The 56,621-nt window shown below is 61.0% G+C and carries 49 protein-coding genes, 2 tRNA genes, 3 rRNA genes and 4 pseudogenes (1 of these 58 cut by a window edge); 50 read left to right on the plus strand and 8 right to left on the minus strand.

Going from position 1 to position 56,621, the window contains the following annotated elements; all coding sequences use genetic code 11:
* The 7 genes from ACFQDL_RS13580 to ACFQDL_RS13610 all read left to right on the plus strand — a co-directional run.
* A protein-coding gene (locus ACFQDL_RS13580; RefSeq protein ID WP_379909477.1) for a molybdopterin molybdotransferase MoeA crosses the window boundary here: on the plus strand, window positions 1-786 show its 3' portion. It extends 435 nt beyond the left edge of the window; only the last 786 of its 1,221 coding nucleotides appear in the window; its start codon lies beyond the left edge, outside the window; it ends in the stop codon at window positions 784-786.
* Between the two features lie 123 nt (window positions 787-909).
* Complete coding sequence (locus ACFQDL_RS13585) at window positions 910-2,031, plus strand: 1-acyl-sn-glycerol-3-phosphate acyltransferase (RefSeq protein WP_379909478.1); 1,122 nt, start codon at window positions 910-912, stop codon at window positions 2,029-2,031.
* Between the two features lie 111 nt (window positions 2,032-2,142).
* Window positions 2,143-2,271, plus strand: coding sequence for a hypothetical protein (locus ACFQDL_RS13590; RefSeq protein WP_379909479.1), 129 nt, complete (start codon window positions 2,143-2,145; stop codon window positions 2,269-2,271).
* A gap of 417 nt (window positions 2,272-2,688) precedes the next feature.
* Complete coding sequence (moaC, locus tag ACFQDL_RS13595; protein WP_379909481.1) at window positions 2,689-3,168, plus strand: cyclic pyranopterin monophosphate synthase MoaC; 480 nt, start codon at window positions 2,689-2,691, stop codon at window positions 3,166-3,168.
* A 4-nt stretch (window positions 3,169-3,172) separates the two neighbouring features.
* Window positions 3,173-3,427, plus strand: a complete 255-nt coding sequence (gene moaD / locus ACFQDL_RS13600) for a molybdopterin converting factor subunit 1 (RefSeq protein WP_379909482.1) — start codon at window positions 3,173-3,175, stop codon at window positions 3,425-3,427.
* A 2-nt stretch (window positions 3,428-3,429) separates the two neighbouring features.
* Window positions 3,430-3,891: a lysophospholipid acyltransferase family protein gene (locus ACFQDL_RS13605; RefSeq protein WP_379909483.1), complete on the plus strand. Its 462-nt coding sequence runs from the start codon at window positions 3,430-3,432 to the stop codon at window positions 3,889-3,891.
* Window positions 3,885-4,160 (plus strand): lysophospholipid acyltransferase family protein, encoded by a 276-nt coding sequence (locus ACFQDL_RS13610; RefSeq protein WP_379909485.1) that lies wholly within the window; start codon window positions 3,885-3,887, stop codon window positions 4,158-4,160. The genes ACFQDL_RS13605 and ACFQDL_RS13610 overlap by 7 nt, the downstream gene beginning before the upstream one ends.
* 139 nt (window positions 4,161-4,299) lie before the next feature.
* On the opposite strand, the gene fabB is transcribed toward ACFQDL_RS13610, so the two are convergent.
* From fabB to ispB, 3 genes are all read right to left on the minus strand, one after another.
* Window positions 4,300-5,517 (minus strand): beta-ketoacyl-ACP synthase I, encoded by a 1,218-nt coding sequence (gene fabB, locus ACFQDL_RS13615; RefSeq protein WP_379909486.1) that lies wholly within the window; start codon window positions 5,515-5,517, stop codon window positions 4,300-4,302.
* Between the two features lie 253 nt (window positions 5,518-5,770).
* Window positions 5,771-6,286 carry a 3-hydroxyacyl-[acyl-carrier-protein] dehydratase FabA gene (gene fabA / locus ACFQDL_RS13620; RefSeq protein WP_379909487.1) on the minus strand — a complete coding sequence of 172 codons (516 nt, stop codon included), beginning with the start codon at window positions 6,284-6,286 and terminating at the stop codon, window positions 5,771-5,773.
* 156 nt (window positions 6,287-6,442) lie between these two features.
* Window positions 6,443-7,411: an octaprenyl diphosphate synthase gene (gene ispB, locus ACFQDL_RS13625; RefSeq protein WP_379909488.1), complete on the minus strand. Its 969-nt coding sequence runs from the start codon at window positions 7,409-7,411 to the stop codon at window positions 6,443-6,445.
* 421 nt (window positions 7,412-7,832) lie between these two features.
* Between ispB and rplU the strand changes: the two genes are divergently transcribed.
* The 4 genes and pseudogenes from rplU to proB all read left to right on the plus strand — a co-directional run bounded on the left by rplU (window position 7,833) and on the right by proB (window position 10,995).
* Window positions 7,833-8,144, plus strand: coding sequence for a 50S ribosomal protein L21 (rplU, locus tag ACFQDL_RS13630; RefSeq protein ID WP_379909489.1), 312 nt, complete (start codon window positions 7,833-7,835; stop codon window positions 8,142-8,144).
* A 24-nt stretch (window positions 8,145-8,168) separates the two neighbouring features.
* Window positions 8,169-8,426, plus strand: a complete 258-nt coding sequence (rpmA, locus tag ACFQDL_RS13635; RefSeq protein WP_379909490.1) for a 50S ribosomal protein L27 — start codon at window positions 8,169-8,171, stop codon at window positions 8,424-8,426.
* Between the two features lie 224 nt (window positions 8,427-8,650).
* Window positions 8,651-9,846 (plus strand): annotated as a pseudogene (gene cgtA / locus ACFQDL_RS13640) (Obg family GTPase CgtA).
* A gap of 24 nt (window positions 9,847-9,870) precedes the next feature.
* Complete coding sequence (proB, locus tag ACFQDL_RS13645; protein ID WP_379909491.1) at window positions 9,871-10,995, plus strand: glutamate 5-kinase; 1,125 nt, start codon at window positions 9,871-9,873, stop codon at window positions 10,993-10,995.
* A gap of 274 nt (window positions 10,996-11,269) precedes the next feature.
* On the opposite strand, the gene rpsT is transcribed toward proB, so the two are convergent.
* A complete protein-coding gene (gene rpsT / locus ACFQDL_RS13650; RefSeq protein ID WP_379909492.1) occupies window positions 11,270-11,533 on the minus strand; it encodes a 30S ribosomal protein S20 in 264 nt (87 codons plus the stop codon).
* 238 nt (window positions 11,534-11,771) lie between these two features.
* Between rpsT and murJ the strand changes: the two are divergent.
* From murJ to ACFQDL_RS13675, 5 genes and pseudogenes are all read left to right on the plus strand, one after another.
* Window positions 11,772-13,264 (plus strand): annotated as a pseudogene (gene murJ / locus ACFQDL_RS13655) (murein biosynthesis integral membrane protein MurJ).
* A 97-nt stretch (window positions 13,265-13,361) separates the two neighbouring features.
* Entirely contained in the window at window positions 13,362-14,288 is a 927-nt protein-coding gene (ribF, locus tag ACFQDL_RS13660; RefSeq protein ID WP_379909493.1) for a bifunctional riboflavin kinase/FAD synthetase, read from the plus strand.
* A 27-nt stretch (window positions 14,289-14,315) separates the two neighbouring features.
* Window positions 14,316-17,131 (plus strand): annotated as a pseudogene (ileS, locus tag ACFQDL_RS13665) (isoleucine--tRNA ligase).
* A gap of 16 nt (window positions 17,132-17,147) precedes the next feature.
* Entirely contained in the window at window positions 17,148-17,633 is a 486-nt protein-coding gene (gene lspA / locus ACFQDL_RS13670; RefSeq protein WP_379909494.1) for a signal peptidase II, read from the plus strand.
* Window positions 17,634-17,695: 62 nt separating this feature from the next.
* Complete coding sequence (locus ACFQDL_RS13675; protein WP_379909495.1) at window positions 17,696-18,124, plus strand: FKBP-type peptidyl-prolyl cis-trans isomerase; 429 nt, start codon at window positions 17,696-17,698, stop codon at window positions 18,122-18,124.
* Between the two features lie 110 nt (window positions 18,125-18,234).
* On the opposite strand, the gene ACFQDL_RS13680 is transcribed toward ACFQDL_RS13675, so the two are convergent.
* The gene (locus ACFQDL_RS13680) at window positions 18,235-18,636 is read right to left on the minus strand and encodes a type IV pilin protein (RefSeq protein WP_379909496.1); all 402 of its coding nucleotides are present in this window, start codon (window positions 18,634-18,636) and stop codon (window positions 18,235-18,237) included.
* Between the two features lie 125 nt (window positions 18,637-18,761).
* Here ACFQDL_RS13680 and ACFQDL_RS13685 point away from each other — a divergent pair, with 125 nt between their 5' ends.
* From ACFQDL_RS13685 to ACFQDL_RS13715, 7 genes are all read left to right on the plus strand, one after another.
* Window positions 18,762-19,262, plus strand: coding sequence for a GspH/FimT family pseudopilin (locus tag ACFQDL_RS13685; protein ID WP_379909497.1), 501 nt, complete (start codon window positions 18,762-18,764; stop codon window positions 19,260-19,262).
* Window positions 19,253-19,909: a prepilin-type N-terminal cleavage/methylation domain-containing protein gene (locus ACFQDL_RS13690; protein WP_379909498.1), complete on the plus strand. Its 657-nt coding sequence runs from the start codon at window positions 19,253-19,255 to the stop codon at window positions 19,907-19,909. The genes ACFQDL_RS13685 and ACFQDL_RS13690 overlap by 10 nt, the downstream gene beginning before the upstream one ends.
* Before the next feature lie 25 nt (window positions 19,910-19,934).
* Entirely contained in the window at window positions 19,935-20,480 is a 546-nt protein-coding gene (locus tag ACFQDL_RS13695; protein ID WP_379909499.1) for a pilus assembly PilX family protein, read from the plus strand.
* A 62-nt stretch (window positions 20,481-20,542) separates the two neighbouring features.
* On the plus strand, window positions 20,543-21,211 hold the full coding sequence (locus tag ACFQDL_RS13700) for a hypothetical protein (protein ID WP_379909500.1): 669 nt from the start codon (window positions 20,543-20,545) through the stop codon (window positions 21,209-21,211).
* A gap of 9 nt (window positions 21,212-21,220) precedes the next feature.
* Entirely contained in the window at window positions 21,221-23,305 is a 2,085-nt protein-coding gene (locus ACFQDL_RS13705; RefSeq protein ID WP_379909501.1) for a type IV pilus modification PilV family protein, read from the plus strand.
* Between the two features lie 256 nt (window positions 23,306-23,561).
* On the plus strand, window positions 23,562-24,662 hold the full coding sequence (gene thiO, locus ACFQDL_RS13710; RefSeq protein ID WP_379909502.1) for a glycine oxidase ThiO: 1,101 nt from the start codon (window positions 23,562-23,564) through the stop codon (window positions 24,660-24,662).
* An 18-nt stretch (window positions 24,663-24,680) separates the two neighbouring features.
* Window positions 24,681-26,312: an NAD+ synthase gene (locus ACFQDL_RS13715; RefSeq protein WP_379909503.1), complete on the plus strand. Its 1,632-nt coding sequence runs from the start codon at window positions 24,681-24,683 to the stop codon at window positions 26,310-26,312.
* Between the two features lie 236 nt (window positions 26,313-26,548).
* Here the strand turns inward: ACFQDL_RS13715 and ACFQDL_RS13720 are convergent, their stop codons facing one another.
* Entirely contained in the window at window positions 26,549-27,394 is an 846-nt protein-coding gene (locus tag ACFQDL_RS13720; RefSeq protein ID WP_379909504.1) for an outer membrane protein assembly factor BamD, read from the minus strand.
* A gap of 160 nt (window positions 27,395-27,554) precedes the next feature.
* On the opposite strand from ACFQDL_RS13720, the gene rluD reads away from it, so the two are divergent.
* The 16 genes and pseudogenes from rluD to ACFQDL_RS13800 all read left to right on the plus strand — a co-directional run bounded on the left by rluD (window position 27,555) and on the right by ACFQDL_RS13800 (window position 43,941).
* Window positions 27,555-28,541, plus strand: a complete 987-nt coding sequence (rluD, locus tag ACFQDL_RS13725) for a 23S rRNA pseudouridine(1911/1915/1917) synthase RluD (protein ID WP_379909505.1) — start codon at window positions 27,555-27,557, stop codon at window positions 28,539-28,541.
* Complete coding sequence (pgeF, locus tag ACFQDL_RS13730) at window positions 28,532-29,257, plus strand: peptidoglycan editing factor PgeF (RefSeq protein WP_379909506.1); 726 nt, start codon at window positions 28,532-28,534, stop codon at window positions 29,255-29,257. The genes rluD and pgeF overlap by 10 nt, the downstream gene beginning before the upstream one ends.
* A 370-nt stretch (window positions 29,258-29,627) precedes the next feature.
* Window positions 29,628-29,879, plus strand: a complete 252-nt coding sequence (locus tag ACFQDL_RS13735; protein WP_379909507.1) for a hypothetical protein — start codon at window positions 29,628-29,630, stop codon at window positions 29,877-29,879.
* A gap of 314 nt (window positions 29,880-30,193) precedes the next feature.
* Window positions 30,194-31,759, plus strand: coding sequence for a Y-family DNA polymerase (locus tag ACFQDL_RS13740; protein ID WP_379909509.1), 1,566 nt, complete (start codon window positions 30,194-30,196; stop codon window positions 31,757-31,759).
* Window positions 31,710-33,646, plus strand: a pseudogene (locus ACFQDL_RS13745) (PHP domain-containing protein); the annotation flags it as partial. The gene ACFQDL_RS13740 and the pseudogene ACFQDL_RS13745, both read left to right, overlap by 50 nt.
* 231 nt (window positions 33,647-33,877) lie before the next feature.
* A complete protein-coding gene (locus ACFQDL_RS13750; protein ID WP_379913078.1) occupies window positions 33,878-34,693 on the plus strand; it encodes a helix-hairpin-helix domain-containing protein in 816 nt (271 codons plus the stop codon).
* A gap of 153 nt (window positions 34,694-34,846) precedes the next feature.
* Window positions 34,847-35,848: a patatin-like phospholipase family protein gene (locus ACFQDL_RS13755; protein ID WP_379909510.1), complete on the plus strand. Its 1,002-nt coding sequence runs from the start codon at window positions 34,847-34,849 to the stop codon at window positions 35,846-35,848.
* A gap of 14 nt (window positions 35,849-35,862) precedes the next feature.
* A complete protein-coding gene (locus tag ACFQDL_RS13760) occupies window positions 35,863-36,654 on the plus strand; it encodes a type 1 glutamine amidotransferase (RefSeq protein WP_379909511.1) in 792 nt (263 codons plus the stop codon).
* 59 nt (window positions 36,655-36,713) lie between these two features.
* A complete protein-coding gene (gene pssA / locus ACFQDL_RS13765; protein ID WP_379913080.1) occupies window positions 36,714-37,463 on the plus strand; it encodes a CDP-diacylglycerol--serine O-phosphatidyltransferase in 750 nt (249 codons plus the stop codon).
* Between the two features lie 250 nt (window positions 37,464-37,713).
* On the plus strand, window positions 37,714-38,721 hold the full coding sequence (msrP, locus tag ACFQDL_RS13770; protein ID WP_379909512.1) for a protein-methionine-sulfoxide reductase catalytic subunit MsrP: 1,008 nt from the start codon (window positions 37,714-37,716) through the stop codon (window positions 38,719-38,721).
* Window positions 38,712-39,344: a protein-methionine-sulfoxide reductase heme-binding subunit MsrQ gene (locus ACFQDL_RS13775; RefSeq protein ID WP_379909514.1), complete on the plus strand. Its 633-nt coding sequence runs from the start codon at window positions 38,712-38,714 to the stop codon at window positions 39,342-39,344. The genes msrP and ACFQDL_RS13775 overlap by 10 nt, the downstream gene beginning before the upstream one ends.
* A gap of 93 nt (window positions 39,345-39,437) precedes the next feature.
* On the plus strand, window positions 39,438-39,599 hold the full coding sequence (locus tag ACFQDL_RS13780; protein WP_379909515.1) for a DUF2970 domain-containing protein: 162 nt from the start codon (window positions 39,438-39,440) through the stop codon (window positions 39,597-39,599).
* A gap of 170 nt (window positions 39,600-39,769) precedes the next feature.
* Window positions 39,770-40,882, plus strand: coding sequence for a cytochrome c oxidase subunit II (gene coxB / locus ACFQDL_RS13785; protein WP_379909516.1), 1,113 nt, complete (start codon window positions 39,770-39,772; stop codon window positions 40,880-40,882).
* A gap of 8 nt (window positions 40,883-40,890) precedes the next feature.
* Window positions 40,891-42,480 carry a cytochrome c oxidase subunit I gene (gene ctaD, locus ACFQDL_RS13790; protein ID WP_379909517.1) on the plus strand — a complete coding sequence of 530 codons (1,590 nt, stop codon included), beginning with the start codon at window positions 40,891-40,893 and terminating at the stop codon, window positions 42,478-42,480.
* Window positions 42,481-42,484: 4 nt separating this feature from the next.
* Window positions 42,485-43,057, plus strand: a complete 573-nt coding sequence (locus tag ACFQDL_RS13795) for a cytochrome c oxidase assembly protein (RefSeq protein WP_379909518.1) — start codon at window positions 42,485-42,487, stop codon at window positions 43,055-43,057.
* Window positions 43,057-43,941 carry a cytochrome c oxidase subunit 3 gene (locus tag ACFQDL_RS13800; protein WP_379909519.1) on the plus strand — a complete coding sequence of 295 codons (885 nt, stop codon included), beginning with the start codon at window positions 43,057-43,059 and terminating at the stop codon, window positions 43,939-43,941. The genes ACFQDL_RS13795 and ACFQDL_RS13800 overlap by 1 nt, the downstream gene beginning before the upstream one ends.
* A 70-nt stretch (window positions 43,942-44,011) precedes the next feature.
* Here the strand turns inward: ACFQDL_RS13800 and ACFQDL_RS13805 are convergent, their stop codons facing one another.
* Window positions 44,012-44,155 (minus strand): DUF2909 domain-containing protein, encoded by a 144-nt coding sequence (locus ACFQDL_RS13805; RefSeq protein WP_379909520.1) that lies wholly within the window; start codon window positions 44,153-44,155, stop codon window positions 44,012-44,014.
* A 69-nt stretch (window positions 44,156-44,224) separates the two neighbouring features.
* Between ACFQDL_RS13805 and ACFQDL_RS13810 the strand changes: the two genes are divergently transcribed.
* The 11 genes from ACFQDL_RS13810 to moaA all read left to right on the plus strand — a co-directional run bounded on the left by ACFQDL_RS13810 (window position 44,225) and on the right by moaA (window position 55,790).
* On the plus strand, window positions 44,225-44,953 hold the full coding sequence (locus ACFQDL_RS13810; RefSeq protein ID WP_379909521.1) for an SURF1 family protein: 729 nt from the start codon (window positions 44,225-44,227) through the stop codon (window positions 44,951-44,953).
* 5 nt (window positions 44,954-44,958) lie between these two features.
* Window positions 44,959-45,447 carry a hypothetical protein gene (locus ACFQDL_RS13815; protein ID WP_379909522.1) on the plus strand — a complete coding sequence of 163 codons (489 nt, stop codon included), beginning with the start codon at window positions 44,959-44,961 and terminating at the stop codon, window positions 45,445-45,447.
* A 5-nt stretch (window positions 45,448-45,452) separates the two neighbouring features.
* Entirely contained in the window at window positions 45,453-46,490 is a 1,038-nt protein-coding gene (locus tag ACFQDL_RS13820) for a COX15/CtaA family protein (protein ID WP_379909523.1), read from the plus strand.
* A complete protein-coding gene (cyoE, locus tag ACFQDL_RS13825; protein WP_379909525.1) occupies window positions 46,468-47,376 on the plus strand; it encodes a heme o synthase in 909 nt (302 codons plus the stop codon). The genes ACFQDL_RS13820 and cyoE overlap by 23 nt, the downstream gene beginning before the upstream one ends.
* A 158-nt stretch (window positions 47,377-47,534) precedes the next feature.
* The gene (locus ACFQDL_RS13830) at window positions 47,535-48,140 is read left to right on the plus strand and encodes a Yip1 family protein (RefSeq protein ID WP_379909526.1); all 606 of its coding nucleotides are present in this window, start codon (window positions 47,535-47,537) and stop codon (window positions 48,138-48,140) included.
* Window positions 48,141-48,713: 573 nt separating this feature from the next.
* Window positions 48,714-50,254, plus strand: a 16S ribosomal RNA gene (locus ACFQDL_RS13835).
* A 77-nt stretch (window positions 50,255-50,331) separates the two neighbouring features.
* A tRNA-Ile gene (locus ACFQDL_RS13840) sits at window positions 50,332-50,408 on the plus strand.
* Window positions 50,409-50,576: 168 nt separating this feature from the next.
* Window positions 50,577-50,652 (plus strand) — tRNA-Ala (locus ACFQDL_RS13845).
* A gap of 349 nt (window positions 50,653-51,001) precedes the next feature.
* Window positions 51,002-53,886, plus strand: a 23S ribosomal RNA gene (locus tag ACFQDL_RS13850).
* 164 nt (window positions 53,887-54,050) lie between these two features.
* Window positions 54,051-54,166: ribosomal RNA gene (gene rrf, locus ACFQDL_RS13855) — 5S ribosomal RNA — on the plus strand.
* The 16S, 23S and 5S rRNA genes sit together here with 2 tRNA genes alongside, the layout of an rRNA operon.
* Before the next feature lie 628 nt (window positions 54,167-54,794).
* Window positions 54,795-55,790, plus strand: coding sequence for a GTP 3',8-cyclase MoaA (gene moaA / locus ACFQDL_RS13860; protein ID WP_379909527.1), 996 nt, complete (start codon window positions 54,795-54,797; stop codon window positions 55,788-55,790).
* Between the two features lie 292 nt (window positions 55,791-56,082).
* Here moaA and ACFQDL_RS13865 read toward each other — a convergent pair whose 3' ends face one another.
* The gene (locus ACFQDL_RS13865) at window positions 56,083-56,619 is read right to left on the minus strand and encodes a redoxin domain-containing protein (RefSeq protein ID WP_379909528.1); all 537 of its coding nucleotides are present in this window, start codon (window positions 56,617-56,619) and stop codon (window positions 56,083-56,085) included.
* Window positions 56,620-56,621: the final 2 nt, after the last annotated feature.

Below are 56,621 nucleotides of genomic sequence, written 5' to 3' on the forward strand. Positions count from 1 at the left end.
GTCGCCGGCCGCGAAGTGCTGCCGGCCGGCACCTGCCTCGGACCGGCGGATCTCGGGGTGCTGGCCTCGACCGGCATTGCCCGGGTCAGTGTCATGCGCCCGGCGCGGGTGGCGCTGCTCAGTACCGGTGACGAGCTGGTCGACCCCGGACAGCCCCTCGGCCCCGGACAGATCTACAACTCCAACCGCTTCCTGCTGACGGGGCTGATCAAAGGGCTCGGTTTCGAGGTGCTGGATCTCGGCAGGGTCGCAGACAGTGCCGCGGACACCGAGCAGGCCCTGGCGACGGCGGCAAAGCAGGCTGACTGCATCATCAGCACCGGCGGCGTTTCGGTCGGAGAGGAGGATCACGTCAAGCGGGCTGTGGAAAAGCTCGGCGAGCTGCGGCTCTGGCGCCTGCGGATAAAGCCGGGAAAGCCGCTGGCCTATGGTCGCGTGGCCGGTACGCCCTTCTTCGGGTTGCCGGGCAATCCGGCGTCAGCGCTGGTAACTTTCTGCCTGATCGCGCGTCCCTGCCTGCTGCGTCTGCAGGGGGCGCGGGTCGAGCCGCCGCTGACGGTACAGGTGCCGGCAGGTTTCGCGCGGCCGAAGCCGGGCGGGCGTCAGGAGTATCTGCGCGCCCGGCTGGAGCAGGGGAAAGCCTGCCCGGCAACGAATCAGAGTTCGGGCGTGCTGTCGTCGGCCAGCTGGGCCAATGGCCTGGTGGTGATACCGCCGGATACGGTCGTCGCCGAGGGCGACCCGGTCAGCTTCATGCCGTTCTCCGAATTGCTCGGGCCCGGCTGAATGGAAACCGCGCCGCCATATCCAGCCTTGAATGAGTCTGGCCTGGCGCCCTCTGTCGCCAGTGGCGTTACAAAGGCGTAAAATAACGCCTTTTTTATCCACAGACGGTAACCAGAGAACAGCATGAGCGACAATTCCGCGCTGCAGGATCCGTTCCGGGAGATCCGGCCGTACCGCGACACCGAAGTGGCCGAGGTGCTGAACCGGCTGCTGTACAACGACGAGTTTATCCGGGCGGTCACCCGCTATCAGTTTCCCCGGCTGGCGGACTGGTGCGGCTTTCTGGTGCGGCCGCTGGTGCGCATGGGACTGGCGCGGGAGGTCGGCGATATCGAGACCGTGCGCGGCTTTCAGCAGTTGGTGGCCAAGTACATGGCGAAGATGATCGCCCGCACCACCAGTCGCCTCAGCTGTTCCGGGCTCGAGCAGCTGGATCCGCAGGAGGCCTATCTGTTCGTCTCCAACCATCGCGATATCGCGATGGATCCGGCGTTCGTCAACTGGGTGCTGTACAAGGCCGGGATGAACACGGTGCGGATCGCCATTGGCGACAACCTGCTGCGCAAGCCCTACGTATCGGACCTGATGCGTCTCAACAAGAGCTTTATCGTCAATCGCTCCGCCCGCGGGCGGGAGATGATGACGGCGCTGAACCAGCTTTCGGCCTATATCGATCACAGTATCGCCGAAGGCGAATCGATCTGGATCGCGCAGCGCGAGGGGCGGGCGAAGGACGGCAACGACCGTACCGATCCCGCCATTTTGAAAATGTTCTACATGGCGCAGCGCAAGCAGCGCTCCTTTTCCGAAGCCGTCGAACGCCTGAATATCGTCCCGGTGTCGATCGCCTACGAATTCGATCCCTGCGACCGCGCCAAGGCGAAGGAACTGTATGCGCGGGCCAGTGCCGGCGGCTACGAAAAAGGGCAGTTCGAGGATATCGACAGCATCGTTGCCGGCATCACCGGTCAGAAGGGGCATGTGCATGTGGCGTTCGGCGAGCCGGTGCGCGGGCAATTCGAATCACCGGAGGCGCTGGCGGCGCTGATCGATCGCGAGATCGTCGGCCACTATCACCTGCATCCGTCCAATCTGATCGCGGCCGGCGAAATGTCCGGCATGACGCCGGAACAGAAAGCCGCCTTCGACGCCCGGCTCGACGGGCTCGAACCCGGGGAGCAGGAGATTCTCAGGCAGATGTATGCGAACCCGGTTATCAACAAGCGCAACCTGGAAGCAGCATGAGCGTTGCTGCTTTCTCTACACCAGAGGATGTATGGCATCGCAGTTCAGTTATCAACAACCGCAAGCTGGAAGCAGCATGAGCGTTGCTGCTTTCTCTACACCAGAGGATGTATGGCATCGCAGTTCAGTTATCAACAACCGCAAGCTGGAAGCAGCATGAGCGTTGCTGCTTTCTCTACACCAGAAGATGTATGGCATCGCAGTTCAGTTATCAACAAGCGCAAGCTGGAAGCAGCATGAGCGTTGCTGCTTTCTCTACACCAGAGGATGTATGGCATCGCAGTTCAGTTATCAACAAGCGCAGCCTGGAAGCTGCATAAGCGTTGCTGCTTTCTCTACACCAGAGGATGTATGGCATCGCAGTTCAGTTATCAACAAGCGCAACCTGGAAGCTGCATAAGCGTTGCTGCGTTCTCTACACCAGAGGATGTATGGCATCGCAGTTCAGTTATCAACAAGCGCAGCCTGGAAGCCGACTGAGTGCTGCCGTTCCAGGGGCGGAGCGACAGGGCGACAGGGCGACAAGGCCCGGTGATCGGCTGTCGCGCGCCGGATCCTGGCCGGGTCCTCGTCGTCATCTTGACGAAAAGGGCTGTGATCGGCGCCGGGGCGAGGTATCGTCCAGGACCTGTATCGGAATCGAAAGCTGGAGGGCCTATGAGCCGACTGACCCATCTTGATGAAAAAGGCCATGCCCGTATGGTCGATGTCTCCGACAAGGACGTGACCCATCGCGAAGCGGTGGCGCGGGCCGAAGTGCGGATGCTGCCCGAAACCCTGCAGCTGATTCTCAGCGGCGGCCACAAGAAGGGCGATGTGCTGGCGGTCGCGCGGATCGCGGGTATTCAGGCCGCCAAGCGTACCTCCGACCTGATTCCGCTCTGTCATCCGCTGATGCTGAGCAAGGTCGAGGTGGAGCTGGAGCCGGTCGAGGCCGACAACCGCATCGATATCACCGCGACCTGCAAACTGGCCGGCCAGACCGGTGTCGAAATGGAAGCACTGACGGCGGCCAGCGTGGCGGCCCTGACGCTCTACGACATGTGCAAGGCCGTCGATCGTGGCATGGTGATCGGCAATGTGCGTCTGCTGGAAAAGCAGGGCGGCAAGAGCGGTCACTGGAAGCTGGAGGAGTAAACCTATGTTGCAGCTGGTCTATTTTGCCCGCGTGCGGGAACAGTTGGGGCTCGACCAGGAAAGGCTGGCGTTGCCGCCCGGTGTCGGGCGCGTCGAGCAGCTGATCGAACATCTCGTCGCAGAGCGGGGCGAGACTTGGCGCCAGGTGCTCAAGGCGCCGAACCTGCTGGTCGCCGTCAACCAGGAAATGGTGGATCAGGGCGCGGCGCTGCAGGATGGCGACGAGGTCGCTTTCTTCCCGCCGGTCACCGGAGGATGAGCATGCCGAAGGCGACGCCGCTGCACTATCTGCGTGCCGCTCTCTACTACGCAGGCTTTTATCCCGTCACCATCGTCTATGCGGCGCTTTGCCTGCTGATCGGCCCGCTGTTGCCGTTCCGGGCCCGGTTCAAACTGTTCACTGCGATCAACTATTTCTACATCGGCTGGCTGCGTCTGTGCTGCGGCGTCCGGGTGCAGGTGCGGGGGCGCGAGCATCTGCCCGAGAATGGTGCCTACGTGGTGGTTTCCAACCATCAGAGCGAATGGGAAACGCTGTTCTTCCAGATACTGGTCCGGCCCCAGGCCGTGGTGCTGAAGAAAGAGCTGCTGAAGATTCCGTTTTTCGGCTGGGCCCTGGGCATGCTCAAGCCCATTGCGCTGGATCGCAGCCAGCGTCGGGGCGCGCTCAAGCAGCTGCTGGCCCAGGGCGCGAGAAGCTGGCCGACCAGATTCCGGTGCTGATCTTTCCCCAGGGCACCCGCGTGCGTGTCGGCGAGATGGGACGCTTCAACAAGGGCGGTGCGATGCTGGCGGTGGCCAGCCAGGTACCGCTGGTGCCGGTGGTGCACAATGCCGGCCGCTACTGGCCCGGCAAGAGCTTCGTCAAGTTCCCCGGCACGGTAGAGCTGCGCATCGGCGCACCGGTACCGACGGCCGAACGCTCGGTGGACGAGGTCCACGCCGAGATCGTCGCGTGGATGGAACGCGAGATGCGCGAGATCGGCGCCTGAAGAGAGGCGTGACAGGTTACGCGTGACGAAACCCTGCTCCAGCACATCCATGTGCCCGCAGGATAAATGCAAAAAAACCGGCCGAGGCCGGTTTTTTCGTAGATTAGGTCCAGCCGCGCAGCGGCGGACCCAGCAGGGTTCAGCCCTTGTACTTCTCGAACACCAGTGTCGAGTTGGTGCCGCCGAAGCCGAAGCTGTTGGACATCACGCGCTCGAGGTTGACATTGTCGAGGCGCTGGGTCACGACCGGCAGGCCTTCGGCTTCCGGGTCCAGCTCTTCGATGTTGGCGGAGGCGCAGACGAAGTCGTTCTCCTGCATCAGCAGGCAGTAGATCGCTTCCTGAACGCCGGTGGCGCCGAGGGAGTGGCCGGACAGCGACTTGGTCGAGCTGACGGACGGCATCTGGTCGCCGAATACCTGCTTCATCGCCTTCAGCTCCTGGATGTCACCGGCCGGTGTCGAGGTGCCGTGGGCGTTGATATAGTCGATCGGTCCGTCGACGGTGGCCATCGCCTGCTGCATGCAGCGCACCGCGCCTTCGCCGGACGGAGCCACCATGTCGTAGCCGTCGGAGGTGGCGCCGTAGCCCACCAGTTCGGCGTAGATTTTGGCGCCGCGGGCCTTGGCGTGTTCCAGCTCCTCCAGCACCAGCATGCCGGCGCCGCCGGAGATGACGAAGCCGTCACGGTTGGCGTCGTAGGCGCGGGACGCTTTTTCCGGCGTGTCGTTGTACTTGCTGGACAGGGCGCCCATGGCGTCGAACATCACGCTCAGGGACCAGTGCAGTTCCTCGCCGCCGCCGGCAAAGACCACATCCTGCTTGTTCAGCTGGATCTGCTCCATGGCGTTGCCGATGCAGTGTGCGCTGGTGGCGCAGGCGGACGTGATGGAGTAGTTCACACCCTTGATCTTGAACGGCGTCGCCAGGCAGGCGGAGACGGTGCTGCCCATGGTGCGGGTGACGCGGTAGGGACCCACGCGGCGTACGCCCTTGGTGCGCAGGATATCGGCCGTCTCGACGATATCGGCCGAGGAGGCGCCGCCGGAGCCGGCGATCAGGCCGGTGCGGACATTGGATACCTGATCCTCGGTCAGGCCGGAATCCTTCACCGCCTGGTCCATGGCAAGGTAGGCATAGGCCGACGCATTGCCCATGAAGCGCAGTAGTTTACGGTCGATCAGGGACTCGAGGTCAAGGTCGATGCTGCCCGCCACCTGGCTGCGGAAACCCAGCTCCTTGTACTCTTCCTGAAACTTGATGCCGGAGCGGCCCTCTTTAAGTGACGTGAGGACGGACTCTTTGTCGGTGCCCAGACAGGACACGATCCCCATACCGGTAACAACGACGCGACGCATGTGAGGCCTCTTTTGATTCACGCTGGTAGAAGTTCTTTGCTGATAATCAGAACGCCTATTGTCCGATAAAGCGAACCTGATGGCTACCTGATTTCAGATCAATGACGTTGCTGCTGATCTGGCTGCCGTGCTGGGAATGGGAAGAATTGCCCGCAGGCCTTGCCGCGCGGGCATTTGGCCGGGGGCTGCCGGTGCAGCGGTGAGGTGCGAAAAGGCCCGTAATGAGCCTTTTCGCCATCGATTCGCTGCTTCTCTAGAAGCTGTCGGTGGAGGTGAAGAGGCCGACGCGCAGGTCCTTGGCTGTATAGATTTCACGACCGTCGACGCTGACGCTGCCGTCCGCGATGCCCATGACCAGTTTGCGTTCGATCACGCGCTTGAGGTGAATGTGGTAGGTCACCTTTTTCGCGGTCGGCAGGATCTGGCCGGTGAACTTGACCTCGCCGGAGCCAAGGGCGCGTCCGCGGCCCTTGTTGCCGCGCCAGCCCAGGAAGAAGCCGACCAGCTGCCACATGGCGTCCAGCCCCAGGCAGCCGGGCATCACCGGATCGCCGGGGAAGTGGCACTGGAAGAACCAGAGGTCCGGGTTGATATCGAGTTCGGCGATGATTTCGCCCTTGCCGTACAGACCGCCTTCTTCGGCGATCTTGACGATGCGGTCCATCATCAGCATGTTGTCGACCGGCAGCTGGGCATTGCCCGGGCCGAACATCTCGCCATGACCGCAGCGCAGCAGGTCTTCGCGTTCGAAAGAAGTGGGTTTAGTCATTGGGCTTTTTCTTCAGTTTTTAGAGCGAAAATATGGGCCGATTATAGCGGCTTGATTGCACTTAAGCACGGTTTGGGCCACCCGGGGTTCGGATTAAGGTCGGCCGCGGTGTGGTGGCGGCCGGGGCTCCGGGCTGTCGGGCCCCGGCGGACGTCGCTATCGGGTACGGGTGACGGCCAGCTCGGCGATCTGATGCAGGGTGTCCCTGAAAGAGCTGGCGGGCAGTGTTTCGAGGGCGGCGGCGGCCAGGGCCGCTTCGCGCTGGGCCGCCTCGCGGGTGTACTCGATGGCTCCGCTGCGATGGACGATATCGAGCACCGGCTGCAGGTCGTCGAGGCCGCCATTGCGGATGCAGCGTCGGATGATCTGCCGCTCGTCTTCATTGCTGGCCTTCATCGCCTGTATCAGCGGCAGCGTCGGCTTGCCTTCGGCCAGGTCGTCGCCGACGTTCTTGCCCATCTCCTCGGCGCTGGAAAGGTAGTCCATCAGATCGTCGACGAGCTGGAAGGCGATGCCGAGGTGGCGGCCGTAAAGGCGCAGGGCTTCGCGCACCTGCGGGCTGCTGTCGGCCAGGATGGCGCCGGTCTCGGTGGCGGCCTCGAAAAGGGTGGCGGTCTTGCCGAGTATGACCTGCATATAGGCTTCCTCGGTCGTGTCGGGATTCTTGCAGTTGAGCAGCTGCAGCACCTCGCCCTCGGCGATCACGTTGGTGGCGTCGGCGATGACGCGCATCACGTCCATGCTGCCGATTTCGACCATCACCTGGAAGGCGCGGCTGTAGAGGAAGTCGCCGACCAGGACGCTCGGGGCATTGCCCCAGCGGGCGTTGGCGGTGTCCTTGCCACGGCGCAGCTCGGAGTTGTCCACCACGTCGTCATGCAGCAGGGTCGCGGTGTGGATAAATTCGATGATCGCCGCCAGCGGGATATGATGCTGCCCCTGGTAGCCGCAGGCATTGGCACTGAGCAACACCAGCAGCGGGCGCAGCCTTTTGCCGCCACTCTCGACAATATAGTGTCCGATCTTCTCGACCAGCGGGACCGCCGAGCCCAGATGGTTGATGATATAGTCGTTAACCGCTTCGAACTGGGGCTCGATCGCCGGGTTGAGCTGATGTGGCTGCATTGGGTAGGTCGTTTTCTGTACGTTTTTGTATGCGCGCATGCTAGGGGGTGCCTGCAAGGGTGTCAAGAAAGCGACAGTTCGGGCGGCTGGCGATGGCGGGGCGGATTATATGGCGGGCGCGGATTATGTAGGGTGCCGGTGACCGCCAGGGACGGCGGAAATCCTGAAATTGCAGGAGCAAATTTCAGGGAAGCGAAGCGCACCGCACCGCCACAACAACGGTGCGGTTCGCGTTGCTCACCAGTACCCTGCCCATCCATCACGAAGAATGCCGATCCTACTTGAGCTTGGTTGCACTTTGATATAGAATCCCCCGCCCTGAGCTCATCCAAATTTGCTCCCTACCATAGGGTGGTTCTCCCTTAGAAGTAGGTTCATTACACATTCCCAGTAGCTGGATGAGCATTACTTGGAGATAAATATGTACGCAGTGATTGTCAGCGGTGGCAAGCAGTACCGCGTTCAGGAAGGTCAGACGCTGAAGCTCGAGAAGCTGCCGGCGGAGCTGGGTTCCAGCGTGGAGTTCGATCGTGTGCTGCTGGTCGGCAACGGCGAAGACGTCAAGGTCGGTGCTCCGGTCGTTGACGGTGCCAAGGTAACTGCTGAAGTCGTCGAGCACGGCCGTGGCAAGAAGGTGCAGATCCTGAAGTTCAAGCGCCGCAAGCACCACATGAAGCGTCAGGGTCACCGTCAGTGGTTCACTCAGGTGAAAATCACTGGTATCAGCGCCTAAGGCAACCGGATCAGGAGATAGATAATGGCTCACAAGAAAGCTGGTGGTTCTACTCGTAACGGCCGCGACTCGGAATCGAAACGCCTTGGTGTCAAGCGTTTCGGTGGTCAGGCGGTCATCGCAGGCAACATCCTCGTTCGTCAGCGTGGAACCAAGTTTCACGCCGGTGAGAATGTAGGTCTGGGCAAGGACCACACCCTGTTCGCCAAGGCGGACGGTGTAGTGAAATTCGAAGTTAAAGGTCTGAACAAGCGCAAGTACGTAAGCGTCGTACCTGCCTGAACCGGGCTTTAGCGTTCTGAAAAAGCTCCGCCTCTGCGGGGCTTTTTTTATGTACAGGATGTACGGCAGAAAAATGCTCCTGCATTTTCTGTATTTTCGCCATCCATGGCGGTCGTATGCCGCGGGCGCATGGATGCGCAGGAGCGGCGGGTCTAAGTTGGCACTATTGTCGGGTGACGCGTAACGCGTAACGCCTGGCGGTCCAACCGTTGGGAGGGGTTGCAATGAAATTTGTCGATGAGGCGCTGATCTCGGTGGAAGCCGGGAAGGGCGGTAATGGCTGCATGAGCTTCCGGCGCGAGAAATTCGTCGCCAAAGGCGGCCCCGACGGCGGTGATGGCGGTGATGGCGGTTCCGTCTTCGTCGAGGCGGACAGTGCGCTCAATACGCTGATCGATTTCCGCTTCACGCGTCACTACAAGGCGCAGAACGGTCAGAACGGCATGGGGCGTCAGTGTACCGGCGCCAAGGGCGAGGACCTGGTGCTGAAGTTGCCGGTGGGTACCACCGTGGTCGATCAGGATACCGGCGAGGTGCTGGCGGATCTGGTGCGCGAGGGTCAGGTGGAAAAGATCGCCCAGGGCGGCTTTCACGGGCTTGGCAATACACGCTACAAGAGTTCCGTCAACCGGGCGCCGCGCCAGACCAGCAATGGTACGCCGGGCGAGGCGCGCAACCTGAAGCTGGAGCTCAAGGTACTGGCGGATGTGGGGTTGCTGGGGTTGCCGAATGCCGGCAAATCCACCTTTATCCGGGCCGTCTCGGCCGCCAGGCCCAAGGTGGCGAACTATCCCTTCACCACCCTGGTGCCCAATCTCGGGGTGGTGCGTACCGAGAGCCATCGCAGCTTCGTGATCGCGGATATTCCCGGTATCATCGAGGGGGCTTCCGAGGGTACCGGGCTGGGTATTCGCTTCCTGAAGCACCTGGCGCGTAACCGGTTGCTGCTGCACCTGGTCGATATGGCACCCTGGGACGAGCAGACGCCGGAGCAGGCGGCCGTGGTGGTGGCCGGAGAGCTGGAGAAATTCAGTCCGACGCTGGCCGAGCAGCCGCGCTGGCTGGTGCTCAACAAGCTCGATATGGTGCCCGAGGATGAGCAGGAGGCCCGCTGTCAGGCGGTTGTCGATGCGCTGGGCTGGGCAGGGCCGGTGTATCGGGTGTCGGCGCTGAACAAGACCGGCATCCAGGCACTGGTGCATGATATCCAGGGTTTCTGGATCGGCGGGCCGAAGAGTTCGCTGAGAATCCGGAGCTTGAGGTGCGGGAGCAGGAGATTCGCGCGCAGATCGATGTCGAGGCGCGTGCCTGTGTCGAGGCGATGCGCGAAGCGATCCGGGCGCGCAAGTCCGGTGAGGACGAAGACTGGGACGACTTCGATGACGACGATTACGATGTCGATGTCGAGTGGGTTCGCTGATAGCTGACAGCAGAGGGTAGTTGGGTGTCGACGGGTAGGAGCAGGCTGAAAAAGGGCGGGCGCTGGGTCGTCAAGATCGGCAGCGCGCTGTTGACCAACGATGGTCGGGGGCTGGATCAGGTGGCTATCGCGCGCTGGGTCGACCAGCTGGCGGCGTTGCGCGCCGAAGGGTTGGAGATCCTGCTGGTGTCGTCCGGCGCGGTGGCCGAGGGAATGACGCGTCTCGGCTGGAGCGATCGGCCGCATGAGATGTACAAGCTGCAGGCGGCGGCGGCCATCGGGCAGATGGGGCTGGTGCAGGCCTATGAGGCGAACTTCCAGCGTCACGGTACCCATACCGCCCAAATTCTGCTGACCCACGAGGATCTCTCCAACCGCAAGCGCTACCTTAATGCCCGGGCGACGCTGCGCGAGCTGCTCAGGCTTGGCGTGGTGCCTGTCGTGAATGAAAACGATACCGTGGTGACCGATGAGATCCGCTTTGGTGACAACGACTCCCTGGGCGCGCTGGTGGCGAATCTGATCGAGGCGGATGGCCTGATTCTGCTGACGGACCAGCTGGGGCTTTACGAGGCCGATCCGCGGAGCAATCCCGATGCGAAGTTCGTCTCGGAGGCCCGGGCCGAGGATGACGCCCTGGTGGCGATGGCGGGCGGCGGCGGCAAGCTTGGCCGCGGCGGCATGGCGACCAAGGTGCGGGCGGCGCGTCTGGCGGCCCGCTCCGGTGCGGTAACGGTGATTGCCAGCGGGCGCGAGCCGGATGTGCTGCTGCGGTTGCGTCATGGCGAGGCGGTTGGAACCCTGCTGGTGCCCGAGCGCAGCCGGGAGGCGGCGCGCAAGCAGTGGATTGCCGGTCATCTTCAGGCGCGTGGCACCCTGGTGCTCGATGCCGGTGCCGTGGCGGCGCTGCGCGAGCGCGGCAAGAGCCTGTTGCCGGCCGGGGTGCGGGATCTGTCCGGCGACTTCTCGCGTGGCGAGATGGTGATCCTGATGGACGAGCAGGGGCGTATTGTTGGGCGCGGGCTGGCGAACTACGGTGCCGAGGATGCGCGCAAGCTGATCGGCAGGCCCAGCTCGATGATCGAGTCTCTGCTCGGGTACATGGGCGAAGTGGAGCTGGTGCACCGGGACAATCTGGCGCTGGCCTAAATCGTTGTTTCGGTGTGGCGGGTTGTCTGGTTTCACGTAGGGTGCCGGTAAGCGAAGCGCACCGCACCGCCGTGCCAGGCCTCGACAACCGGTGCTGTTCGCCGGAATTTGCTCCTGCTATTCCGGTCTTTCCGCCATCCATGGCGGTCACTTCGTTCACCAGCACCCTGCAAAAGGCAGCACGGTGACCCGCCACCCAGGGCGTAAAGGACACAAAAAAACCGGCCGAGGCCGGTTTTTTTAAGCGTTCAGCAAGCTTGCCGATGCCAGAATCTTACGCCAGCGCTTTGATGCGGGCGTTCAGGCGGCTCTTGGTGCGGGCGATCTGGTTCTTGTGGAAGATGCCCTTGTTCACCGAGCTGTCCATGATCGGCTGAGCGACTTTGAACGCTTCAGCTGCAGCAGCCTGGTCGCCGCCGTCGATTGCCTTGACAACTTTCTTGATGTAAGTGCGCACCATGGAGCGCAGGCTAGCGTTATGCTGGCGACGCTTCTCCGCCTGGCGAGCGCGTTTACGAGATCCTGCGGAATTTGCCACAGTCCGGCTCCTTAAATGTTTGAGGGTCGAGTTCGGCGATGCGCGCCGAAAATTAAGACGCGAGATTATTCCTGTTTACGCGGGTAGTGTCAATAAAAGAGCAGAACTTTTCGCGTCGACACAGTAAGATGCGGCGCAATCGAAAGCGCCAGTGAAGAGGGTGGTTGTGGTGGCGGAAACGGACGTACAAACCGGCAAAAGCACCAGTCTGCTGCGCTCCAGCGGCCTGGTCGGGGTGATGACGCTGCTGTCGCGCATTCTGGGGCTGGTGCGCGACGTCGTGGTGGCCAGCTATTTTGGCGCATCGACCAGTGCCGATGCCTTCTTCGTTGCCTTCAAGATACCCAATTTTCTGCGCCGGCTCTTTGCCGAGGGCGCCTTTTCCCAGGCCTTCGTGCCGGTGCTGTCGGAATATCGCACCCAGCGCAGCCTGTTCGACGTGCAGCAGTTGGTGAACCGGGTGGCGGGCAGCCTGGGCTCGGTACTGATCTGCCTGACGGTTCTGTGCGTGATCGCGGCCCCGGTGCTGACGGCGGTCTTCGCGCCGGGTTTCTATCTCAACGATCCCGTACGCTATGAGCTGGCCTCCGGGATGCTGCGCATCACCTTTCCCTACCTGCTGCTGATCTCGCTGACGGCCTTCGCCGGTGCGGTGCTGAACAGTTACGAGCGCTTCGCGGTGCCGGCCTTTACGCCGGTGCTGCTCAACCTTTGCCTGATCGGCGCCGCCGTGGGGCTGAGCCCTGGTTCGATCAGCCGGTTTTCGCGTTGGCCTGGGGCGTGCTCGCGGCCGGTTTCGTGCAGCTGATGTTCCAGCTGCCCTTCCTCTGGCGCATCCGGTTGCTGCCAAGGCCGGTGCCGGACTTCCGGGATCCCGGTGTGCGCCAGATCCTGAAGCTGATGTTGCCGGCGCTGTTCGGGGTGTCGGTGGCGCAGATCAATCTGCTGCTCGATACGGTGCTGGCCTCCTTTCTGCAGACCGGCAGCGTCAGCTGGCTCTACTACTCCGACCGGCTGTCCGAGCTGCCGCTGGGGGTCTTCGGCATCGCCATCGCCACCGTGATCCTGCCAAGCCTGTCGCGCAAGCATGCGGCGAAATCCGCGGACCAGTTCGCCCATACTCTCGATTGGGCGGTGCGGGTGGTGCTGCTGATCGGTCTGCCGGCAGCGCTGGCGCTGCTGCTGCTGGCGGAGCCGCTGCTGATCACCCTGTTCCACTACGGTGTGCTGACCGACCGTGATGTCCAGATGGCGGCCGGCAGCCTTCGTGCCTATGGTTGCGGTCTGCTGGCGTTCATGCTGATCAAGGTGCTGGCGCCGGGATTCTTTTCCCGCCAGGACACCCGCACGCCGGTGAAGATCGCGGTTGTCGCGATGGTGGCCAATATGGTGATGAATCTGATCCTGATCTGGCCGCTGGCCCATGTCGGTCTGGCGCTGGCGACAACGCTGTCGGCCTTTCTCAATGCCGGCCTGCTGCTGCGGGGCCTGATCCGGGACGGGGTGTTCCACTGGCAGCGGGGCTGGGGGCTGTTGCTGTTCCGGCTTGCAGCTGCCAATCTGATGATGGGAGCTTTCCTGTGGTGGTTCAGCCCCGCGGTGCAACAGTGGCTGGACTGGGGGCTGTACCAGCGAGCCTGGCAGATGGGGTTGCTGGTCATCCTGGGCGCCGTTATCTATGGCGCGGTGCTGTTGCTCTGCGGCATGCGTCTGCGTCATCTGCGCGCCTGATGCCCGGTCTGCCCCGGTGTCGGGCGAGGGCGGTACTCGTGGCGCCGCATCTGCGGTATAATCCGGCGATTTATTTTCAGGCAGTGGCTTGCGTTCGATGGAATTGATCCGGGGATTACACAACCTGCGCGACAAACACCGCGTCTGCGTGGCGACCATCGGTAATTTCGATGGCGTGCACCTGGGGCACGTTAAAGTGCTGGACCAGGTCAAGGCCAAGGGGCGCGAGCTGGGCTTGCCGACCGTTGCGATCATCTTCGAGCCGCAGCCCCGCGAGTTTTTTGCCGGCGCCGATGCACCGCCGCGCCTGACGCGGTTCGACGAAAAGGTCCGCCTGCTGCGTGACCAGGGGCTCGACCGGGTGCTCTGTCTGGCGTTCAACGAGCACCTGCGCTCCATGTCCGCGGCCGCCTTCATCGAGACCCTGCTGCTGGAGGGGCTGGCGGTGAAGCACTTCGTCGTCGGCGACGACTTCCGCTTCGGCTGCGACCGCGCCGGTGACTATGCCATGCTGCAGCAGGTGGGCGAGGCGCAGGGCTTCAGCGTCGAGCACATGGCGACCCATCTGGTCGATGGCGAACGGGTCAGCAGCACGCGGGTACGCAAGGCCCTGCAGGCCAACGACCTGGATCTGGCCGAGCGGCTGCTGGGCTGGCGTTACCGCATCAGCGGCCGGGTGATGCATGGCCAGAAGCTCGGGCGCACGCTCGGTGTGCCGACGGCCAATGTGCGGATGCATCGGTTTGCCGCGCCGCTGCGCGGTGTCTATGCGGTCCGGGTGCGGCTCGGCAGCGGCGAGATCCGCCCGGGGGTGGCCAATATCGGCCTGCGGCCGACGGTGCGCGGTACCCAGCCGGTGCTGGAAACTCATTTGTTCGACTTTCAGGGCGACCTGTACGGTCAGTTGCTGAGCGTCGAATTTGCGGCCTTTATCCGGGCCGAGCGCAAGTTCGATGGTCTCGACCAGCTGAAACAGCAGATTCAACACGATATTGATGCGGCCCGGGCCCTGCTGGCCTGCTAAGGCATCCTAACTTCGAAGCGACACGACATGACCGACTACAAAGCGACATTGAACCTGCCGGAAACGGCGTTCCCGATGCGCGGCAACCTGCCGCAGCGCGAGCCGGCGCGACTGGCTCGCTGGGCCGAGATCGATCTCTACGCGAAGCTGCGCGAGGCAGGCAAGGGGCGCGAGCAGTTCATCCTGCACGACGGTCCTCCGTACGCCAACGGCAATATTCACATCGGTCATGCCGTCAACAAGGTGATCAAGGACATGATCGTCAAGTCCAAGACCCTGGCCGGCTTCGATGCCCCCTATGTGCCGGGCTGGGACTGCCATGGTCTGCCGATCGAGCACAAGGTCGAAACCCTGGTCGGTCGGGCCGGCGACAAGGTGCCCTACAACGAGTTTCGCCAGAAATGCCGCGACTATGCCGCCGAGCAGGTGGCCGGGCAGAAGGCGGACTTCATCCGTCTGGGCGTCGTCGGCGACTGGGGCAACCCCTACCTGACGATGAACTTCGACACCGAGGCCAATATCGTCCGGGCGCTGGGCAAGATCATCGAGAACGGTCATCTGGTCAAGGGCTACAAGCCAGTCTACTGGAGCGTGGTCGGGCAGTCGGCGCTGGCCGAGGCCGAAGTCGAGTACCAGGACAAGACCTCCACCGCCATCGATATCCGCTTCACCTTCGCCGACCAGGATGCGGCGCTGGCCCGATTCGGCACCGACGCGGGCGAGGGCCCGGTGTCGGTGGTGATCTGGACCACGACGCCCTGGACCATCCCGGCCAACCAGGCCGTGTCGCTCAATGCCGAGCTCCACTATGCACTGGTCGAGGTCGAGATCAACCAGGGGCCGGAGCGCATCGTCGTCTCGGCCGACATGCTCGATGACATCATGGCGCGCTGGGGCGTGCAGCAGTACCGGACCCTGGCGACCTGCAGCGGCAAGACGCTGGAGCATCTGGCGCTGCAGCATCCGTTCTACGACAAGCGGGTTCCGGTGATCCTCGGCGAGCATGTCACCACCGATGCCGGTACCGGTGCCGTGCATACCGCGCCCGATCACGGCATGGAGGACTTTGTCGTCGGCCAGGAATACGGTCTCGGTACCCTGAACCTGGTGCAGGCCAACGGCACCTACACCGATGCGGCCGGCGAGTTTGCCGGTGTTCACGTCTACAAGGCTGACGGTCCGGTGGTCGAGGCGCTGGAGCGTGAAGGCAAGCTGGTGCACCTGAAGCGCTTCGAACACAGCTACCCGCACTGCTGGCGCACCAAGACGCCGCTGATCTACCGCGCCACGCCGCAGTGGTTCATCTCGATGGATGCCAGGGGCTCAAGCGCCAGGCGCTGGACGCGATCAAAGGCGTCAGTTGGTTCCCGGAGTGGGGCCAGAACCGCATCGAGGCGATGGTCGAGCAGAGCCCGGACTGGTGCGTCTCGCGTCAGCGCACCTGGGGCGTGCCGATCACCGTCTTCACCCACAGGCAGAGCGGCGAACTGCACCCGCGCACCGCCGAACTGATCGAGCAGGTCGCCAAGGCGATCGAGCAGGGCGGCATCGACGCCTGGTTCGAGCTGGATGCCAACGCGCTGCTGGGCAGCGAAGCGGCCGACTACGACAAGGTCACCGATACCCTGGACGTCTGGTTCGACTCCGGCGTCACCCACCACGCGGTGCTGCGCCAGCGTCCGGAGCTGCGGTTCCCGGCCGACCTCTACCTTGAGGGTTCAGACCAGCATCGCGGCTGGTTCCAGTCGTCCCTCAAGACCTCGATCGCGATCAACGGCTGCGCACCCTACAGGCAGGTGCTGACCCACGGCTTCACCGTCGACGAGAAGGGCTACAAGATGTCCAAGTCGCTCGGCAATGTCATCGCGCCGCAGGAAGTTACCGATACCCTGGGTGCCGATATCCTGCGCCTCTGGGTCGCGGCGACCGACTACTCCGGCGAGATGGCGGTCTCGAAGCAGATCCTGCAGCGCACCGCCGACAGCTATCGCCGTATCCGCAACACCGCGCGCTTCCTGCTGGCGAACCTGAGCGGTTTCGAGCCGTCCCGCGACAGCGTGGCGCCCGAAGAGATGCTGGCGCTGGACCGCTGGGCGGTCGATGCGGCCTACCGGCTGCAGCAGAAGATCACCGCGGCCTACGACAGCTACCGCTTCCTGGACGTCTACCAGCAGGTGCACCACTTCTGCGTGCAGGAGCTGGGCGGCTTCTACCTCGACATCATCAAGGACCGGCAGTACACCACCCGGGCCGACAGTCTGGCGCGCCGCTCCTGCCAGACGGCGCTGTACCATATCGCCGAGGCGCTGACCCGCTGGATCGCGCCGATCCTGAGCTTCACCGCCGAGGAGATCCACGAGGTACTGCCGGGCGAGCGCGAGGAGAGCGTCTTCCTGACCTGCTGGTACGACGGTCTGTTCACCCTGGGTGCCGACGATGCCTTCGGCCAGGCGTTCTGGAACCGGGTGCTGGAGGTCAAGACCGCGGTCAACAAGTGCCTCGAAGATGCCCGTAACGAGAAGCTGGTGAAGGCATCGCTGGCGTCGGTCGTGACCCTCTATGTCGACGACAGCCTCAAGGCCGATCTCGAGCGTCTCGGCGACGAGCTGCGCTTCGTGCTGCTGACATCCCGGGCTGCGCTGGCACCGCTGGCAGAAGGCGGTGAGGCCCGTGCCACCGACGTCGAAGGGCTGAAAGTGGCGGTTGCTGTTTCCGACGAGCCCAAGTGCGGCCGCTGCTGGCACCATCGCGCCGATGTCGGCCGCAACGAAGCCCATCCGGAGCTGTGCGGCCGCTGTGTCGAGAACGTCGACGGGGCCGGCGAAATCCGCCACTATGCCTGATGAGCGCACTGGCCCGATGACCGAACTGCATCGCAGCGACGCCCGCATCCATGAGCCGGACCGGCCAGGGTCCTCCCTGGTCTGGCTCTGGCTGTCGGCGCTGGTGATCCTGCTCGATCAGGGCAGCAAGTGGCTGGCCGAGCAGTGGCTCGAATACGGTGACGCAAACCGTATCCTGCCGGTGTTCGACCTGACCCTGCTGTACAACCGCGGCGCCGCCTTCAGCTTCTTGGCCGAGGCCGGCGGCTGGCAGCGGTGGTTCTTCGCGCTGGTGGCGCTGGTGGTGAGCGTGGCGCTCGTCATCTGGATGAAGCGCACCGCCCGTGTGCAGTGGTGGCTCGGCATGGGGTTGTCGCTGCTGCTAGGCGGCGCGCTCGGCAACCTCTACGACCGCGTCGTCCACGGCCATGTGATCGACTTTATTTCGCTGCACTGGGGGCCGCATTACTTCCCGGCCTTCAATATCGCCGACAGTGCCATAACCCTGGGGCCGCGCTGCTGATCATCGACATGCTGTTTCTCGAGAAGCGGCGAGCGGCCAACCGAACAGACTGAGACTATTGAATGAGCGACAACACCATCGGTCCCGGCAAGACCGTGACCCTGCACTTTGCCATCCGCCTCGATGACGGCCAACTGGTCGACTCCAACTTCGACGACAGCCCAGCGACCTTCACCGTCGGAGACGGCAACCTGCTCGAAGGTTTCGAACAGGCGCTGTTCGGCCTGGAATCGGGCGCTGAAGAGACCCTGACCATTGCGCCGGAAAAAGGCTTTGGTCAGCACAATCCGAGCAATATCCAGCGCCTGCCCCGCAGCCAGTTCAAGGACATGGAGCTGGAGCCGGGCCTGGTGATCAGCTTCGAGGAATCGGGCGGCGAAATCCCCGGCGTCGTCGCCGAGTTCGACGACCAGGTGGTCCACGTCGACTTCAACCACCCATTGGCCGGCAAGACCCTGCTGTTCGACGTGAAAATTTTGCAGGTCGAGTGATGCGAAAATGAAAAACGCTGCCGATGGTAGCGTTTTTTCGTTGGGGCTGTGGAAGCCCTGTATCCGGGCGAATCGTAGGGCGCAATAAGCGAAGCGCATCGCGCCAAATACTATCGCTTCCAGCAAGTGGCCGGGGTCATGACATTGCTTTGATCCAGTGTCATGGTTGTACAGCCTGTATCCTTGAGCTGGTCCCCGGTGGCATCGGCCTGGATCGTATAGTGCGTGGCAGCCGAAGCGGCGGAAACCGTAATTGAGAAGTTGAAGAAATCCGCGTCGCCCAGGTCCAGATTCTCTGCGGCGAGACTGGCTTCGTCGCCGTAGGTGTTGAAGTAGGAACGGTAGCGCTCTTCGGCGATCTGGCCGGCCAGCAGCACTTTCTGCGCTTCGGCCCGGCGCCCCTTGCGCACCTGGTCGAGATAGGCGGGGTAGGCAAACATGGCAATCACGGCGACCACCACCACCACGATCATCAACTCGATCAGTGTAAAACCACGAGCAGAAGAGTTCACTATAGTTCCCTCGAGTTGCTATCCTTACTGTTGCACTATGCTAACACTCTAGCAGAAGGAATTGACAAGGCTATGGCGCGTGAATTTTCAGGACGGCGTGCTGTGAGGCTCAGGCGCCAGGGGGCGTGACCCTGATCGAGCTGCTCGTTGCGCTGGTGGTGTTGGCTGTATTCGTCACGATCGGAATCCCTTCATTCAACTCCATCTTCGAACGCCATCGTGTAACCGGTGCGGCGCAGGCGCTGTACGGCGATTTGCAGTTTGCCCGAGCCGAGGCGATCAAACGCAACCAGGATATATACGTTAAATTTAACAACGGAACAGACTGGTGTTATGGCATCGAGGATACATCTGCCGCATCATGCAGCTGCGCTACCGGGACTGGTTGTACTGTTGAAGGTAGGCAGCACATCGTGACCAGCGATCGGTTTCCGGGCGTATCTCTTAGTCACAATGTTGGCGGCAATGTAGTCACGTTTGATCCAGTACGCGGGACGTTAGCTCCGAATGGAACCATAAAAATGGATGGTGGTGGCGGAAAGGATGTAGGAGTGACAATGTCTCTTCTTGGACGTGTCAGGCTTTGCTCCGATAGTGGTTTTGCAGGATATCAATCATGTCCTTGAAGTTTCAGCAGGGAGTGTCGCTCATCGAGTTGATGATCGCGATGGTACTGGGCCTTCTCGTCTCGGCCATTGTAATTGGCATGTTCAGTTCAACGGTGGGCAGTACCCGTCAGGCGGTGAGTGCCATGCGCCTGAATCAAGAATTGCGTACTGTTATGGATATGATGGTACGTGATATCCGCCGTTCTGGTTACTGGGCGGGTGACTCTGTGGCTAGCAACCCTCATGCGTCAGTTATTCAGGCTGGATTGCCCGTAAATGTTTTTACATCGCCGAAATCAGCCGATGCAAATTCCTGTGTGGTTCTCTCATACGACTATGATGCGGATCAGTCTGCGACCATCGAACACCTGATGGGATACCGACTCGATGATGCAGAAGGCGCGGTGGAAGTACTCTGGGCGTCGTCCTCCAGTCTTACCAGTAATGTGGATTGTACCGTGCTCAATAGTACCAATTGGGAGAACCTTACCGACAGAGAAGCGGTCGATATAACCGGTTTGGTGTTTACGCCACTACCATCGGCAGCATCATTCGCATCGGCTACTGTAAGATCCATTCAAATTACCCTGACAGGACAGTCAAAATCTGATAGTAAGCTGGTCAGGCAGCTTATTGAAGAAGTGAGGGTGCGCAATGATCTTTAGGGCTGCTTATAGGTCGGCGTGGCGGTTGAATATTAAAAGTCAGCGAGGCGCCGCAACACTCTTTGTAACGGTGATTATTTTGGCGTTACTCACGGTAATAGCTATTACTGTCACTCGTATTGGAATGCTCGAACTCAAAACAGCTTCTAATACCAATCGGGCGAAAGAAGCACTTCATACCGCCCAGGGTGGGCTAGATTACGGAGCGATGAAATATCTTCTGGACACGGACTCCTGGTCCCCTTCCGGGGCCGAATCCATATTTATTCCGGCGGGCAGTGGGACTCAGGTTGATGTTACCGCGTCTGTAGCGAGTAGCTACGTGCAGATAGAGGCTGCCGGGGAGTCCAATGACCAGACTGGCTCTGCAACGGTTAAAGAACGTTTTACCATTGTGCCGGTTGTGGATTTTGGCGAACTCCCACCCCTGATGGCCGGAGGCAACTTTCCTCCTAGCGGTACTTTTTCAATCGTGGGGAACCCCAATGGTGGCGGGGACGGTGTGCCGGTATCGGCATGGGTTGAGACGTCGCAAACCCAGGGGTCGCAAGCTGGCAAACCTGTAACCTAGATGAGTTCCTTTATGAAGGAACCAATATTTCTCAGTCTCAGACACTACAGGCCGATGGTTTTGTGACCTGTGATACCTGTCGTTGTCAGCAAGCGGATAACACGCTGTGCGAGGCGGAGAACGGTGTCGATCCGGAAGTCTGCGAGGATATCGTGGTGGATGAGTGTGTTCCCGATACCTTCGAAAACCTGTTTGGGGTCAATGTATTCGATAATGATACATTACCTGGGCCCTGTGAGGCGGAGACTGGGGTGGTTGATCCGTCTCTTTGGACGATCTATCGTGATATGGGTACTCAATACGGTGTTGCCTGTAATGATTTAGACGCTAATACCGGCGATCGATTTTACTCGGGCGGTGCGAATGAGGGAGACCTTCCGCTGATCTGGATCGAGGGTGACTGTACCATTCCGGCCAATACCCAGGTCGGTAGCTATGATCATCCATTTATTCTTGTGGTCCACGGTGACGTGACGATGAATTCGAACAGTTCCATGTATGGGATTTTGTTCGCCTTCTCAGATGTCTATACTGCTTCTGAGGATTTCGATATCACGGTAAACGGCTCTCCCGTTGTTTATGGTGTCATGGTCATCAACGGAGAAGTAGACCTGCCGACGGGTAGTTTTACTCTTGTTTACTCCAATAATATTTTAGAGAAGTTGTCCAATATTGACGGCGACTACAACGAGCTGGCGCGCTTTCCAGGCTCCTGGACGGATATAAAGTAGGGGCAGGCGATGAATAGTGAACTTCAGATTAAAAGGGTGCGTGTCAGTGGTTTTACACTGATCGAAGTCCTGATTTCTTTGGTTATTGCGGTGATCGGAATTACCGCGCTCTTACAGTTGCAAGGTGTTTTTCTACAGAGCGCGTCGGATGCTGAGAAGCGTGCCGCTGCAGCTGCTTTGGCCGAGAAAAAGTTCGAAGAGCTTCGGAGCTTTGAAAATACTTCTGGTTATAATCTGATTGGTTCGGCGAGCGCCGGTACAAGCAGTACAGAAAGTATAGTTGTAGGTTCAAGCAGTATTGATTATGCGATTGACTGGAGTGATGTCACACCTTGGACATCGTCTGGTTCGGCCTCGATCAGTAATTCAGAATATAAAGAAATTACTATCAATGTTTCTTGGGATAACAACGAAAGCAGTCTGGCAATGTCCAGCATTATCGCCAAGATTGACCCGAATCTTTCAGGTCTTATCGAAAAGTCGGGCTTTGGGGGTGATCTACCCGATGTCGAGTATACGCCGGGTGCTGCGCCGGAAGTTATTGCGGTCGACTTGGGTAATGGTTTGAAGCGAGAAACCAGCAAGCCTTTGCCTGAAGTCACGCAGAAAGGAACCAGTAATATCGTTAAGTTCGAGATCGTGACATATGATACCGAGAATTATCGACAGGTTACCGAAGACTTTTTGAGTGTTAACTGTATCTGTCAGCTCTCTTCCACACCGGGTAGTGGTTATGAGGCATCGAAAACGGTTTTCAATCAGGACACTCAGTCTATCGATGTCGAGTACCCTACCAGCTTTACGACCAAGCCGGTCGGGACAGTCTATAACAGTGGGGCGACCAATGACCAGCCCAATATCTGTGTACGTTGCTGCCGGGACCATCATGACAGCGATGGAGGAACGGAAAATAGTTACCGTTGGTACTGGCCAGGGCAGGGAGATGCATCGGTTGCAACATATTTCCATACGGCTGGAACTTATTCGGGCGATCATAAGCATTTTTACAGTACAGATGGTACAACCTATACGGAGGCGTCTGCAGAACCGCAGAAACGTTATTTGGAAAACTGTCGTTTCAAGCGGGTAGATGGCATCTATCGCTTGATGCAAGACTGGCGTATGGTTGATATTACGACTATGCCGAGTAATTTTCTGGCTTCTGGTTCACAAGGGAATGCTGATTATACGACCTATATAGCCAGTGTTGCAGAAGCTGTTCTGGAAACTGCTGCTTCGAACAATGAGAAACTGGGTGATACTCTACCAAATGTGGCCAAACCAACTGGGCGTGATCTGGTGAGTGGTGCCATGGGGTCTGTGTTCACGGGCTCTCAGACTCAGCTATTGGCTAGAACAATTTATGTTGATCCGCTTACTGTGAGCGAAGTTTCCACTATCAATAACATTAAAAACCAGGTGGAGTCGTCGGGTTCCGGAAGCTGGCTCGATAAAGTTCCTTTTTACGAAATCAATGCGACGCTTCTGGCGAATTGGGAGCCTGGTGACGCAACCATTGCCGATGTCGAGAACGACCCTGTGATCACGATCACAGATCCAGATAATGATTATTACGGCAGTTATGAGAGGGGCCTCGTGCTGGCTAACGCGGCAGGGGTTACCAGTATATCGGCCAGTTCTCTTGTGACAAACACCGGTGTGATCGGTCATAGAAATGCTGCAGACATTAGTCTGGCCACGGATAATATATTCGATACTGCTGCTAATGAGCTTGATGATTCTATTACAGTCGAGGTAGAAGTCGGAAGTGTGATTTCGGGTACATTTGCCTGTTTTAAGGATACGGCCAGCGGTGGCTGTGGGAATGCGGTCAACTACAATACCATAGTAGTAGCGACTACCGCCGGTAGCTGTACCGTGGCTGATGAATTGGTTAACGGTGCGACTTGGGGCTGGCAGTGTTCGGTGCCAAATGGCTTCAGTGGGAATGTTTCCTTTAGTGCACCGACCTATGGATTTATTATTTCAACCAGCCCGAATGGGCGTGATGATGCTGTACTGGGTGCTCAGTACGACTATTCAACCTCGGCCGGTACAGCAGGTATTCAAATCTATGTGGTTATACCTGACTGACTAGGTATGTAGGTCTCAACGCATGTATTATCTTCATCTGGGGTGAGCGGCTGTTTTATCCGCGAGTGCCGCTCGGTACTCGCGGCTTCGAAAACTTAGCTTTCTGAATACGAGTTTTAATAAATAAATTTTTCCATTTTAACCACTGTATTTCAGACCTGAAGAGCAGGCTCTGGGTAGCTGTACCTGATGCTCTGGCATCCTCCCCCAAGCCGTCACAATAGCCTGCAATACAAAGCCGATCGGAAGTAGAACAATGTCGGACTTTCTTGTTGTTGGTGGTGGTGTGATCGGGATGCTGACAGCGCGCGAGCTCGCGCAGTCGGGGGCCACGGTGACGCTGGTGGAGCGCGGGCTCTGTGCCCGGGAGTCGACCTGGGCCGGAGGCGGGATCGTCTCGCCGCTGTATCCCTGGCGTTACAAAGAGCCGGTGACGCAGCTGGCGACCTGGTCGCAGACGAGTTATGTGCACCTGGCGCAGGATCTTCTGGAGGAGACCGGACTGGATCCGGAGCTGCGGCAGAAGGGCATGTTCATGGTTTCGGTCGACGACGCGGACCAGGCTCTGGCCTGGGCCGAGCGCTACCGTCGGCCGATGGAGCGCGTCGACGCCGATTTCCTCTATCGCAAGGAACCCCATCTCAAGCCCGGCCATCGCAGTGCGCTCTGGATGCCGGAGGTTGCCAGTATCCGCAATCCGAGGCTGGGGCAGGCGCTGCGTCGCAGTCTGGAGCTGAGCCCTCTTGTCGAACTGGTCGAGCATGCAGGCAATACCGAGCTGCTGGTCAGGGACGGGCGGGTGCAGGGCGTTCGGGCCGAAAAGGGCGAGTTCCGTGCTCCCCAGACGGTGCTGGCCGCCGGCGCCTGGACGGCCGAGCTGCTGGCGCCTCTGGGTGTCGAGTTGCCGGTCGAGCCTGTAAAGGGGCAGATGATGCTGTTCAGGGCGCCGGTTGGCCTCGTGAACCGGGTGGTGCTGCTGGACGGGCGTTATCTGATTCCGCGCAACGATGGCCGGGTGCTGGTAGGCAGTACACTGGAACGGGTCGGTTTCGACAAGCAGACCACCGCGGAGGCCCGGGATTCGCTCTATCGCACCGCAATCGATATACTTCCGCGGCTGGCGGATTTTCCGGTCGAGCATCACTGGGCGGGGCTGCGTCCCGGGTCGCCCGAGGGCGTTCCCTATATCGGCGCGGTGCCGGGTATCGAAAGCCTGCACGTCAATGCGGGGCAGTTCCGCAACGGCCTGGTACTGGCACCGGCCTCGACTCGCCTGATGGCCGACCTGCTGCTGGGCAGGCAGCCTATTATCGACCCGGCACCGTACGGACTTGCCGGCCGGTTGGCATCGAATTAACAAGAGCTATTCGCATCGATGAGTACTTCTATTCGGGTCCTGATGGCCCAGATCAATACCCTGGTGGGCGATATCCCGGGCAATACCCAGCGCGTGATCGATATCGCCCTCGAAGCCCGCAACCGCCATCGTGCCGATGCGGTATTGTTTCCCGAACTGACGCTGTCCGGCTATCCGCCGGAGGACCTGCTGCTGCGCCCGAGCATCCGTAACCGTATCGAGGCGGCGATCGAGCGTATCTGCAGGGAGGTGCGGGATATCCATGTGGTGGTCGGTTATCCGCGTTTTCGCGACGGTGGCCTCTACAACATGGCCGGGGTGATCTACAACGGCGAAGTAATCGCCGAATATGCCAAGCAGTGTCTGCCGAACTACCAGGTGTTCGACGAGATGCGCTATTTCGTTGCCGGCAACAAGCCCTGCGTGTTCGACCTCAAGGGCGTGCCGGTGGCGCTGACCGTCTGCGAAGATCTCTGGCACAGCGGCCCCGCGCTGCAGGTGGCGGAGCAGAAGGCCCGGCTGATGCTGAATCTCAATGCCTCGCCCTTCCATATCGACAAGTCCCGCCAGCGCCTGCAACTGCTGAGCGAGCGGGCCCGTCAGGCCAACTGTCCGATCCTGTATCTTAACCAGATCGGCGGCCAGGACGAGCTGATCTTCGACGGCGGTTCCAAGGTCATCGCCGCCGACGGTACCCATGTTTTCCAGGGACGTTTCTTCGAGGAGGACTTCTACCTTGTCGACTATCAGGACGAGGACCAGCTTCTGAGCGTACCGGGCGAAGACTTCACGCCTTTCCCATCGGTGGAGCAGAGCACCTACGAAGCCCTGGTGCTCGGGGTGCGGGATTACGTCAACAAGAATGGTTTCAAGGGCGTGGTGCTGGGCCTGTCCGGCGGCATCGACTCGGCCGTGACGCTGGCGGTGGCGGTCGATGCCCTTGGGCCCGAACGGGTCGAGGCGGTGATGATGCCGTTCCGCTATACCTCCTCGATGAGTCTGGAAGACGCGGAGGCCGAAGCCAATACCCTGGGTGTACGCTACGGCGTGATCTCGATCGAGCCGATGTTCGAAGCCTTCATGACGCAGCTGAGCGACGAGTTCGCCGGCATGGCGAAGGATACCACCGAGGAAAACCTTCAGGCGCGCTGCCGCGGCGTGCTGCTGATGGCGATCTCGAACAAGAAGGGCTATCTGGTGCTGACCACCGGCAACAAGAGCGAGATGGCGGTGGGCTACTCGACGCTCTATGGCGACATGGCCGGCGGCTTCGACGTGCTCAAGGACGTGCCCAAGACACTGGTCTACCGCATTGCCGAGTACCGCAACAGCCTGTCGCCGGCGATTCCGCAGAGGGTTATCGATCGGCCGCCGTCTGCGGAGCTGGCGCCGGACCAGACGGATCAGGACAGTCTGCCGGATTACGATGTGCTGGACCGGATCCTCGAACTCTATATCGAGCGTGATTACAGCGCCCACGCCATCATCGCCGAGGGCTTCGACGAGGCGGTGGTGAACCGCGTGATCCGGCTGGTGGATATCAACGAGTACAAGCGTCGCCAGGCGCCGGTGGGCGTACGCATCACCCAGCGTGGCTTCGGGCGTGACCGCCGTTACCCGATCACCTCCGGCTGGAAGGCAGGGGACTGACGTAGGTTGGAATGATGCCCCGCAGGGGCGAATTCCGACAGGGAGTTGGCACGCTGCTTCGAGAGGCCCCGGAATTCGTTGCACTCATTCCAGGCTACGGCCAAACGTCGGTGACGCGTTACGCGTGACAGTCGAACTCCGGCTTCGAACTTCTACCCATAACAAAAGAGGCGCCTGATGGCGCCTCTTTTGTTTGGAATGTTATAAGAAATGCGTGACGGGTCAGGCGTAGCGCCTCACTCTGCCGGCGGTGCCGGCACTTCATCATCGTCACCGCCGAGCAGACCGAAGGTGGCGGTTTCGAGCAGCGATTTCTCGCGCTCGCGACTCGTGGTGTATTCGAAGTCCGGGAAGTTGGTCTGCAGCACCTGTTTGGCCTTGTCGGCCTGTTCGCTCATGCCAAGTTCGGTATAGGCATCGGCCATGATCGCGAGGGCGGTCGGGACGGCCGGGGTTTCCTGCAGGTTCTCGACCACATAACGGCCCCGGTTCGCCGCTGCCACCCAGGCGCCGCGCTTCATGTAGTAGTTGGCGACATGGACCTCATACTGGGCCAGACGGTTCTTCAGATACTGCATGCGCTTGAGGGCATCGGGGGCGTACCGGCTCTCGGGATAGCGGTTGACCAGGGTCGAGAAGCTTTCGAAGGACTCCAGGGCGGCGCCCGGATCGCGCTTGCTCTCGTCGATCGGGAAGAAACGTGCGATCAGGGAGCGGTCCTCCTCGAACGAGGTCAGCCCCTTGAGGTAATAGGCGTAGTCGATGTTCTCGTGATTCGGATGCAGACGGATGAAGCGGTCCGCCGCGGCACGGGCCGCTTCCGGCTCGTAATTCTTGAAGTAGGCGAAGATCAGTTCGAGCTGGGCCTGCTCGGAGAAGCGTCCGAACGGATAACGTGCCTCCAGCAGCTGCAGCTTCTCGACCGCCAGGCTGTAGCTGCCGGCGTCCAGCGCTTCCAGCGCCTCGGAATAGAGCTGCTGCTCAGGGATATCCGGCTCCTCCTCCTTCTCGCCGCCGAAAAAGGTACAGGCGGACATCAGAGAGATCAGGGTCAGGATGCCGATGACTTTGACAAAACGCATGTTGATGAGTCCCGATTGCCTACAGCGATACTTAAGTCCGTTCTCGGGAGAGGCTCCCTTGCCGGTTTCGGTTATACTGGGCGAGTTAATCCAAAAGTCCGGCTTATTTAAACACAACCGGAACTCAAGCCAAAACATCCTGCTGAATAACATATCCCAGATGTCAGAACAGAAACCTGAACAGGTTCAACTAGAGGCGCGCGTATCCGACGAGCTGGTCGGCAAACGACTGGACCAGGCGATCGCACAGCTGTTTCCCGATTACTCGCGCTCCCGTCTGCAGGGCTGGATCAAGGACGGTTGCGTCAGCGTCGACGGCGATCAGAAGAGGCCGCGCGACAAGCTGCTGGGCGGCGAGCTGATTCGCATCGATGCGGAGCTCGAACGGATCGAGCACCACCAGGCCCAGGATATTCCGCTGGATATCATCTACGAGGACGACGATATCCTGGTGCTGAACAAGCCGGCGGGGCTGGTCGTGCATCCGGCCGCCGGTCATGCCGACGGCACCCTGCTCAATGCACTGCTGCACCACAGCCCGGAGATCGCCCAGGTCCCCAGGGCCGGTATCGTGCACCGGCTTGATATGGAAACCACCGGTCTGATGGTGGTGGCCAAGACTATCCAGGCCCAGACCGAACTGGTGTCCCAGCTGCAGGAGCGCTCGATGGGGCGTGAATACGAGGCGGTGGTGCAGGGCGTGATGACCGGTGGCGGCGTGGTCGACGAGCAGATGGGGCGTCACAGTCGCAACCGGCAGAAAATGGCGGTGGTGGCCCATGGCGGCAAGCCTGCCGTGACCCACTACCGGCTGCTCGAGAAATTCCGCGCCCACACCCATATCCGCCTGAAGCTCGAAACCGGCCGCACCCACCAGATCCGGGTTCACATGGCCCATATCAACTACCCGCTGGTGGGCGATCCGCTCTACGGCGGCCGTTCCCGGCTGCCCAAGGGCGTCAGCGAGGGGCTGATCCGGGTGCTGCGGGATTTCCGGCGCCAGGCGCTGCATGCCAAGAAACTGGAGCTCTGGCATCCGACGACCGGCGAACTGATGTCTTGGGAGATCGATCTGCCCGCGGACATGCAGCAACTGCTCGAGGCGCTGCGGCGGGACCTGCGCAGGGGTGAAGAGGTATGGGACTGATCCTCCCGGAATGGCCGGTACCGGCGCGGGTGCGGGCCTGTGTCAGCACCCGTTCGGGCGGTGTCAGCGAAGGCGTGTTTCAGGGGCTCAACCTGGGCGACCATGTCGGTGACGATCCGGCAGCGGTGGCCGAGAACCGCCGCCGGCTGCTCGAGGCGCTGGGGCTGGAGCGCCCGGCCCAGTGGCTGAAGCAGGTACATGGCACCGCCGTGGCCGAGGCCCGGGACGACGGCCGGGTGCGCGAAGCCGATGCCTGCTGGAGCGACCGGCCGGGGCTGGCCTGTATCGTGATGACGGCGGACTGCCTGCCGGTGTTCTTCAGCGACGGCGAGCGGGTGGCGGTGGCCCATGCCGGCTGGCGCGGACTGGTGGCCGGCGTGCTGGACAATACCCTGGCGGTCTTCGAGGACCCGTCCCGGGTGCACTGCTGGCTCGGTCCTGCGATCGGCCCCGGCGCCTTCGAGGTTGGCGACGAGGTACGGGCGCAGTTCTGTGCCGCCCAGCCCGGGGCCGCCGATGCGTTTGTCCCCCGCGACGGCCATCCCGGCAAGTGGTTCGCCGATCTCTCTCGACTGGCCCGTCAGCGTTTGCAGGCCGCCGGTGTCGCCTCGGCCGGCGGCGGCGAACTTTGCACCTTCAGCGATGCCGAACGCTTCTATTCCTATCGCCGCGACGGCGAAACCGGCCGCATGGCCAGCATCATCTGGCTGGCGTAGGGTGGAATGAGCCTGCGAATTCCACCGGGTGGCGTTCCACCGGGTGGCGTTCCACCGGGGGCGTTCCACCGGGGGGATCGGTCAGCAACGGGGTCTGTCGAAAGGAGCCGCGGAGTAGCCGGTAAGCGCCGGTGGAATTCGCGCCTGCGGCACTCATTCCACCCTACTCACTGCTTACCAGCACCCGTCAGCCGTCAGCACTTGCCCGCGGGATTTTTTCGACCATTATACTGTATATATATACAGTATATCGGAGGCGGGCGATGGAACTGGATCGGTTACTGCAGCAGGGCGCGGTCTGGCGCGGGCGTGAAATCGCGAACGAGGCATCCGTGGCGACGCTGTCCACGGGTCATGCGCAGCTTGATCAGTGGCTCCCGGGGGCGGCTGGCAGGCGGGCAACCTGGTGGAAGTGCTCTACGATACCGAGGGCTGCGGCGAGCTGCGGCTGCTGCTGCCGCTGTTGGCACAGGCCCCGGCCGACCGCTGGGTGCTCTGGGTCGATCCCCCCATATTCCCTATGCGCCGGCGCTCAAGGCGGCCGGCGTTTCGCTCGAGCGGCTGCTGCTGGTACGCAGCAACAGCCGCCGCGACCGTCTCTGGTGTATCGAGCAGGCGCTGAAAAGCGGCTGCTGCGCCGCTGTGCTGGGCTGGCTTCCGGGTGCGCAAAGCAGGGCGCTGCGCCGTCTGCAGCTGGCCGCCGCCGAGGGGGCGGGCTGGGATTTATTTTCCGCCCCACGGGCTGCCGCGATCAGAGCTCGCCGGCTCCCTATCGCCTCCTGCTCGAGCCCGAGCAGGAGGCGGCCTCGGTCGGACTGTCGCTGCTCAAACGCAAGGGGGCTGGCCGCTGCCGCGTCGTGTGCTGTCGCTGGGGGAACGCAGGCCCGGGGCGCGTCCCGCCTCCAGACCGCGACTGCAGCTGGTCAGTGGGCATGGATGAACGGGCTCTGGCTGTACCTGCATTTCCCGCTGCTGCCGCTGGAGATGCTCTGCGGCGGTGACCGCCCTGTGCCGGCGGCGCTGCTCGATGACCGCGGCGCCCGGGTACGCCTCTGCAACGCGCCGGCCCGGGAACAGGGTGTCCGGCACGGCATGGCCGTGGCAACGGCCCTCAGCCTGGTGCCGGAGCTGCAACTGGTGACGCCCTGTCCGGTACAGGAGCCGCTGCAGCTGGAGGGGCTGGCGCTCTGGAGCGGGCGCTTCAGCGCCCGGGTCAGTCTGCAACCGCCCGCCGGCCTGCTGCTGGAGATCGCTTCGATGCTGCACTACTTCAAGGGCCTGGAGGCCCTCTGGCAGGAGCTGCAGGCGCAACTGGGGCAGCTGCAACTGAGCGCACTCAGCGCCACCGGCCATACCCCGCTGGCGGCGCGACTGCTGGCTCTGGACGGCGGCTTCTGTGCGGCCGATGCGGCGGCGCATCTCGGGCGTCTCGAACAGCTGCCGACCGCGCGACTCGAACTCGAAACGAAGCAGCTCGAGCGGCTGCAGGGGCTGGGCCTGCAGCGGCTCGGCCAGTTGCTGGCGTTGCCCGGACAGGAGCTGGCGCACCGGCTGGGCCCGGAACTGACCGCCTATCTCGATCGGCTGACCGGGCGCCGTCCCGATCCGCCGCGTTACTTCGAGCCGCCCGAGCACTTTCGTTCGGAGCTGCCATTGCCTTTCGAGGTCGAACAGACCCAGGCGCTGCTGTTTCCGCTGCGCCGCCTGCTGGCGCAATTGGAAGGCTTTCTGCGGGCCCGGCACTGGCGGGCGCTGCGGCTGCGGCTGGAGCTGCTGCAGGCCGGGCGGCAGCAGGCGCTGTGGGTCGGTCATGCCGCCGGCGAGCAGTGCGCGGAGGCCTGGCTCGAACTGTGCCGGCTGCGCCTCGAGCGGCTGCAGCTGGAACAGCCGGTGACCGGGCTGCGCCTGGCCGCCACCGAGTTCAGGGACCTGGAGCGGGGACGGGAGGACCTGTTCAGCGAAGCGCCGCCCCAGGACTCGCCGGCGCAGCTGTTGAGCCGGTTGCAGATGCGCCTCGGGGACCGGGCGCTGTGCCGGCTCGAGCCCTGCGCCGACTATCGTCCGGAGCGCAGCTGGCGGCCGGCCCCGCTGCAGGGGCTCTGGCGCCGCTGCCGGCACCGGCCAGCGAGCGCCCGGGCTGGCTGCTGGCGACGCCTGAGCCATTGCCCCCGGGGCGGGTGGGGACGACCATCGTGCTGCTGCAGGGGCCCGAGCGCATCGTCGGCGGCTGGTGGGATCAGCACCCGGTACGCCGCGACTACTATACCGGTCGCTGGCCCGATGGCCGGCTGGGCTGGCTCTATCGCGAGCCGGGCGGTGGCTGGTATCTGCACGGCTGGTTCGGGTAGGCGCCATGGAAGAGGCTGTTTCCCTGGATGCGCCGGGCTATGCCGAGCTGCACTGCCTGAGCAACTTCAGTTTTCTTCGCGGTGCCTCCCATCCCGAGGAGCTGGTGCGGCGGGCGGCGGAGCTGGGCTACCGGGCCCTGGCCCTGACCGATGAATGCTCCGTGGCCGGCGTGGTACGGGCCTGGGAGGCCAGCCGGGAGACCGGTCTGAAGCTTATTGTCGGCGCCGAGTTCCGGCTCGGGGGCGAACATCTGGTGCTGCTGGCCGAAAACCGCCGCGGTTACGCCCAGCTCTGCGCCCTGATCACCCTGGCCAGGCGCCGCGCAGTCAAGGGGCAGTACCGCATCGAACGGGACGACTTCGGCGAGCAGCAGGACTGCCTGTTGCTGTACCGGCCCGGTGACGACTGTGACGAAGCGCGGCGGTGGGCGCGCGAACTCGGGCGGCGTTTTGCCGGCCGCTGCTGGCTGCTGCTCGAGCATCTGCTGGGACCGGGTGATGGCGATCGTGTTGCCCGGCACCAGGCGCTGGCGACCGAGCTGCAATGGCCGGCGGTCTGCGCCAGTGCGGTACTGATGCACCATCCGGCGCGCCAGCGGCTGCAGGATGTGCTGACGGCGATCCGCATCGGGGTGCCGGTACCCGACGCGGGGTTCCGGCTGCAGGCCAATGCCGAACGTCATCTGCGCTCGCGGCACAAGCTGCAGAGCCTCCATGGCGCGGAACTGATGGCGGAGACCCTGCATATCGCCGAACGCTGCAACTTCGAGCTGGGGGAACTGCGCTACGAATATCCGGCCGAACTGGTGCCCGAGGGCAGGAGTGCCGGGGCCTGGCTGGCTGAAAAGGTCAGGGCGGGGGAGCGCCGGCGCTTTCCCGGGGGCACGCCGGAGGCGGTGCGCCGGCAGATCGAACATGAGTTGGCGCTGATCGCCGAGCTGCGCTACGAGCACTATTTCCTCACCATCGAGGATATCGTTCGCTACGCCCGTGAGCAGGGCATCCTCTGCCAGGGCCGGGGCTCGGCGGCCAATTCGGTGGTCTGCTACTGCCTGCACATCACCGAGGTGGATCCGCGGGAAGTGAGCCTGCTGTTCGAACGCTTCATCTCCCGCGAGCGCGACGAGCCGCCCGATATCGACGTCGACTTCGAGCATGAAAGGCGCGAGGAGGTGATCCAGTACATCTACCGCCGCTATGGCCGCGAGCGAGCGGGGCTGGCGGCGACGGTGATCAGTTACCGGCTGCGCAGCGCCCTGCGGGACGTCGGCAAGGCCCTGGGGCTGGACCCCGGCTATCTGGCCTGGCTGACCGGCCGGCTCGACCGCCGGGCCGGACGCGCCGCCTGGTTCGAACAGCTGCGCGAACTCGGCGGCGACACACCGGCGCCCCGTTTTCGGCTGCTGCTGGAGCTGGTCGGGGAGATCCTCGGCTTTCCGCGTCACCTGTCGCAGCATGTCGGTGGTTTCGTGATCTCGGCGGGCCCCTTGTCCGAACTGGTGCCGGTCGAGAATGCCGCAATGAAGGATCGCAGCCTGATCCAGTGGAACAAGGATGACCTCGAGAGCCTTGGGCTGCTGAAGGTCGACGTGCTGGCGCTGGGCATGCTGACGGCGGTGCGCAAGACCCTGGACCTGATCGGCGAGCGCCGGGGAACGCCGTTGCGTATCCAGGATATTCCGCGCGGGGACGAGGCGGTCTATGGGATGCTGTCGCGGGCCGACAGCGTCGGGGTCTTCCAGGTCGAGTCCCGCGCCCAGATGAATATGCTGCCGCGGCTCAAGCCGGCCTGCTACTACGATCTGGTGATCGAGGTCGCCATCGTGCGGCCCGGACCGATCCAGGGGACATGGTGCATCCCTATCTGAAACGGCGTGACGGCCTGGAAGCGGTCAGTTATCCCAGCGACGCGGTGAGGGCGGTGCTCGAGCGCACCCTGGGGGTGCCGATCTTCCAGGAGCAGGTGATCAAGCTGGCGATGGTGGCGGCCGGCTTCTCGGCCGGCGAGGCCGATCAGCTGCGCCGGGCGATGGCCGCCTGGCGCCGCAGCGGCAGCATCGCCCGCTACCAGCAGAAGCTGGTCGAGGGGCTGCGGGCGCGGGGCTACAGCGCCGAGTTCGCCGACCGTATCTGCCGCCAGATCGAGGGCTTCGGCGAATACGGGTTTCCCGAGTCCCATGCCGCCAGTTTCGCGCTGCTGGTCTATGTCTCGGCCTGGCTCAAGTGCCACGAACCGGCGGCCTTCTGCTGCGGACTGCTGAACAGCCAGCCGATGGGTTTCTATTCGCCATCGCAACTGGTGCAGGACGTCCGCCGCCATGGTGTCGAAGTGAGACCCGTGGATATCAATTGCAGCGCCTGGGACTGCACCCTGGAGGAGGACGGCGCCCTGCGGCTCGGTTTTCGGCTGGTGAAGGGGCTGTCGCGCCGGTCCGCCGACAGGCTGATGCAGAGCCGCCCCGCGCTGGGGTTCCCGTCGGTGGCCGCCGCTCAGCGCCAGGGACAGCTGGCGCGCAATGACTGGGATGCGCTGGCTGCCGCCGGTGCCCTGAACAGCCTGGGCGGTCACCGTTACCAGGCCCGCTGGGAGCTGCTGGCCGCCAATCCCGAACTGGCGCTGGGGGATGCCCGGGTGGCCGAGAACCAGGTCCGCTGGCTGCCGGCGCCCGACGAGCAGGCGGACCTGGAGGAGGATTTTCGCCATCTGGGGCTGAGCCTCGGGCGTCATCCGCTGGCGCTGCTGCGCGAGCGGGGTGAGCTGGCGGGCTGCCTCAGGGCCGAGCAGCTGTCGCAGTGCCGGCCCGGCCAGCTGGTACGGGTGGCCGGGGTGGTGACCAACCGCCAGCGACCGGGCACTGCGTCGGGCGTGACCTTCGTCACCCTCGAGGACGAGAGCGGCCAGATCAACCTCATCGTCTGGCGTGATACGGCCCGGGCCCAGCGACAGGCCCTGCTCGGAGCGCGACTGCTCAAGGTCTCGGGCGTGCTGGAGCGCGAAGGGGCGGTTATCCATGTGGTCGCCGGTCGCCTGACCGATATTACCGGGCAGTGGCAGGCGCTCTCCTTGCGCTCGCGGGATTTCCACTGATGTCATCGGGTGCTTCCCGGCAAGGTGTGGAAGCTCACTCTGTGAGCGAATTCCGTGGGAGCGGCTTCACGATGCCGTCACAGGGTATTCACTTGACGTTCAGCCGCTCAGTCGTCAAATTTGTGCAGTGCACAAAAATGCCGGGAGGCCCTTATGTCTGTGCGAACGGTGAATCTTGGGCTGCAGGGTGGCGGTGCCCACGGCGCCTTTACCTGGGGTGTGCTGGACCGTCTGCTGGAGGAGCCGCGACTGCGTATCGAGGGCATCAGCGGCACCAGTGCCGGGGCCATGAATGCCGTGATGCTGGCCAGCGGCTGGCTGCAGCAGGGGCCTGAAGGCGCCAGGGCACAGCTCGCCCGTTTCTGGCACCAGGTCTCGCTGCATGCGCTGCCGGAGTTGTCGTCCGTGCTGCCCGGCGACCCGTCCCGCCAGGCCCTGGCCGGCTGGATGCTGCAGTTGAGCCAGTTCCTGTCGCCCTACGATACCAATCCGCTGGACCTCAACCCGCTGCGGGCGCTGGTCGAGCGGCTGGTGGATTTCGGGCAGTTGCGGTCTGCCAGTCCGTTCAATCTTTTTATTGCCGCGACCGATGTGCAGAGCGGCAAGATCCGGCTGTTCCGCGAGCGGGAACTGCATGCCGAGCATCTGCTGGCGTCGGCCTGTCTGCCGAACCTGCACCAGGCAATCGAGATCGACGGGCACAGCTACTGGGACGGCGGCTTTTCCGGCAATCCGGCGATCTACCCGCTGATCTTCGACTGCGATAGCGAGGATATCCTGGTGGTGCTGTTGCAACCCCTGTTGCGTGTCGGCACGCCACTGACTGCCGCCGCCATCCAGGAACGAATCAGCGAGTTCGGCTTTCAGAGCACTTTTCTGCGCGAGATGCGGGCCATCAGCCATATCCAGCACGAAGTGCGCCGCATGCCGCTGTCGATCGGTGCCTTCGAGCGCCGGATGCGTCGACTGCGCCTGCACCTGATCGAAACCGACGAGCTGCTGGCCGACCTCGGCCGTGTCACCAAGTACGATACCCGGCTACACTTTCTCGAGTCCCTGAAAAACCGTGGCCGGCAGCAGGCCGGGCGCTGGCTGGAGCAGCATTTCGAGGCGGTCGGCCGCGAATCCAGCTGCGATCTGGAACTGTTTCTCTGACGGGAGGGAAGGACATGACGGGCCTGGATCGGCGCTCCAGTCTCAGGCTGTTGCTGCTGCAGATCCGCACCGAGCAGAAGGTGCGGGACGAGGAACATCACAGTTTTGCCAGCTACTGCGGTCTCGACCGGGAGCAGATCGAGGTGCTCAATGTCTTCGACAGGCCCGACTTTCCGCCCACGGTCGCCGACGGCTACGATGCGCTGCTGGTCGGCGGCGCCAGCGAGGCCAATGTGCTCGAACCCGGGCATTATCCCTTCGTGCACGACAGTCAGCGGTTGCTGCGCCATGTGGTCACGACCGGCCAGCCGACCTTCGCCTCCTGCTTCGGCTTTCAACTGGTGGTGCTGGCGCTCGGCGGGCGCATCGACCACCGCGATACCGGCTTCGAAATGGGCACACTGCCGATCAGCCTGGCCTCGGCGGCCGCCAGCGACCCGCTGTTCCGGGACACGACCGACGGCTTCATGGCCGTATCGGTCCACCGCCAGTTCACCGACCGGGTGCCGCCCGGCTGTGAGCTGCTGGCCTATACCGACCAGTGCGTCCACGCCTTTCGCGTTATCGGCTGCCCCTTCTGGGCGTTTCAGTTCCATCCCGAAGTGGACAAGGCAACCCTGGTCGAGCGTCTGACCCATTACCGCGCCCACTATACCGACGGCGACGATCACCTGGGGCAGGTGCTGACCAGTGCCGAGGAAACGCCGGAGTCGAATGGCCTGATGCGCAAATTCGTCGACCGGGTGCTGCTCGGCGACGAACTGGCCCATCCCTGGGTGGCGGCGCCGTCGCAGACGGAGCGGTGACAGCAGGGAGGCGGCGCCTGTAGAATGGGCGCCACTTCAAGCGGCGACTGATGAGAACTATGACAGACGAACAGACACAGCCCACCGACGAGGATGTCAAACCGCGCAGTCGGGGCATCTATCTGCTGCCCAACCTGTTCACCACGGGGGCGCTGTTTTCCGGCTTCTATGCGGTCATTGCCGGCATGAACGGCCATTTCGAGAACGCGGCCATCGCCGTTTTCGTGGCGATGCTGTTCGATGGCCTGGATGGCCGGGTGGCCCGCATGACCAACACCAGCAGCGCTTTCGGCGCGGAGTACGACTCCCTCTCCGATATGGTTTCCTTCGGCGTGGCGCCGGCGCTGGTGGCCTTTACCTGGGTGCTGGACAATACCGGCAAGATCGGCTGGTTTGCCGCCTTTATCTATGTTGCCTGCGCGGCGTTGCGGCTGGCCCGGTTCAACACCCAGATCGGCTCGGTCGACAAGAAATACTTCATCGGCCTGCCGAGCCCGGCAGCCGCGGCGACCGTGGCCGGCATGGTCTGGGCCTTCGCCGAGTTCGAGGTGATCCCGGGCACCGCCATGGCCTATGCCATCGCGGCCTTCGTCGCCAGCTGCGGCCTGTTGATGGTCAGCAACGTGCTTTATCACAGCTTCAAGGAAGTGGACTTCAAGGGCAAGGTGCCTTTCATGATCCTGGCCGCCATCGTGCTGGTGGTGGGTGTGATTTCGATCAGCCCGGCGCTCTTCCTCTGGTGCCTGTTCCTGGTCTACATGCTGTCCGGACCGGCCATCTGGGTCTGGCGCAAGCGTCGCGCCCTCTGAGCCCCGGGTTGCCATCAGCGTCCTCCCGTTTGGGCGCGCCAAAAACCGTAGCCTGGAATGAGCGAAGCGGATTCCGGGTTTCGAACCTTCTGTGGTATCCGAACTGTAGCCCCAGCGTTGGAATTCGCCCCTTCGGGGCATCATTCCAACCTACAATTTATCCCTTTCAGGCTGATTTCAGTCCGCCGCTCTAGTCTGCCCGTATACTGTCTGGCGATACCGCCAGCCAACCCGAGACAGAGAGCGGACCATGCTGATCAAAAGACCCGACCCGATCAAGGCCTCCGATATCACGCCGGAATCCGTCTACCGCAACCGGCGCCTGTTCCTGCAGGGCCTGGCCGGGACGGCGGCGCTGGCACTCAGTGGCGGCGCTGCGGCGATACCCTCCTACAGCTTCGACGACGGAGTGCCGGTTTATCCCGGGCCCGACTGGCTGCAGCGCAAGTTGCGCGAAGGCGATCGCAATGCCGCGCTTTCGACGAGCGAAGCGCCGGCACCCTACATCAGCGTGACCACCCACAACAACTTCTACGAGTTCGGGCTCGGCAAGCAGGATCCGTCGCGCAAGGCCCAGAAATTCAGGACCGATCCGTGGAGCGTCGAGATCGCCGGCGAGGTCAACAAACCCGGTACCTATGCGCTGGAGGACCTGCTCGGGCCCCATGCGCTGGAAGAGCGCATCTACCGGCTGCGCTGCGTCGAGGCCTGGTCGATGGTCATTCCCTGGATGGGTTTTCCGCTCGGTGATCTGCTCAAGCGCTTCGAACCGACCTCCCGGGCGAAGTATGTCGCCTTCACCACCCTGCACGACCCGGAGCAGATGCCGGGGCAGCGCGGGTTCTTCTCGACCCTTGACTGGCCCTATATCGAGGGGCTGCGCATGGACGAGGCTATGCACCCGCTGACACTGCTGGCGGTGGGGCTTTACGGCAATGCGCTGCCGCCACAAAATGGTGCGCCTTTTCGTCTCGTGGTGCCGTGGAAATACGGCTTCAAGAGCATCAAGTCGATCGTTCGAATCGAGCTGACCGAGGAGATGCCCGATACCACCTGGAATCTGGCCGCGCCGAATGAATATGGCTTCTATGCCAACGTCAATCCGACGGTCGACCACCCGCGCTGGAGCCAGGCCACCGAGAGACGTCTGCCGTCGTCGCTATTCTCGCCGAACATTATCGACACTCAGCCTTTCAACGGCTACGCCGAGCAGGTGGCGCACCTCTACAACGGCATGGATCTGCGCAAATGGTTCTGACCGAGGTGACGGGCCGGCGCATGAAAAGCCATGCACGCTGGTGGCTGGTCTTCCTGCTGCCGATGCTGCCCCTGGTCTGGCTCGTCGATCGGGCGCTGGCGCTGGATCTGGGGGCCGATCCGGCCCAGGCCATTGTCCAGTTCACCGGTATCTGGACGCTGCGCCTGCTCTGGATCACCCTGGCGATCACGCCGCTGCGGCGTATCTTCCACTGGGGCTGGCTGCAGCGTTATCGCCGCATGATGGGACTCTACGCGCTGTTCTACGCGATCGTGCATCTGCTGGCCTTCGCCACCTTCATTCTCGGCTGGCGGCCGGACCTGCTGCTGCGCGAGCTCAGCGAGCGACCCTACATCATTGTCGGTACCCTGGCGCTGTTGCTGCTGATTCCACTCGGCGTGACCTCGACCCGCGGCATGCAGCGCAGGCTCGGTCCGAAATGGGCGAAGTTGCACCGGCTGGTCTACCTGATCGCACTGCTGGCCATGCTGCATTTCATCTGGCAGATTCGAAGTTCCTTTCAGGAACAGCTGATCTACGGCCTGATACTGGCCTGGCTGCTGGGATACCGTCTCTGGAAACGGCACCGTGCACCGGTACGCAAGCCGTCGCGGATGGCCTGAAGGGCCTGGAATCCCTAAAGTCCCGCCCGGATTGGCTGGCTTTGGCTATACCTATACCTGTAGTAACTCCAGATCTGGTGCACAGGAGATTCCATGGCTTCCGAACCGAAAAAGAATGGCGTGCTCAAAACCCTGCAAAGCGTGCTGGCGGCGATGTTCGGCGTCCAGTCCGAGCGCAAGCGCAATGAAGATTTTTCATCCGGAAAGCCCTGGCGCTACGTGCTTCTGGGCCTGTTGATGGCCTTTTTTTCGTGATTTTTGTCATGTTGCTGGTGCGCTGGGCGCTCTCGCTGGGTGGCGCCTGAGTCGACCTTGCATTACCGGACAGGCTGCTATACTCAGTCTTAACCAAGTGATCTGCTAGGGAAAATTCCGCGTGATCGCGTCACTTGGGCGGTTCCGCGGACCTTGCGAGAGACCCGGTAATGATAAAGAGAATCTGGCTTCTGCCATGGATTGGATTGCTTGCCTCGCTGCCGGCTGCCGCGGCCTGGCAGGTGAATTTATCACCAGGTAGTACGGCGATCGCGCGTGACGTTTACGACCTGCACATGATTATCTTCTGGATCTGCGTGGCCATCGGGGTGGTGGTGTTCGGCGTCATGCTCTGGTCCATCATCCATCACCGAAAGTCCCGCGGTGCCGAAGCCCATCACTTCCACGAGAACACTGCGGTCGAGATCCTCTGGACCCTGATTCCGTTCGGCATACTGATCGCGATGGCGGTGCCGGCCACGGCCACCCTGATCAAGATGTACGACAGCGCCGATGCCGAGCTCGATATCCAGATCACCGGCTACCAGTGGAAGTGGCGCTACCAGTATCTGGGGCACGATATCGACTATTTCTCGGTGCTTTCGACCCCCCGCGAGCAGATCAACAACCAGGAAGCCAAGGGTGAACATTACCTGCTGGAGGTCGACAACCCGCTGGTGTTGCCGGCCGGCAAGAAGGTGCGATTCCTGCTGACCGCGAACGATGTCATCCACTCCTGGTGGGTGCCGTCGCTGGCGGTGAAGAAGGATGCCATCCCGGGCTTCATCAACGAGGCCTGGGTGATTCCGGAGGAGCCCGGTATCTATCGCGGTCAGTGCACCGAGCTGTGCGGGCGCGACCACGGCTTCATGCCGGTCGTGGTCGAGGTCAAGCCACAGGCCGAGTTCGACCAGTGGCTCGCCGATGCCAAGACCGCGGCGGCGGAGCAGGAGGCTGCGGCCGAACAGGAGTGGACGCTGGAGCAGCTGATGGAACGGGGCGAACAGGTCTACAGCACCGCCTGTGCGGTATGCCATCAGGCCAACGGTCAGGGCATTCCCGGTGCCTTCCCTGGACTGGCCGGCAGCCCCATCGCCACCGGCGATGTCGGCGCCCATATCGACATCGTGCTGCATGGCAAGGCGGGCACGGCAATGCAGGCGTTCGGCGGCCAGCTCAGCGCCGTCGACCTGGCGGCGGTGATCACCTACGAACGCAATGCCTGGGGCAATGACACCGGCGACAGTGTCAGCCCGCAGCAGATCACCGAACTGAACCAGTAGGAGGGGTCATGGAAACGACGCTCGGTCAGAACCTGGGTGACACCCATCACGAACATGGCCCCGCCGGCGGTATCGGGCGCTGGCTGTTCACCACCAACCACAAGGATATCGGCACCCTGTACCTCTGGTTCAGCCTGCTGATGTTCCTCACCGGCGGCACCATGGCGCTGCTGATCCGGGCGGAGCTGTTCCAGCCCGGTCTGCAGCTGGTGCAGCCGGACTTCTTCAACCAGATGACCACCATGCACGGCCTGATCATGGTGTTCGGGGCCGTAATGCCGGCCTTCGTCGGACTGGCCAACTGGATGGTGCCGATGATGGTCGGCGCGCCGGACATGGCGCTGCCGCGCATGAACAACTGGAGTTTCTGGATTCTGCCGTTCGCCTTCGCGATGATGATCTCGACGCTGTTTATGGACGGCGGCGCGCCGAACTTCGGCTGGACCTTCTATGCGCCCTTGTCGACCACCTATGCACCGCCGAGCGTGACCTTCTTCATCTTCGCCGTGCACATGATGGGGATCAGCTCGATCATGGGGGCGATCAACGTCATCGCCACCATCCTCAATCTGCGCGCGCCCGGCATGACGATGATGAAGCTGCCGCTGTTCGTCTGGAGCTGGCTGATCACCGCCTTCCTGCTGATCGCGGTGATGCCGGTGCTGGCCGGCGTCGTCACGATGATGCTGATGGATATCCATTTCGGCACCAGCTTCTTCAACGCCGCCGGCGGCGGCGACCCGGTGCTGTTCCAGCATGTGTTCTGGTTCTTCGGCCACCCCGAGGTCTACATCATGATCCTGCCGGCGTTCGGCATCGTCAGCGAGATCATCCCGACCTTCGCCCGCAAGCGCCTGTTCGGATATGCCTCGATGGTCTATGCCATCTCGTCGATCGCCTTTCTGTCATTCATCGTCTGGGCGCATCATATGTTCACCGTCGGCCTGCCGCTGGCCGGCGAGCTGTTCTTCATGTTCGCGACCATGCTGATCGCCGTGCCGACCGGCGTGAAAGTCTTCAACTGGGTGGCGACCATGTTCCGCGGCTCGATGACGTTCGAGACGCCGATGTTGTTCGCCCTGGCCTTCGTCGTGCTTTTCACGATCGGCGGCTTCTCGGGCCTGATGCTGGCGATAGCACCGGCCGACTTCCAGTACCACGACACCTATTTCGTGGTCGCCCACTTTCACTACGTGCTGGTACCGGGCGCGATCTTCTCGATCATGGCCGCTACCTACTACTGGCTGCCGAAATGGACCGGGCACATGCTCGACGAGAAACTCGGCAAGGTGCATTTCTGGCTCAGTTTCATCGGCGTCAATATCACCTTCTTTCCGATGCATTTCATCGGCTTGGCGGGCATGCCGAGGCGGATTCCGGACTATGCGCTGCAGTTCGCCGACTTCAATTCGGTGGCGAGCATAGGCGCCTTCATCTTCGGCCTGTCGCAACTGCTGTTCGTCTATAACGTCATCGCCTGCATCCGCGGTGGCGAACGGGCCACCGACCGGGTCTGGGAAGGCGCCCATGGCCTGGAATGGACGCTGCCGTCGCCCGCGCCCTATCACAGCTTCTCGCAGCCGCCGGTGGTGAAGTAGCGCTATGAATGAACTCGGTCGCAAAAACCGGCGGCTGGTGGTGCGCCTGCTGGCCGGCGCGGTGCTGATGTTCGGCTTCGGTTTCGCACTGGTGCCGCTGTACGATGTCTTCTGCCGCGTGACCGGGCTCAACGGCAAGGTCACCAATACCGGCCCGGTGGCGATCGAGGACGCCGATATCAGCCGCAGCATCCGGGTGCAGTTCATCGGAGTCAACAACGAAGGCATGCCTTGGGTGTTCCGGCCGCAGGATGCCTCCGTTCAGGTACATCCCGGCGAGATGCGCCAGACCGCCTTCTTCGCCCGCAACCCCACCGCAAGGCGCATGATCGCCCAGGCGATTCCTTCGGTGGCGCCGGCGGAAGCGGCCCGCTATCTGCACAAGGTCAACTGCTTCTGCTTCGACAGCCAGTCGCTGGAGAGCGAGGAACAGGTCGAAATGCCGGTGCTGTTCGTGGTCGACAAGAAGCTGCCCGAGCATATCCATACCCTCACGCTTTCGTACACCCTGTTCGATATCACGCCGGAACGGCCCGAAGACCGGGTACTGGCCAGTGAAACACGGAGGTCTCCGTAATGAGCACTGCAAGCTACTACGTCCCGCCCCAGAGTCGCTGGCCGATCCTGGCTTCGATCGCACTTTTCCTGCTGGCGTTCGGCGCCGGCAATCTGATCAATGCCCTCAGTGCCGGCTCCTCAACGACGCTTGGCGGGCTGCTGCTGGGACTGGGGGCCCTGCTGATGATCGGCATTCTCTTCGGCTGGTTCAGCAATGTGGTCCACGAGAGCATGTCCGGCATGTACAGTGAACAGATGGACCGTTCCTTCCGCTGGGGCATGAGCTGGTTCATCTTCTCCGAAGTGATGTTCTTTGCAGCCTTTTTCGGCACCCTCTTCTATGTTCGCAATCTGGCCGTACCCTGGCTTGGCGGGGAGGGCGAGAAAGGTGTCTCGAACATGCTCTGGGAGGGATTTCAGGCACAGTGGCCACTGATGACCACGCCGGACATGGAGCGCTTCCCGGGGCCGCAGCAGATCATTTCACCCTGGCATCTGCCGCTGCTCAACACCATCCTGCTGGTGTCGTCGAGCTTTACCGTCACCATCGCCCACAAGGCTCTGAAAACCGGGCATCGCAGCCGCATCGTGATCTGGCTGGCGGCCACCGTCCTGCTGGGCGCGAGTTTCCTGGTATTTCAGGCCTACGAGTATGTCGAGGCCTACCATGACCTCGGACTGACGCTCCATGCCGGCATCTATGGTGCGACCTTCTTCATTCTCACCGGCTTCCACGGCCTGCATGTGACGCTGGGAACCCTGATGCTGATCATCATCTGGCTGCGGGTGATGAAGGGACACTTCAGTGCCGAACACCATTTCGGTTTCGAAGCCGTGGCCTGGTACTGGCACTTTGTCGATGTTGTCTGGGTAGGGTTGTTCCTGTTCGTTTATATCCTTTGAGCTCAGGGTTGCATCCAGGGGGCATGGAAGCTGAGTTCGCCGCTATAGAAGCCGTAGATCAGTGTCAGGATCAGCAGGATGCTGAAGCCGACCCGGAAAAAAGCGAATTGACGGTACGGTGGGACTGACCGCGATCCGTCATCAGGAAGTACAGCCCGCTGAACAGGCTGATAACGATGGCAACGAAGATCAGGGCAATCAGGGGTTTCAGCATGCGGCTCTCCGGCGGGGGAATGCTGCCCGCCAACCACAGGTTACTGTGCAAGTCTGGACAGGGCCAGCCATGAGTAAAAAAGACCCGCGCGCAGGTTTCAAGTGGTGGCTCTGGATCTGTGCACTGCTGCTGTTGCCGCTGTTGATCTCGCTGGGGTGCTGGCAACTGCAGCGTGCCACTGAAAAACAGCAGCTGTTGCAGGACTGGAATGACGGCACTCTTGTGCTCCATCGTCTGGAGCAGCTTCAGGACCTGGGGACACGCAATCTGGTCAGGGCTCACCTCGAGGGCGACCTGTTACGCAACCGCTGGCTCCTTCTCGACAACCGGATGCGCGATGGCCGTGCCGGCTACGAAGTAATCGCCCTGCTGCAGAGCGATAGCGCCAACGCACTGCTGCCGGTCAATCTTGGCTGGGTCCAGGCGTCACCCGACCGAAGTCGGCTGCCGCACATCGAGCTGCCGGCCCGGGCCGAGTTCAGCGGCCGGCTGCGACGGGTAGAACCCGCTTTCATGCTGACCGAAGACCAATGGACGGAATCCTGGCCAAGGCGCGTGCAGATGATCGATATCGCGCGTCTCGAGCAGGTCATGGGCAGGGCTCTGCTGCCCTGGGTGCTGGAAGTGACCGAGCCGGTGCTGAGTCAGTTGCGGGTCGATCGGCCCCTGGCGCAGATGCAGCCGACGCGGCATCTGGGCTATGCCTTTCAATGGTTTGCCATGGCGGCCGTCTTGGCCGGGCTTCTGGTCTGGCATTGGCGACGGCTGCGCTTCCGTGGCCTGGAGTACGAGGAGTAGAGCTGATGCGAAAGGGGACATTCTGGCTGATCTGGGGGTTGGGTGCGGGGCCGCTATTGCTTGCCGTCCTGATGTACTGGAGCGGAGTGGGCGTGCCGCAGGGACGTACCCACCATGGCGTGCTGCTGGCGGATGGCGCGCGCATCGATGGCTGGCAACTGCAAAACGCCGGAGGCGAGCACTGGCGAGGGGAGGCGAAATGGCAGTTGTTCCTGACAGTCCCCGCCGACTGTACCCGCTGCATGGGCTGGCTCGAAAGGATGCCCAACCTCTGGACCGCCATAGGGAAGGAGAGGGAAAGAGTGGGCTGGCACCGGGTATCGGCGACGGCGGTGGGAGATGTCCTGGGTTCAAAACGGGTGAAGGAGCTCGGCGGCGCGCTCTGGGTGGTCGATCCGCTGGGCAACCTGGTGCTGCGCTACGACCTCGATGTTGAGCCGCAGGGCGTGCTCGAGGATATGCGCAGGCTGCTGAAACTGTCCAAGGTAGGATGATCGCCATGAGCGGGAAAGAAAGCTGGCCACTTAAGTTAAGTCATATCGGTGTGATCCTGGCGCTGGTGGTGGTAATGCTTGGCGGCTGGACCCGCATCAACGATGCAGGGCTCGGCTGTCCGGACTGGCCCGGCTGTTACGGCCATATCGTACTGCCCGGGTCCGAGGAGGCGATAGCGAAGGCCCAGGCGCTTTACCCCGATCAGCCCCTGCTGGCGGACAAGGGCTGGATCGAGATGGTGCATCGCTACGTGGCCGGCAGTCTCGGGCTGTTGATATTGATACTGGCTGTGGCGGGCTGGAGACGCCGTCACCTGGTGCGTTACCCCGTACGTCTGAGTCTGGCGCTCTGTGGACTGGTGATCCTGCAGGCCTTGTTCGGCATGTGGACCGTTACGCTGAAACTGTTACCGCTGGTGGTCACACTGCACCTTCTGGGCGGGCTGCTGATTCTGTCGCTGCTGGCGCTGCTGCGCTTTCGGCTGCTGCAGTTCTATCGGGGGCATGCACCGGGTGAGTCCGCGACAGCGCGTGGACGAGGCTGGATTCTTGCCGCACTGCTGGTGCTGTTTCTGCAGATCGCTCTGGGTGGCTGGACCAGTGCCAACTATGCCGGCTGGGCCTGTACCGACTGGCTGCTGTGCGAGCGGCAGCAGGCCCAGACGCTCGATTTCCCGAACGGCTTCGACCTGATGCATGAGATTGGTCCGAACTATCAGGGCGGTCAGTTGCCGCGCGAGGCCCGGGCGGCGATACAGATGACTCACCGTGCCGGCGCGATACTGGTGCTGCTGGTGACCGGTATCATGCTCTGGCAGCAGGCGCGTGCCGGAGCGGAGAGGAGGCCGCTGCTGGCCATCGCATCGCTGCTGGCGCTCCAGATCGGCCTGGGATTTGCCAATATCGTCTATGCTGTTCCTATCCCTCTGGCCATGGCACACCACGGCGGTGCTGTGCTGTTGCTCCTGGGCCTGGTCTGGCTCTATCAGAGGGATGCAGTCAGCGATAAGGAGAGCTGTTATGCCTGCGCGCAAAACTGTTGAATTCGTTCATGCCTCGGTGACATGGAAGGACTACCTGGAGTTGTGCAAACCCAGGGTTGTCGCCGTCATGCTGTTAACGGCCCTGGTGGGGATGGGGCTTGCGGAGGATAGTGTTCCGCCACTGGGGCTGATTCTGCTGACGATGATTGGCATCGCTCTGGCGGCGGGGTCTGCAGCCGCCGTCAACCATGTGATGGACCGCCATATCGATGAACACATGGCCCGTACCCGCGGCCGTCCGTTGCCCAGCGGCAAACTGAACTCACAGCAGGCGCTGGTATTCGCGGCGGCGATCGGTATTGCCGGTATCAGCCTGCTGGCATTCTGGGTTAATCCGCTGACCGCCTGGCTGACGCTGCTGTCGCTGATCGGCTATGCCGTCGTTTACACCGTCTTTCTCAAGCGAGCGACGCCACAGAACATCGTCATCGGTGGCGTTGCCGGAGCGTCGCCGCCACTGCTTGGCTGGACAGCCGTCACCGGGGCCCTCGAGCCGAATGGTTTGTTGCTGATGCTGATTATCTTTGCCTGGACGCCTCCGCACTTCTGGGCGCTCTGCATCGCGCGCAAGGAGGATTACATCAGGGCCGGTGTCCCGATGCTGCCGGTGACTCATGGCGAGGGCTTCACCCGACTGCAGATCATGCTCTACACCCTGCTGATGATCGCGACGACCGCGTTGCCGTTTCTGACCGGCATGAGTGGCCTCATCTATCTGACTGGCATATCCGTACTGAACCTGAGGTTCCTGCACTGGGCCTGGCGCGTCATGCGGGCCGGTGACAACCGTCAGATACCGATGCAGATGTTCCGTTACAGCATCACCTACATCATGCTGCTGTTTGCGCTGCTGCTGCTGGATCACTATCTGAAATTTACGTTATGACCGGCTACCAATCCGACCTGAACGATCTACACTTTCAAAGGACTGTAAAGGGGAAATAAGAACCGACCAATGCTCAACAATCTGACGCTTAAACAGATGAAATAGCCTTGGTTCGTCAGGGAATGATGTCCAGGGCGTATGAAGAGGGAGAGTGCAATATGTTCCTACAACATATGATGGGTATGCTGTACCACCCCAAAGAGGAGTGGGGTTCGATACGCAACGAACACTACACGACGCTTCATGTCTTTCTGTCCCAGATCAGCATCCTTGCGGCCATCCCGGCCATATCGCTGTTCATCGGTACGACCCAGGTGGGCTGGAGCATCGCCGGGGGAAGCTATGTCAAGCTCGAGGTCTCGAGCGCGCTGCCGGCAGCCATCGCCTTCTATTTCGCCATGTGGGTGGCTGTCGGGTTCATCGCCTACGCGGTGCACTGGATGGAAAAGACCTACGGCGGGAACGTCAGCATGGACGAATGCATGGTACTGACCACCTTCACTGCCACGCCGCTGTTTCTGTCGGGCCTTGCCGGCCTCTATCCGATGCTGTGGTTCAATGTGATTGTCGGCATGATTGCCTTGGCCTATACCGTGTACCTGCTGTATACCGGCGTTCCGGTGATCATGCAGATCCCCGAGGACCGGGCTTTCTTCTTCTCGTCATCCATACTGACGGTTGGTCTGTGCGTGCTGGTCGGTGTTCTGGCGGCATCTGCCATCATGTGGGGTACCTTTGTTCCCCTCAGTTATACATCGGGCTAGGCTCACCCCGCACTGTCGAGGGCGCCCCAGGGCGCCCTTTTCCGTTTCGGGTAGCTGGAGTCTCCAAAGCGACTGCGTTTACTTTGAGCATTCCCGTTGTTTTTGATCATTATTTGATCTATCTGGGGCTTTTTTAAGTTTATTTTCAAAAGGGTGTTGATTCTCCCGCCGGGGTCTGTAAAATTCGCCTCCTCGCTTGGGGAGACAGCCGGAAACGGTCATCGAAACAGGCGGCGGGGTCGGAAATAAGTGGTTGATTTTCAATGAAAATTAACGATAATAGCCGGCCTCTGAAGCAACTCCGATTCACAGTCGCCACGGCGACGAAAGTTGAAAAAAGAGTTGACTTCGAAACCGGGCGCGCTAGAATATGCGCCCACTTGAGACGAAAGGCCAGTTCATCGGCCGCTTCTCGAGACGCTCTTTAACAGATTGATCAGGTAATTCGTGTGGGCGCTTGTCGGGATAGGGCAAACAAAAGCTTTATCAAGATAAGCAACCTTACATGTGAATTCATTTAAAGTTGTTTTAACTTGAGTCAGATTTAGAAGTGCTTCGGCATTTCGAAAATTTAAACTGAAGAGTTTGATCATGGCTCAGATTGAACGCTGGCGGCAGGCCTAACACATGCAAGTCGAGCGGTAGCACAGAGAGCTTGCTCTCGGGTGACGAGCGGCGGACGGGTGAGTAACGCGTAGGAATCTACCGAGTAGTGGGGGATAGCCCGGGGAAACCCGGATTAATACCGCATACGCCCTAAGGGGGAAAGTGGGGGCTCTTCGGACCTCACGCTATTTGATGAGCCTGCGTAGGATTAGCTAGTTGGTAGGGTAAAGGCCTACCAAGGCGACGATCCTTAACTGGTCTGAGAGGATGACCAGTCACACTGGGACTGAGACACGGCCCAGACTCCTACGGGAGGCAGCAGTGGGGAATATTGGACAATGGGGGCAACCCTGATCCAGCCATGCCGCGTGTGTGAAGAAGGCCTTCGGGTTGTAAAGCACTTTCAGTGGTGAGGAAAGGTGTGTGGTTAATACCCGCATACTGTGACGTTAGCCACAGAAGAAGCACCGGCTAACTCCGTGCCAGCAGCCGCGGTAATACGGAGGGTGCGAGCGTTAATCGGAATAACTGGGCGTAAAGCGCGCGTAGGTGGTTGAGTCAGTCAGATGTGAAAGCCCCGGGCTTAACCTGGGAACTGCACCTGATACTGCTTGACTAGAGTACGGTAGAGGGCAGTGGAATTTCCTGTGTAGCGGTGAAATGCGTAGATATAGGAAGGAACACCAGTGGCGAAGGCGACTGCCTGGACTGATACTGACACTGAGGTGCGAAAGCGTGGGTAGCAAACAGGATTAGATACCCTGGTAGTCCACGCCGTAAACGATGTCGACTAGCTGTTGGGAGACTTGATCTTTTAGTAGCGAAGTTAACGCGATAAGTCGACCGCCTGGGGAGTACGGCCGCAAGGTTAAAACTCAAATGAATTGACGGGGGCCCGCACAAGCGGTGGAGCATGTGGTTTAATTCGAAGCAACGCGAAGAACCTTACCTACTCTTGACATCCAGAGAACTTGCCAGAGATGGCTTGGTGCCTTCGGGAACTCTGAGACAGGTGCTGCATGGCTGTCGTCAGCTCGTGTTGTGAAATGTTGGGTTAAGTCCCGTAACGAGCGCAACCCTTGTCCCTATTTGCCAGCACGTAATGGTGGGAACTCTAGGGAGACTGCCGGTGACAAACCGGAGGAAGGTGGGGACGACGTCAAGTCATCATGGCCCTTACGAGTAGGGCTACACACGTGCTACAATGGCCGGTACAGAGGGTCGCGATCCTGCGAAGGGGAGCCAATCTCAGAAAACCGGTCGTAGTCCGGATTGGAGTCTGCAACTCGACTCCATGAAGTCGGAATCGCTAGTAATCGCGAATCAGCATGTCGCGGTGAATACGTTCCCGGGCCTTGTACACACCGCCCGTCACACCATGGGAGTGGACTTCACCAGAAGTAGGTAGCTTAACCGCAAGGGGAGCGCTTACCACGGTGGGGTTCATGACTGGGGTGAAGTCGTAACAAGGTAGCCGTAGGGGAACCTGCGGCTGGATCACCTCCTTAAACGACCTTGCCCATCCCGGCACAGCGTTCACACGAATTACCTGATCGACGTTAGAGAAGAGCAAAAACGCTTATGTAGGCTTGTAGCTCAGCTGGTTAGAGCGCACCCCTGATAAGGGTGAGGTCGGTGGTTCAAGTCCACTCAGGCCTACCAATCATCCTCGGATGGTTGAAGTAGCTCAGCTGGTTAGAGCGCACCCCACTCTTTACAGGGAGAAAGGGGGTGAGGTCGGTGGTTCAAGTCCACTCAGGCCTTGCAGTCGTTCAAGCACGGTTGATGCTGTTACCTGGTCAATGGAATACTCCTGACTCAGGACGTACTGGGGCTATAGCTCAGCTGGGAGAGCGCCTGCTTTGCACGCAGGAGGTCTGCGGTTCGATCCCGCATAGCTCCACCATCTACGGATGGATGAAGTTTGGAATTGCACGCAGGAGGTCTGCGACGGAAGGCCGCCCCGTTCGATTCCGCATAGCTCCACCATTTTCCGCCACTCGGCGTTGGATACCTCGTCGCATAGCAGGCTATGCGTCCTCGGCATCCGCCTTGATTGACGAAAAATGGTAGTTCTCAAAAGTTTTAAAACATGCACTTGGCATCAAGTTCATCTTTTAAAGCTTTACGCTTTAAACGCTCTTTAACAATATGGATTCGAATTCAATTCGAGATAAGTCTTGTACTGAGTACAAGCGCCAATGGCGAAAAATCTTATCGTACTCTCGTCCTTGACAGACGCCTTCGGGTTATATGGTCAAGTGACGAAGCGTGCACGGTGGATGCCTTGGCAGTCAGAGGCGATGAAAGACGTGGTAGCCTGCGAAAAGCTTCGGGGAGGTGGCAAACAACCTTTGATCCGGAGATCTCTGAATGGGGAAACCCACCCGCTTTGCGGGTATTCCTTTCCTGAATACATAGGGATTGGAAGGCGAACCCGGGGAACTGAAACATCTAAGTACCCGGAGGAAAAGAAATCAATTGAGATTCCCTTAGTAGCGGCGAGCGAACGGGGACTAGCCCTTAAGCTCGGTTGTTGTTAGCAGAACGCTCTGGAAAGTGCGGCCATAGTGGGTGAAAGCCCCGTATGCGAAAGCGGCAATTGAGTGAAATCGAGTAGGACGGGACACGTGTTATCCTGTCTGAACATGGGGGGACCATCCTCCAAGGCTAAATACTCCTGACTGACCGATAGTGAACCAGTACCGTGAGGGAAAGGCGAAAAGAACCCCTGTGAGGGGAGTGAAATAGACCCTGAAACCGTGTACGTACAAGCAGTGGGAGCAGGCTTCGGTCTGTGACTGCGTACCTTTTGTATAATGGGTCAGCGACTTAATTTCAGTAGCAAGGTTAACCGTCTAGGGGAGCCGTAGGGAAACCGAGTCTTAATAGGGCGTTTAGTTGCTGGGATTAGACCCGAAACCGGGCGATCTATCCATGGGCAGGTTGAAGGTTGAGTAACATCAACTGGAGGACCGAACCGACTACCGTTGAAAAGTTAGCGGATGACCTGTGGATCGGAGTGAAAGGCTAATCAAGCTCGGAGATAGCTGGTTCTCCTCGAAAGCTATTTAGGTAGCGCCTCATGTCTCACCACCGGGGGTAGAGCACTGTTTCGGCTAGGGGGTCATCCCGACTTACCAACCCGATGCAAACTCCGAATACCGGTGAGTGCAATCATGGGAGACACACGGCGGGTGCTAACGTCCGTCGTGAAAAGGGCAACAACCCAGACCGCCAGCTAAGGTCCCAAAGTTATCGCTAAGTGGGAAACGATGTGGGAAGGCTCAGACAGCTAGGAGGTTGGCTTAGAAGCAGCCACCCTTTAAAGAAAGCGTAATAGCTCACTAGTCGAGTCGGCCTGCGCGGAAGATATAACGGGGCTAAGCGATACACCGAAGCTGCGGATGCCACTTGTGGCATGGTAGAGGAGCGTTCTGTAAGCCGTTGAAGGGGAAGCTGTGAGGCACCCTGGAGGTATCAGAAGTGCGAATGCTGACATGAGTAACGATAATGGAGGTGAAAAACCTCCACGCCGGAAGACCAAGGGTTCCTATCCAACGCTATTCGAGGTAGGGTGAGTCGGCCCCTAAGGCGAGGCAGAAATGCGTAGTCGATGGGAAGCGGGTTAATATTCCTGCACCGGCTGTAACTGCGACGGGGGGACGGAGAAGGCTAGGCCAGCGCGGCGTTGGTTGTCCGCGTTTAAGGATGTAGGTTGAGGAGTTAGGCAAATCCGGCTCCTTAAGACTGAGATCTGATGACGAGGTCCCATGTGGACCGAAGTGGTTGATGCCAAGCTTCCAGGAAAAGCCTCTAAGCTTCAGGTTACAGCTGACCGTACCCAAAACCGACACAGGTGGTCAGGTAGAGAATACCAAGGCGCTTGAGAGAACTCGGGTGAAGGAACTAGGCAAAATGGTGCCGTAACTTCGGGAGAAGGCACGCTCCTGACGGTGACCCCCTGCGGGGTGAGCGGTTGGGAGTCGAAGATACCAGGTGGCTGCGACTGTTTATTAAAAACACAGCACTCTGCAAACACGAAAGTGGACGTATAGGGTGTGACGCCTGCCCGGTGCCGGAAGGTTAATTGATGGGGTTAGCGCAAGCGAAGCTCTTGATCGAAGCCCCGGTAAACGGCGGCCGTAACTATAACGGTCCTAAGGTAGCGAAATTCCTTGTCGGGTAAGTTCCGACCTGCACGAATGGCGTAACGATGGCCACACTGTCTCCACCCGAGACTCAGTGAAATTGAAATAGCTGTTAAGATGCAGTTTACCCGCGGCTAGACGGAAAGACCCCGTGAACCTTTACTATAGCTTCACAGTGGACTTTGACATTACTTGTGTAGGATAGCTGGGAGGCTTTGAAGCGTGGACGCCAGTCTGCGTGGAGCCGACCTTGAAATACCAGCCTGGTACTGTTGAGGTTCTAACTCTGGACCGTGATCCGGTTCGAGGACATTGTGTGGTGGGTAGTTTGACTGGGGCGGTCTCCTCCCAAAGCGTAACGGAGGAGCACGAAGGTACCCTCAGCATGGTCGGAAATCATGCAATGAGCGCAAGAGTAAAAGGGTGCTTGACTGCGACACAGACACGTGGAGCAGGTACGAAAGTAGGTTCTAGTGATCCGGTGGTTCTGTATGGAAGGGCCATCGCTCAACGGATAAAAGGTACTCCGGGGATAACAGGCTGATACCGCCCAAGAGTTCACATCGACGGCGGTGTTTGGCACCTCGATGTCGGCTCATCACATCCTGGGGCTGAAGCCGGTCCCAAGGGTATGGCTGTTCGCCATTTAAAGTGGTACGCGAGCTGGGTTTAGAACGTCGTGAGACAGTTCGGTCCCTATCTGCCGTGGGCGTTTGAGATTTGAGAAGAGTTGCTCCTAGTACGAGAGGACCGGAGTGAACGAACCTCTGGTGTTCCGGTTGTGATGCCAATCGCATTGCCGGGTAGCTACGTTCGGACGGGATAACCGCTGAAAGCATCTAAGCGGGAAGCCCCCTTCAAGATAAGATCTCACCGGGACCTTGAGTCCCCTAAAGGGCCGTTCGAGACCAGGACGTTGATAGGCTGGGTGTGTAAGCGTTGCGAGGCGTTGAGCTAACCAGTACTAATTGCCCGTGAGGCTTGACCATATAACGCCCAAGGCGTTTGGGGTCGGGAGTGACGATAAGATTTAGAGCATTGGCTGAAGCTTGTGCTCAGGCAAGACTGAAAGAACCCGAATTGAAGGCTGGGGATATACCGGACAATCACAGGTTATCCACAGGCGAAAAGAATCCATATTGTGCCAGTTTTGCTTGGCGACCATAGCGAGGTGGAACCACCTGATCCCATCCCGAACTCAGTAGTGAAACGCCTTAGCGCCGATGGTAGTGTGGGGTCTCCCCATGTGAGAGTAGGTCATCGCCAAGCATCTAATTAAACAAAAGCGCCCCGGCCTCTGGTCGGGGCGTTTTTGTTTTATCTGTTCGGCGATGACGCTCACATGGGGAATGTGAACAGCGCCGCTTGCGGCCGCTCTGCCATGAGAGAGTAGGGCGACACCGGAAAAGGCGAAGCATGCTTCGCCCCGGTGGCGCGACCGCGGCGTACCCGCCCGCGGGACGGGCCATTGCCAAGCATCCCGTCAGGATACTCCGGCTTCAGGCCGAAGCGCCAGTATCAGACCCTGCCCAGGCATCGTGCCGACCGAAAGCATTCGCTGCGGGGGCGCAGCTCCTACGCCCGTTTTGACGGCTGCGGCGTGCATCGCCCGCAGCATGGCTCGCGCGTGCGCGAGGCGCCAAGTATCCCGTCAGGTTAGCAGGGACTGATTCGCGGTGCTAACCTCCCAGCGAAAAGCATTCGCAGCGGGGAAGTGCCCTTTGGGTGCGCAGCTCCTGCGCCCGATATCGCCACGACCGCAGTTTACCTACTATTCTCTGGACTATGAGACTGTCGTTTCTGGCACCGGACAGAATGTATACAACATGTTATCGTAGCTGTTTTGCACCGGCCGTTGGGCAGGGCTGAGAACAGAAGAAATTAGCGAGGGTTCACCATGGCGGCTGAGCAGTTGATCGATCCTTTCGGACGCCGTATCACCTATGTGCGGATGTCGGTCACCGATCGGTGTGACTTCCGTTGTGTCTACTGCATGGCGGAAGAGATGACCTTTCTTCCACGTCAGCAGGTGCTGTCGCTCGAGGAGATTCAGGCGATCGCCCGGGCCTTTACCGAACTCGGGGTGACCAAGATCCGGCTGACCGGCGGCGAACCGCTGGTGCGGCGTGATGTGACCAGCCTGTTCAAGGGCATTGGCCGCCTGTCGGGGCTGAACGAGTTCTGCGTGACCACCAACGGCTCCCAGTTGCGGCGTTACGCGCAGCCGCTGTTCGAAGCCGGGGTCAATAGGCTGAACATCAGTCTCGATACCCTGCAGGCCGATCGCTTCAAGCAACTGACCCGTACCGGACGGCTTGATCAGGTGCTCGACGGTATCGAGGCGGCTCGCGAAGCCGGCTTCGAGCGGATCAAGCTCAACGCGGTGGTACTCAAGGGGCGCAACGACGACGAGGTGCTCGACCTGGTGGATTATGCCCGGGATCGCGCGCTGGATATCAGTTTTATCGAGGAAATGCCGCTCGGACAGATTTCCGAGCACGACCGCGGTGAGACCTACTGTTCCAGCGACGATGTCAGGGGACTGATCGAACAGGCCTATCCGCTGATGCCGACCACCGAAACCACCGGCGGTCCCTCGCGTTACTGGCGAATGGCGGGCAGCGACAGCCGCATCGGTTTTATTTCACCCCACAGCCACAACTTCTGCGGTGACTGCAACCGGGTCCGGGTGACGGTCGAGGGCAAACTGCTACTCTGTCTCGGCAACGAAGATGCGGTGGACCTCAAGGCTCTGCTGAGGCGCTATCCCGGTGATATCGAGCGTCTCAAGAAGGCCATCGTCACGGCGATCGAGAGGAAGCCCGAACGCCACCACTTCAGCAGTGACGGCGACGTTCAGATCGTTCGCTTTATGAACATGACCGGCGGCTGAGAAGCCCTGCCCTTGCCCCACAAATCCGCCTCAGCGAGTCGCCTAGGGGTGAGCCGCACGACGCATTTTCTCGGCATAGTGGGCCTATGCCGAGAAAATGCAACACAGCGGATGGCCCCTTGGCGGCTCGCCCGAAGGGAGCCCCCACTCTTTGTTCATAGAGAGGGCCCTCGGCTGTGTTGCCGTCCTTGGCAAGAGAACCACTCTTCCCTACGAACGGCGTCTTGCCGAGAACGAATTGGGGGCTCTGAGGGGAGACTTGTGGGGCAAGGGCAGGGCTAGTCAACGTTTTTCAAAGCGGGTAAGCCTCAAAGCGGCCGCGTATCGGGTAATCGTTATCCTGGATAAAGCGCAGGCCGTTCAGCACCAACCCCAGGTCCGGGCGAGCGAAGGATGCGTTGGACAGCTCGATCACCTGAATCCGGTGGTCGGGCCTGATGACGAACAACGCCGGCTCCGAGAAGGGGCGGTCGGTTTCCTCCGGGCTGCGGGGTTCGGATATGAACAGGCCCAGCCGATGCATCTGTTCGATCGAGAGGTCGTAGCCGACCACCAACTGGTGGTAGCCGCCTTCGCGTGTGAAGGCGACCGCCTTTTCCTCGCTGTCTGCCGACACGGCGATCACCCGCACATCGCGTTCGCGGAAATGCGGCAGCATTTCATGCAGTGTATCGATATAGCGCCGGCACAGGGGACAGTGCTTGCCGCGGTAGATTACCAGCATCTCCCAGCCGTTCTCCGGTGCACCGATGGTGACAACGCCGTGATCGATCGTAGGCAGTTTGAAAGCCGGAAACTCTGTGCCGGGAATAAGGGAGTGCTTACTCATCG

Origin of the sequence: Marinobacterium aestuariivivens, assembly GCF_042661465.1 — a bacterium.
Classification (GTDB): Bacteria; Pseudomonadota; Gammaproteobacteria; order Pseudomonadales; family Balneatricaceae; genus Marinobacterium_A; species Marinobacterium_A aestuariivivens.

Bases quoted from the DNA above. Each gene is read 5' to 3' on its own strand.
- ACFQDL_RS13585 (WP_379909478.1), top strand. From the start codon at position 910: ATGAGCGACAATTCCGCGCTGCAGGATCCGTTCCGGGAGATCCGGCCG.
- ACFQDL_RS13590 (WP_379909479.1), top strand. From the start codon at position 2,143: ATGGCATCGCAGTTCAGTTATCAACAACCGCAAGCTGGAAGCAGCATG.
- moaC (WP_379909481.1), top strand. From the start codon at position 2,689: ATGAGCCGACTGACCCATCTTGATGAAAAAGGCCATGCCCGTATGGTC.
- moaD (WP_379909482.1), top strand. From the start codon at position 3,173: ATGTTGCAGCTGGTCTATTTTGCCCGCGTGCGGGAACAGTTGGGGCTC.
- ACFQDL_RS13605 (WP_379909483.1), top strand. From the start codon at position 3,430: ATGCCGAAGGCGACGCCGCTGCACTATCTGCGTGCCGCTCTCTACTAC.
- fabB (WP_379909486.1), bottom strand. From the start codon at position 5,517: ATGCGTCGCGTCGTTGTTACCGGTATGGGGATCGTGTCCTGTCTGGGC.
- fabA (WP_379909487.1), bottom strand. From the start codon at position 6,286: ATGACTAAACCCACTTCTTTCGAACGCGAAGACCTGCTGCGCTGCGGT.
- ispB (WP_379909488.1), bottom strand. From the start codon at position 7,411: ATGCAGCCACATCAGCTCAACCCGGCGATCGAGCCCCAGTTCGAAGCG.
- rplU (WP_379909489.1), top strand. From the start codon at position 7,833: ATGTACGCAGTGATTGTCAGCGGTGGCAAGCAGTACCGCGTTCAGGAA.
- rpmA (WP_379909490.1), top strand. From the start codon at position 8,169: ATGGCTCACAAGAAAGCTGGTGGTTCTACTCGTAACGGCCGCGACTCG.
- ribF (WP_379909493.1), top strand. From the start codon at position 13,362: ATGGAATTGATCCGGGGATTACACAACCTGCGCGACAAACACCGCGTC.
- lspA (WP_379909494.1), top strand. From the start codon at position 17,148: ATGACCGAACTGCATCGCAGCGACGCCCGCATCCATGAGCCGGACCGG.
- ACFQDL_RS13675 (WP_379909495.1), top strand. From the start codon at position 17,696: ATGAGCGACAACACCATCGGTCCCGGCAAGACCGTGACCCTGCACTTT.
- ACFQDL_RS13690 (WP_379909498.1), top strand. From the start codon at position 19,253: ATGTCCTTGAAGTTTCAGCAGGGAGTGTCGCTCATCGAGTTGATGATC.
- ACFQDL_RS13705 (WP_379909501.1), top strand. From the start codon at position 21,221: ATGAATAGTGAACTTCAGATTAAAAGGGTGCGTGTCAGTGGTTTTACA.
- thiO (WP_379909502.1), top strand. From the start codon at position 23,562: ATGTCGGACTTTCTTGTTGTTGGTGGTGGTGTGATCGGGATGCTGACA.
- ACFQDL_RS13715 (WP_379909503.1), top strand. From the start codon at position 24,681: ATGAGTACTTCTATTCGGGTCCTGATGGCCCAGATCAATACCCTGGTG.
- ACFQDL_RS13720 (WP_379909504.1), bottom strand. From the start codon at position 27,394: ATGCGTTTTGTCAAAGTCATCGGCATCCTGACCCTGATCTCTCTGATG.
- rluD (WP_379909505.1), top strand. From the start codon at position 27,555: ATGTCAGAACAGAAACCTGAACAGGTTCAACTAGAGGCGCGCGTATCC.
- pgeF (WP_379909506.1), top strand. From the start codon at position 28,532: ATGGGACTGATCCTCCCGGAATGGCCGGTACCGGCGCGGGTGCGGGCC.
- ACFQDL_RS13740 (WP_379909509.1), top strand. From the start codon at position 30,194: ATGAACGGGCTCTGGCTGTACCTGCATTTCCCGCTGCTGCCGCTGGAG.
- ACFQDL_RS13750 (WP_379913078.1), top strand. From the start codon at position 33,878: ATGGGTTTCTATTCGCCATCGCAACTGGTGCAGGACGTCCGCCGCCAT.
- ACFQDL_RS13755 (WP_379909510.1), top strand. From the start codon at position 34,847: ATGTCTGTGCGAACGGTGAATCTTGGGCTGCAGGGTGGCGGTGCCCAC.
- ACFQDL_RS13760 (WP_379909511.1), top strand. From the start codon at position 35,863: ATGACGGGCCTGGATCGGCGCTCCAGTCTCAGGCTGTTGCTGCTGCAG.
- pssA (WP_379913080.1), top strand. From the start codon at position 36,714: ATGACAGACGAACAGACACAGCCCACCGACGAGGATGTCAAACCGCGC.
- msrP (WP_379909512.1), top strand. From the start codon at position 37,714: ATGCTGATCAAAAGACCCGACCCGATCAAGGCCTCCGATATCACGCCG.
- ACFQDL_RS13775 (WP_379909514.1), top strand. From the start codon at position 38,712: ATGGTTCTGACCGAGGTGACGGGCCGGCGCATGAAAAGCCATGCACGC.
- ACFQDL_RS13780 (WP_379909515.1), top strand. From the start codon at position 39,438: ATGGCTTCCGAACCGAAAAAGAATGGCGTGCTCAAAACCCTGCAAAGC.
- coxB (WP_379909516.1), top strand. From the start codon at position 39,770: ATGATAAAGAGAATCTGGCTTCTGCCATGGATTGGATTGCTTGCCTCG.
- ctaD (WP_379909517.1), top strand. From the start codon at position 40,891: ATGGAAACGACGCTCGGTCAGAACCTGGGTGACACCCATCACGAACAT.
- ACFQDL_RS13795 (WP_379909518.1), top strand. From the start codon at position 42,485: ATGAATGAACTCGGTCGCAAAAACCGGCGGCTGGTGGTGCGCCTGCTG.
- ACFQDL_RS13800 (WP_379909519.1), top strand. From the start codon at position 43,057: ATGAGCACTGCAAGCTACTACGTCCCGCCCCAGAGTCGCTGGCCGATC.
- ACFQDL_RS13805 (WP_379909520.1), bottom strand. From the start codon at position 44,155: ATGCTGAAACCCCTGATTGCCCTGATCTTCGTTGCCATCGTTATCAGC.
- ACFQDL_RS13810 (WP_379909521.1), top strand. From the start codon at position 44,225: ATGAGTAAAAAAGACCCGCGCGCAGGTTTCAAGTGGTGGCTCTGGATC.
- ACFQDL_RS13815 (WP_379909522.1), top strand. From the start codon at position 44,959: ATGCGAAAGGGGACATTCTGGCTGATCTGGGGGTTGGGTGCGGGGCCG.
- ACFQDL_RS13820 (WP_379909523.1), top strand. From the start codon at position 45,453: ATGAGCGGGAAAGAAAGCTGGCCACTTAAGTTAAGTCATATCGGTGTG.
- cyoE (WP_379909525.1), top strand. From the start codon at position 46,468: ATGCCTGCGCGCAAAACTGTTGAATTCGTTCATGCCTCGGTGACATGG.
- ACFQDL_RS13830 (WP_379909526.1), top strand. From the start codon at position 47,535: ATGTTCCTACAACATATGATGGGTATGCTGTACCACCCCAAAGAGGAG.
- moaA (WP_379909527.1), top strand. From the start codon at position 54,795: ATGGCGGCTGAGCAGTTGATCGATCCTTTCGGACGCCGTATCACCTAT.
- ACFQDL_RS13865 (WP_379909528.1), bottom strand. From the start codon at position 56,619: ATGAGTAAGCACTCCCTTATTCCCGGCACAGAGTTTCCGGCTTTCAAA.